Annotated in this window: 41 protein-coding genes; 26 read left to right on the top strand and 15 right to left on the bottom strand. The window is 37.4% G+C overall.

Annotated elements, in window-relative coordinates; genetic code table 11:
* Positions 1-211: 211 nt before the first annotated feature.
* Positions 212-1,585 carry an ATP-dependent RNA helicase DbpA gene (gene dbpA, locus M983_RS11760; RefSeq protein WP_066750805.1) on the bottom strand — a complete coding sequence of 458 codons (1,374 nt, stop codon included), beginning with the start codon at positions 1,583-1,585 and terminating at the stop codon, positions 212-214.
* Between the two features lie 371 nt (positions 1,586-1,956).
* On the opposite strand from dbpA, the gene M983_RS11755 reads away from it, so the two are divergent.
* From M983_RS11755 to M983_RS11725, 7 genes are all read left to right on the top strand, one after another.
* On the top strand, positions 1,957-2,718 hold the full coding sequence (locus tag M983_RS11755) for a nucleoside-specific channel-forming Tsx family protein (RefSeq protein ID WP_066750802.1): 762 nt from the start codon (positions 1,957-1,959) through the stop codon (positions 2,716-2,718).
* A gap of 493 nt (positions 2,719-3,211) precedes the next feature.
* A complete protein-coding gene (gene cyoA, locus M983_RS11750) occupies positions 3,212-4,162 on the top strand; it encodes a cytochrome o ubiquinol oxidase subunit II (RefSeq protein WP_066750799.1) in 951 nt (316 codons plus the stop codon).
* 3 nt (positions 4,163-4,165) lie between these two features.
* Complete coding sequence (gene cyoB, locus M983_RS11745) at positions 4,166-6,148, top strand: cytochrome o ubiquinol oxidase subunit I (RefSeq protein ID WP_066750796.1); 1,983 nt, start codon at positions 4,166-4,168, stop codon at positions 6,146-6,148.
* Entirely contained in the window at positions 6,148-6,759 is a 612-nt protein-coding gene (locus tag M983_RS11740; protein WP_066750794.1) for a cytochrome o ubiquinol oxidase subunit III, read from the top strand. Before cyoB ends, M983_RS11740 begins: the two co-directional genes overlap by 1 nt.
* Positions 6,759-7,091, top strand: coding sequence for a cytochrome o ubiquinol oxidase subunit IV (locus M983_RS11735; RefSeq protein ID WP_066750792.1), 333 nt, complete (start codon positions 6,759-6,761; stop codon positions 7,089-7,091). Before M983_RS11740 ends, M983_RS11735 begins: the two co-directional genes overlap by 1 nt.
* Before the next feature lie 11 nt (positions 7,092-7,102).
* On the top strand, positions 7,103-7,987 hold the full coding sequence (gene cyoE / locus M983_RS11730; protein ID WP_066750790.1) for a heme o synthase: 885 nt from the start codon (positions 7,103-7,105) through the stop codon (positions 7,985-7,987).
* A gap of 181 nt (positions 7,988-8,168) precedes the next feature.
* Positions 8,169-9,539: an MFS transporter gene (locus M983_RS11725; RefSeq protein WP_066750788.1), complete on the top strand. Its 1,371-nt coding sequence runs from the start codon at positions 8,169-8,171 to the stop codon at positions 9,537-9,539.
* 68 nt (positions 9,540-9,607) lie between these two features.
* On the opposite strand, the gene M983_RS11720 is transcribed toward M983_RS11725, so the two are convergent.
* On the bottom strand, positions 9,608-10,099 hold the full coding sequence (locus tag M983_RS11720) for a YajQ family cyclic di-GMP-binding protein (RefSeq protein ID WP_066750785.1): 492 nt from the start codon (positions 10,097-10,099) through the stop codon (positions 9,608-9,610).
* A gap of 195 nt (positions 10,100-10,294) precedes the next feature.
* Between M983_RS11720 and panE the strand changes: the two genes are divergently transcribed.
* Together panE and yajL are read left to right on the top strand one after the other, a co-directional pair.
* Positions 10,295-11,215 (top strand): 2-dehydropantoate 2-reductase, encoded by a 921-nt coding sequence (gene panE / locus M983_RS11715; protein ID WP_066750782.1) that lies wholly within the window; start codon positions 10,295-10,297, stop codon positions 11,213-11,215.
* Entirely contained in the window at positions 11,184-11,801 is a 618-nt protein-coding gene (gene yajL / locus M983_RS11710; RefSeq protein WP_066750774.1) for a protein deglycase YajL, read from the top strand. Before panE ends, yajL begins: the two co-directional genes overlap by 32 nt.
* 58 nt (positions 11,802-11,859) lie before the next feature.
* Here yajL and thiI read toward each other — a convergent pair whose 3' ends face one another.
* Positions 11,860-13,308, bottom strand: a complete 1,449-nt coding sequence (thiI, locus tag M983_RS11705; RefSeq protein WP_066750772.1) for a tRNA uracil 4-sulfurtransferase ThiI — start codon at positions 13,306-13,308, stop codon at positions 11,860-11,862.
* A gap of 201 nt (positions 13,309-13,509) precedes the next feature.
* On the opposite strand from thiI, the gene xseB reads away from it, so the two are divergent.
* From xseB to M983_RS11645, 12 genes are all read left to right on the top strand, one after another.
* On the top strand, positions 13,510-13,773 hold the full coding sequence (gene xseB, locus M983_RS11700; protein ID WP_066750770.1) for an exodeoxyribonuclease VII small subunit: 264 nt from the start codon (positions 13,510-13,512) through the stop codon (positions 13,771-13,773).
* Positions 13,774-14,697 (top strand): (2E,6E)-farnesyl diphosphate synthase, encoded by a 924-nt coding sequence (gene ispA, locus M983_RS11695; protein WP_066750767.1) that lies wholly within the window; start codon positions 13,774-13,776, stop codon positions 14,695-14,697.
* Positions 14,698-14,762: 65 nt separating this feature from the next.
* Positions 14,763-16,628, top strand: coding sequence for a 1-deoxy-D-xylulose-5-phosphate synthase (dxs, locus tag M983_RS11690; protein WP_066750764.1), 1,866 nt, complete (start codon positions 14,763-14,765; stop codon positions 16,626-16,628).
* Between the two features lie 327 nt (positions 16,629-16,955).
* Positions 16,956-17,375 (top strand): D-ribose pyranase, encoded by a 420-nt coding sequence (gene rbsD / locus M983_RS11685; RefSeq protein WP_066750763.1) that lies wholly within the window; start codon positions 16,956-16,958, stop codon positions 17,373-17,375.
* Between the two features lie 8 nt (positions 17,376-17,383).
* Positions 17,384-18,892, top strand: coding sequence for a ribose ABC transporter ATP-binding protein RbsA (gene rbsA / locus M983_RS11680; RefSeq protein ID WP_066750760.1), 1,509 nt, complete (start codon positions 17,384-17,386; stop codon positions 18,890-18,892).
* A gap of 1 nt (position 18,893) precedes the next feature.
* The gene (gene rbsC, locus M983_RS11675; RefSeq protein ID WP_066750757.1) at positions 18,894-19,859 is read left to right on the top strand and encodes a ribose ABC transporter permease; all 966 of its coding nucleotides are present in this window, start codon (positions 18,894-18,896) and stop codon (positions 19,857-19,859) included.
* Between the two features lie 40 nt (positions 19,860-19,899).
* Positions 19,900-20,790, top strand: coding sequence for a ribose ABC transporter substrate-binding protein RbsB (rbsB, locus tag M983_RS11670; RefSeq protein ID WP_066750748.1), 891 nt, complete (start codon positions 19,900-19,902; stop codon positions 20,788-20,790).
* A 62-nt stretch (positions 20,791-20,852) separates the two neighbouring features.
* Entirely contained in the window at positions 20,853-21,779 is a 927-nt protein-coding gene (rbsK, locus tag M983_RS11665; RefSeq protein WP_066750746.1) for a ribokinase, read from the top strand.
* 4 nt (positions 21,780-21,783) lie between these two features.
* Complete coding sequence (gene rbsR, locus M983_RS11660; protein ID WP_210433244.1) at positions 21,784-22,791, top strand: ribose operon transcriptional repressor RbsR; 1,008 nt, start codon at positions 21,784-21,786, stop codon at positions 22,789-22,791.
* A gap of 118 nt (positions 22,792-22,909) precedes the next feature.
* A complete protein-coding gene (gene vapB, locus M983_RS11655) occupies positions 22,910-23,152 on the top strand; it encodes a type II toxin-antitoxin system VapB family antitoxin (RefSeq protein WP_066750742.1) in 243 nt (80 codons plus the stop codon).
* Positions 23,145-23,549: a type II toxin-antitoxin system tRNA(fMet)-specific endonuclease VapC gene (vapC, locus tag M983_RS11650; protein ID WP_066750740.1), complete on the top strand. Its 405-nt coding sequence runs from the start codon at positions 23,145-23,147 to the stop codon at positions 23,547-23,549. The genes vapB and vapC overlap by 8 nt, the downstream gene beginning before the upstream one ends.
* Positions 23,550-23,986: 437 nt before the next feature.
* Entirely contained in the window at positions 23,987-24,322 is a 336-nt protein-coding gene (locus M983_RS11645; RefSeq protein WP_066750732.1) for a zinc ribbon domain-containing protein YjdM, read from the top strand.
* 84 nt (positions 24,323-24,406) lie between these two features.
* On the opposite strand, the gene thiL is transcribed toward M983_RS11645, so the two are convergent.
* From thiL to queA, 10 genes are all read right to left on the bottom strand, one after another.
* A complete protein-coding gene (gene thiL / locus M983_RS11640) occupies positions 24,407-25,387 on the bottom strand; it encodes a thiamine-phosphate kinase (protein WP_066750728.1) in 981 nt (326 codons plus the stop codon).
* Positions 25,388-25,479: 92 nt separating this feature from the next.
* Positions 25,480-25,893, bottom strand: a complete 414-nt coding sequence (gene nusB / locus M983_RS11635) for a transcription antitermination factor NusB (protein ID WP_066750725.1) — start codon at positions 25,891-25,893, stop codon at positions 25,480-25,482.
* Between the two features lie 28 nt (positions 25,894-25,921).
* Positions 25,922-26,392, bottom strand: coding sequence for a 6,7-dimethyl-8-ribityllumazine synthase (gene ribH, locus M983_RS11630; RefSeq protein ID WP_066750722.1), 471 nt, complete (start codon positions 26,390-26,392; stop codon positions 25,922-25,924).
* 213 nt (positions 26,393-26,605) lie between these two features.
* Complete coding sequence (gene ribD / locus M983_RS11625) at positions 26,606-27,760, bottom strand: bifunctional diaminohydroxyphosphoribosylaminopyrimidine deaminase/5-amino-6-(5-phosphoribosylamino)uracil reductase RibD (RefSeq protein WP_066750720.1); 1,155 nt, start codon at positions 27,758-27,760, stop codon at positions 26,606-26,608.
* Positions 27,761-27,818: 58 nt separating this feature from the next.
* Positions 27,819-28,268: a transcriptional regulator NrdR gene (nrdR, locus tag M983_RS11620; protein ID WP_066750717.1), complete on the bottom strand. Its 450-nt coding sequence runs from the start codon at positions 28,266-28,268 to the stop codon at positions 27,819-27,821.
* A 115-nt stretch (positions 28,269-28,383) separates the two neighbouring features.
* Positions 28,384-29,352 (bottom strand): protein translocase subunit SecF, encoded by a 969-nt coding sequence (secF, locus tag M983_RS11615; protein WP_066750714.1) that lies wholly within the window; start codon positions 29,350-29,352, stop codon positions 28,384-28,386.
* Positions 29,353-29,362: 10 nt separating this feature from the next.
* Positions 29,363-31,213 carry a protein translocase subunit SecD gene (secD, locus tag M983_RS11610; RefSeq protein ID WP_074388168.1) on the bottom strand — a complete coding sequence of 617 codons (1,851 nt, stop codon included), beginning with the start codon at positions 31,211-31,213 and terminating at the stop codon, positions 29,363-29,365.
* Between the two features lie 33 nt (positions 31,214-31,246).
* On the bottom strand, positions 31,247-31,582 hold the full coding sequence (yajC, locus tag M983_RS11605; RefSeq protein ID WP_066750710.1) for a preprotein translocase subunit YajC: 336 nt from the start codon (positions 31,580-31,582) through the stop codon (positions 31,247-31,249).
* 85 nt (positions 31,583-31,667) lie between these two features.
* Entirely contained in the window at positions 31,668-32,810 is a 1,143-nt protein-coding gene (gene tgt / locus M983_RS11600; protein WP_066750707.1) for a tRNA guanosine(34) transglycosylase Tgt, read from the bottom strand.
* A gap of 229 nt (positions 32,811-33,039) precedes the next feature.
* On the bottom strand, positions 33,040-34,113 hold the full coding sequence (gene queA / locus M983_RS11595) for a tRNA preQ1(34) S-adenosylmethionine ribosyltransferase-isomerase QueA (RefSeq protein WP_066750705.1): 1,074 nt from the start codon (positions 34,111-34,113) through the stop codon (positions 33,040-33,042).
* A 106-nt stretch (positions 34,114-34,219) separates the two neighbouring features.
* On the opposite strand from queA, the gene M983_RS11590 reads away from it, so the two are divergent.
* The 5 genes from M983_RS11590 (at position 34,220) to M983_RS11570 (ending at position 39,689) form a co-directional block, all read left to right on the top strand.
* Complete coding sequence (locus tag M983_RS11590; protein WP_066750702.1) at positions 34,220-34,807, top strand: acyl carrier protein phosphodiesterase; 588 nt, start codon at positions 34,220-34,222, stop codon at positions 34,805-34,807.
* Between the two features lie 324 nt (positions 34,808-35,131).
* Positions 35,132-35,734, top strand: coding sequence for a peroxiredoxin C (locus M983_RS11585; RefSeq protein WP_066750698.1), 603 nt, complete (start codon positions 35,132-35,134; stop codon positions 35,732-35,734).
* A 690-nt stretch (positions 35,735-36,424) separates the two neighbouring features.
* A complete protein-coding gene (locus M983_RS11580) occupies positions 36,425-36,694 on the top strand; it encodes a helix-turn-helix domain-containing protein (RefSeq protein WP_083954592.1) in 270 nt (89 codons plus the stop codon).
* Positions 36,695-37,482: 788 nt separating this feature from the next.
* Entirely contained in the window at positions 37,483-39,243 is a 1,761-nt protein-coding gene (ggt, locus tag M983_RS11575; RefSeq protein WP_066750695.1) for a gamma-glutamyltransferase, read from the top strand.
* Between the two features lie 152 nt (positions 39,244-39,395).
* A complete protein-coding gene (locus tag M983_RS11570; protein WP_066750808.1) occupies positions 39,396-39,689 on the top strand; it encodes a helix-turn-helix domain-containing protein in 294 nt (97 codons plus the stop codon).
* A gap of 176 nt (positions 39,690-39,865) precedes the next feature.
* On the opposite strand, the gene brnQ is transcribed toward M983_RS11570, so the two are convergent.
* Positions 39,866-41,203, bottom strand: a complete 1,338-nt coding sequence (gene brnQ / locus M983_RS11565; RefSeq protein ID WP_066750694.1) for a branched-chain amino acid transport system II carrier protein — start codon at positions 41,201-41,203, stop codon at positions 39,866-39,868.
* Between the two features lie 528 nt (positions 41,204-41,731).
* Positions 41,732-42,680: phosphate regulon sensor histidine kinase PhoR (gene phoR / locus M983_RS11560; protein ID WP_066750692.1), on the bottom strand; the 949-nt coding region annotated here is incomplete at its 5' end.

The raw sequence follows: 42,680 nt of genomic DNA, 5'->3' as shown, positions 1-42,680 counted from the left end.
CGGTGTTATTGTTGGTGCTATTTCTCTAGTATTTGGTACGCTACTTGATTATTTAGCACTGAAAAAGACAGAATATTAATAGCTTATTTCTTAAGAAGAACACTTATTTAACACTATAAACTACGCAATAAAAAATCCCATGTAATGACATGGGATTTTTTATTTGCTGACTTATTTTATCAAGTTTATCAATGATTAAAGTAAATGCAGATTATCTAAATAGTCTCACTTTCACTGATTTGCCTTTAATTTTACCTTGTTGCAATTGTTTCAAAGCCTGTTTAGCAATAGATTGTTTAACAGCGACATAAGCATGGGTTTGGTTAATCAGAATTTTACCAATATCAGCTCCATTTAATCCCATATCGCCAGTCAATGCGCCTAGAATATCACCAGGACGCATTTTGGCTTTCTTGCCGCCATCAATACAAAGGGTTGCCATAGTGGCTTCTAGTGGGATAATTGTTAATCCAGTAGGTACTGGTAACCAATTTAATTTGATATTAAGCATTTCTTCTAACGCATTTGCGCGTTGAATTTCTTCTGGTGCGCAAAAGCTAATTGCTAACCCACTTTCTCCCGCTCTTGCTGTACGACCTATGCGGTGAACATGAACCTCAGGATCCCATGATAATTCATAGTTAATGACCATTTCTAACGCTTTAATATCTAACCCACGCGCAGCAACATCAGTGGCAACTAATACACGACAACTTCCGTTAGCAAACCGAATAAGCGTTTGATCTCTTTCTCGCTGTTCCATATCGCCATGTAATGCGAGTACACTTTGCTTACTTTCAGTCAATGCTTCATAAACATCTTGGCAATCTCTTTTTGTATTACAAAAAACAACGCATGACGCAGGTTGCTCACGACTTAACAGCTTTTGTAATAAGCCCATTTTTCCATAACGCGAAATTTCATAAAATTGTTGTTCTACCGCAGGTAGTTCATCAACCGTATCGGTTTCAATAGCAATAGGATTTTTTTGAATTTGACGACTTATTTTTGCAATTTCATTAGGCCAAGTTGCTGAGAATAAAAGTGTTTGACGTTCTGTTGGCATACGAGAAATGATGTCATTGATATCATCAAAAAAGCCCATATCAAGCATTCTATCTGCTTCATCAAGAACGAGTGTTTTCACATCATCTAATGTGACAGTTTCTTTTTTAAGGTGATCTAGCAATCTACCCGGTGTCGCAACAATAATATGTGCAGCATGGATAAGAGAATCACGCTGAATGCTAAAAGGAATCCCACCACAAAGTGTTAATACCTTAATATTGGGTAGATAACGAGCAAGGCGACGTAATTCATTCGCGACCTGATCAGCAAGCTCTCTTGTTGGACACAATATTAAAGATTGCGTATTAAATTGTTTCGCATCGATATGTTGCAACAATCCTAATCCGAAAGCTGCTGTTTTGCCACTTCCTGTTTTTGCCTGAGCTCGAACATCTTTTCCTTCAAGAATAGCAGGCAGTGCAGCTTCTTGAATTGGAGTCATAGTTAAATAGCCTAATTCATTAAGATTAGCCAGTTGTTCAGCAGGAAGCGCATTAAGTTCAGCAAATGAAGTCACAATAAAAATTCCAAATAAAGGGTAAAGTGAAAAACAAAATTCCTGCCATGATACTACCCCTTAATGGTGGTGTCGTGAGGTATTTTTCTTGCCAACAATCCGCAATAACACAAAACATCTTTTTCCATTATTTTTATTGAAGAAAATACATCTTATTCAATAAAAAAATACCATAACTTATAAAAACTATAAAAAGAAACTAAACAATACTAAAATTCCGATATTCTAAATTCGGATCAAAATTCTAGAAATTGATCATAAATTCAATATAATTAACTACAATGACTGTTTAAATAAACTATAATTTTAAACAAGTAATAAAACTTAATTTATGTTCTTTTATAATCAATCACTAAACTTAAAGATACTTTATGGTCAAGAAAACTGCTCTTCTCTTCATTGCCAGTACATTTGCCTTATCAGCCCATGCAGATTACTTAGGCGGATTTGCTAATACCAGCATCAACTACCTTGATTGGACCTCTCACACAACGCATAAATCAGGAAACTCATCCCATAAAGATGACTTCGCCTATCTAGAGCTTGAAGGTGGTGCTAATTTTTCATGGGGTGAGTTTTATGGCTTTTTTGATTTAGAAAATCCCTTTAATCGTAGAAAAACAGAACCTGGACATAATCAGCGCTATACACTTAAAACAACGACTCGCATTTATTTAGCAGAAAGTGGTTTTAACCTTTATGGACATGTTTATGGCACATGGTCACTGCCATCGAAAGAATATGGTGGCAATTTTCATGAGGTAAATACGCTTTATGGTATTGGCTATAACACATTTTTCCAAAATTTATGGTTTAAACCCTTTGTCGCGCTTCATTATGTTGACCAAACTTTTTATTCAGGAAATAACGGTTATGTTGTTGGCTGGGTTGCAGGATATGATTTTAATGTTAAAAATCAAAAGTTTAGCATAACAAACTGGCACGAAATGGAATTCGATCGTGATAAAAACTATGGCAATGGTGGCCGTAATGGGATAAATGGTGCTATCGCATTTTGGTGGCATGCAACCGACTCAATCACGACTGGAGTTCAGTACCGCTACGCCCACAATAAATTAGGAGAAGATTTCTTACAGGATGGTGTTGTATATAGCTTGAAATATAACTTTTGATGAAAAATTGTTAATTTTTATTCCTGTGAATACCTTTTTATTCACAGGAAGTGTTTTTAAAGACTTAGTAAAAAAACTGATTTTTAAGCCTAAAAAATCAAAAAAAGAATAACAAATAATGATAATGATTATTTAATCTTAAATTTCATATATTAAAATTTGCCATAATGAATATCTATGCTATTAATTACTAACATTCACTCAATTATTTAAAAGGAAACCAAACACATTTTCTTACATATTCATAACAGTTTTGTTCGTAAAATCATGTATTTATTTTATAAACATGCTAATTTATGAAAGTATAGTTAATACCCACAGGTTAAATTAACATTTATATAATAATTTAATTACTTGTGATCACATTAACACAAAACACCAACCAACCACTTACTTACCATTACAATTGTTTACACTGTCGCAACCTTACCGTAAAATGCCCTTACTGATACTGATGAAACAACAATAGAACCTTTGTCATTTGGGTCGTTGGATGAGACTTATGAAATACATAAAAAGTATTGGGACATTATCGCTATTAGCAGCGGCTCTATTATTGAGCGGTTGCGATATGGCATTGATGAATCCCAAGGGCGCTATCGGCGCTGAGCAAAAAACATTAATCCTAATAGCGCTTGGTTTAATGTTGATTGTTGTGATACCGGTAATACTAATGGTGATCGTTTTCGCCTATCGTTACCGCCAATCCAATACTAAAGCCACTTACCGCCCTAATTGGGCTCACTCTAATAAAATTGAACTTGTCGTTTGGACTGTACCAATTATTATTATCGTGATTTTGGCAAGCATCACATGGAAAACAACCCATGAGCTTGATCCTTACAAACCACTTGTATCAACAGAAAAACCAGTCACCATTGAAGTTATCTCAATGGATTGGAAATGGTTATTCGTCTACCCAGAACAAGGCATTGCAACAGTTAACGAACTGGCATTCCCTAGCAATGTTCCTGTGAATTTCAAAATCACATCTGACTCTGTTATGAACTCATTCTTTATCCCTCGTTTAGGTGGTCAAATCTATGCGATGGCAGGAATGCAAACCAAACTGCATCTTATTGCAAATGAACCAGGTGAATATCCAGGTATGTCAGCGAGTTATAGCGGACATGGCTTCTCTGATATGAAATTTACAGCAATAGCTACACCTGATCGTGCTAGTTTCGATGCATGGGTTGAGAAAGTTAAGCAGTCATCAGATACGCTAGACACTATGGCCGCTTTCGATGAACTGGCTAAACCAAGCCAGAAAAACCCAGTGGCATATTACTCAAGTGTGAAACCAAAATTATTCCAAGAAGTCATTTCTAAATTTGGTCATACAGGCCACGGTGCTCACACAAGCGCTAATCATACTGCAAATCCTGATGCAGAAATGAATATGAACATGGGCCACGCGGCACATGCAGGAGCAGAGGAATAAGGCATGTTCGGAAAATTAACTCTTGACGCAGTCCCACTACACGAACCTATTATTGTATTTACTTTACTAGGTATTGTTATTGGTGGGCTTGCTGTTGTTGGCTTATTAACTTATTTCCGTAAATGGAAGTGGTTATGGAGCGAATGGTTGACTTCTGTTGACCATAAAAAAATTGGTATTATGTATATTGTCGTTGCAATGGTCATGATGTTACGTGGCTTTGCAGATGCGATTATGATGAGAAGCCAACAAGCTTTAGCCTCTGCGGGTGAAGCCGGTTTCTTACCGCCTCATCACTATGATCAGATTTTTACTGCACATGGCGTTATCATGATTTTCTTCATGGCAACGCCTTTCGTTGTGGGTCTGATGAACCTCGTTGTACCACTACAAATTGGTGCACGTGATGTGGCATTCCCATTCCTAAACTCACTGAGCTTCTGGTTCTTCGTTGTCGGTGTTGTTCTTATCAACCTTTCTTTAGGTGTGGGTGAATTCGCACAAACAGGTTGGTTAGCATATCCACCGCTTTCAGGATTGGAGTATAACCCAGGTGTCGGGGTCGATTATTGGATATGGAGTTTACAGATATCCGGTATCGGTACACTATTAACGGGTGTGAACTTCTTCGCTACTATCTTACGTATGCGTGCACCTGGTATGAGCATGATGAAAATGCCGGTGTTCTCATGGGCTGCGTTATGTACTAACGTATTGATTATTGCTGCATTCCCAATCTTAACCGTGACGATTACACTTCTAACGCTAGACCGCTATCTTGGTACGCACTTCTTTACCAATGATATGGGCGGTAACATGATGATGTATATCAACCTTGTTTGGGCTTGGGGTCACCCAGAAGTTTATATTCTTGTCCTTCCTGTGTTTGGTGTCTTCTCTGAAGTGACAGCGACCTTCTCCAAAAAACGGCTATTTGGTTATACCTCATTAGTCGGTGCAACCGTTGTTATTACCGTATTGTCATTTATTGTTTGGTTACACCACTTCTTTACCATGGGGTCTGGCGCGAACGTCAACGCCTTCTTTGGTATCGCTACAATGATAATCGCTGTACCGACAGGAGTTAAAATATTTAACTGGCTGTTTACGATGTATCAAGGTCGTATCGAATATAAAAGCCCGATGTTATGGACTATCGGTTTCCTTATCACCTTCTCAGTTGGTGGTATGACGGGTGTTCTGCTTGCCGTTCCTGGTGCAAACTTTGTTTTACATAACAGCTTATTCTTAATTGCTCACTTCCATAACGTTATTATCGGTGGTGTGGTATTTGGATGTTTCGCTGGTATGACATATTGGTTCCCTAAAGCATTTGGTTTCACACTTAATGAGAAATGGGGTATCCGTGCATTCTGGTTCTGGTTTATCGGTTTCTTCATGGCGTTTATGCCTCTGTATATTCTTGGCTTTATGGGTATGACTCGTCGTTTAAGCCAAAATATCAACCCTGAGTTCCATCTCATGCTGATGGTTGCTGCGGGTGGTGCTGCATTAATCGCACTCGGTATTCTTTGCCAAGTTATTCAAGTCTACGTCAGTATCCGCGATCGTCACCAAAACCGTGATTTAACAGGTGACCCATGGGGTGGTCGTACGCTTGAATGGTCTATTTCATCACCAGCACCTTTCTATAACTTTGCTACAGAGCCACACGTACAAACTCGTGATGAGTGGTGGGATCAGAAAGAAAAAGGCACTGCTTATCAGCGCCCAGCTAAATATGAACCAATCCATATGCCTAAAAATACTAGCGCAGGTGTGATTATTTCAGCATTCAGCTTAATCTTTGGTTTTGCCATGATCTGGCATATCTGGTGGTTAGCTATCGTTGGCTTCGCAGGCATGATTGTGACTTGGATTGTAAAAAGCTTCGATACCGATGTTGATTACTATGTACAAGTTCCAGAAATTGAAGCTATCGAGAATAAGCATTATGAAGAACTGAAAAAAGCAGGTGTGAAATAATGTCTACTCAAACTTTACATAACACAAACGCCCATGAGGATCATGGGCATCACGATGCAGGGGCGACGAAAGTATTCGGCTTCTGGATCTACCTAATGAGCGACCTTATTCTGTTTGCAAGCTTATTCGCAACCTATGCCGTACTGGTTAACGGAACAGCGGGTGGCCCATCAGGTAAAGATATCTTTAATCTCTCTTTTGTTTTAGTTGAAACTTTCTTACTACTATTTAGTAGTATCACTTTTGGCTTTGCCATGCTTAGCATGAATAAAGGAAGTGTTGCTAAAGTTAACCTTTGGCTATTTGTTACTTTCTTATTCGGATTAGGCTTTGTCATCATGGAAGTCTACGAATTCCATGAATTAATCTCTGAAGGTTATGGCCCAGATCGTAGTGGTTTCTTATCTGCGTTCTTCGCTTTAGTTTCAACACACGGACTTCACGTTACTGCAGGCTTAATTTGGATTGTGATTATGATGATCCAAGTTTCTCGTCGTGGCTTAACTGAAGTCAACCGTACTCGCTTAAGTTGCTTAAGCCTATTCTGGCACTTCCTTGATGTTGTTTGGATCTGTGTCTTCACTGTCGTTTATCTGATGGGGGCTATGTAATGAGTCATTCAAATACCTCTCCTTCAGGCGCAAGCCACGGTAGTATGAAGTCTTACCTTATTGGCTTCATTCTGTCTGTTATCCTTACCGTTATTCCGTTTTGGATGGTAATGGAAGGAACAGCTACACCATCAACAATTCTGTGGACTGTTGTCGCTATGGCAGTTGTACAAATTGTTGTTCACTTAGTTTGTTTCTTACATATGAACACATCATCAGAAGAGCGTTGGAATGTCGTCGCATTTCTGTTCACATTGCTTATTATTGGTATTGTCGTAATAGGCTCACTGTGGATTATGTACAATCTGAACATCAATATGATGATGGATTAAGAGTTGTTACTATGATTAAGCAATACCTACAAGTCACCAAACCAGGAATTATCTTCGGAAATTTAATTTCTGTGATAGGTGGTTTCCTTCTCGCCTCAAAAGGCGAGATTGACTACCCCCTATTTTTCGCGACTCTACTTGGTGTGTCTCTGGTCGTTGCTTCTGGTTGTGTTTTTAACAACTATATTGACCGTGATATCGACCGAATCATGGAAAGAACGAAGAATCGTCCATTAGTTAAAGGATTAATCAATCCCACAGCTAGTCTGATTTATGCCTCAGTATTAGGTATTGCGGGTGTTGTGCTGCTCTATGTAGCAGCCAACCCTCTGGCAATGTCTATCGCTGTTTTCGGCTTTATTATTTATGTTGGGGTTTATAGCCTCTACATGAAACGTAAATCTGTTTATGGCACATTAATCGGTAGCTTATCTGGCTCTGCACCACCTGTTATTGGTTACTGTGCTGTCAGTGGTGAGTTTGATGCAGGTGCAGTTATCCTATTACTGATCTTTAGTTTATGGCAAATGCCTCACTCTTATGCCATTGCTATTTTCCGTTTTAAAGACTATCAAGCTGCAAATATCCCTGTTTTACCTGTTATTAAAGGTATCTCTGTCGCTAAACGCCATATTATTCTTTATATTTTGGCCTTTATGATTGCGACCTTAATGCTAACTCTCGTTGGCTATGCAGGTTATAAATATCTGATTGTTGCATCAGCTGTCAGTATATGGTGGTTAGGCATGGCTTTATCGGGTTATAAAGCAACCAATGATAAAGTATGGGCAAGAAAATTATTTATTTTCTCAATTGTCGCCATCACATCATTAAGCGTTATGATGTCTGTTGATCCAACTAGTTCAACGGAAACGGTTCTTGCTTATTTAAGATAAGACAAATTCAGTCATAACAGCAGAAAACAAAAAAGCCAGTCATATTGTGACTGGCTTTTTTATTTGCGATTGCCTTTCAAGGTGATATCAGTACAATTTTGTCCTTTTTTTATGCCATTTATTGATTAACCTCACGGAAAAATGCCATTACAATGAGGGCATCAGTAATATGAGGTAATCCATGAATGATAATAAAATGACCCCTCTCGAGCGAAAAGCAACTTGGGGACTTGGCACAGTTTTCTCTCTTCGCATGCTTGGCATGTTTATGGTACTTCCTGTCATTACCACTTACGGCCTTCAATTACAGTATGCTACTGAGTCACTGATTGGATTAGCAATTGGTATTTATGGGTTAACACAAGCAATATTTCAAATTCCATTTGGTTTCTTCTCTGATAAATTTGGCAGAAAACCAATGATTATATTTGGGCTAATCATTTTTATCATTGGCAGTATTATTGCGGCATTAAGCACTAATATTTATGGTGTAATTATTGGTCGCGCATTACAAGGGGCAGGTGCGATATCAGCGGCAGTTATGGCATTATTATCTGACTTAACTCGAGAACAAAATCGCACTAAAGCGATGGCATTTATTGGTATTAGCTTTGGAATAACATTTGCTCTCGCACTCGTATTAGGGCCTGTATTAACACATATCTTTGGTTTGAATGGTTTATTCTGGGGAATTGCCCTACTCGCTTTTGGTGGTATTATTATTACGCTATTCACAGTACCTAATAGTGAAAACCATATTGTTAATCGCGAATCAGGATTTGTCCGTGGTAGTGTCAAAAAAGTCTTATTTGATTCACAACTTCTTAAATTAAATTTCGGTATTTTTTCACTACATACATTATTAATGTCAGCATTTGTTGCCCTTCCTCTTGTTATGAGTAACGCAGGTTTATCACCAGAAAAACATTGGATTGTTTATCTTATTACCATGCTTATTGCCTTTATTACTGTGCTTCCTTTTATTATTTATGCTGAAAAACAGCGAAAAATGAAGCAAGTGTTTCTTTTGTGTATTTTCTTTTTAATTATTGCTCAAGCGATTTTAATCAGTGCAGATGCAACACTATGGTTAATTATTGCTGGTATTCAGGTTTTCTTTATTGGGTTTAATATTATGGAGGCTTTATTGCCTTCACTTATCAGTAAAGAAGCACCAGCGGGTTATAAAGGAACAGCAATGGGAATTTATTCCACCAGCCAATTTCTTGGTGTGGCATTAGGTGGGATATTAGGAGGTTGGCTTTACCAGCATTATGACGCTCAAACCGTATTTGGTGGATGTCTATTTATTGGCTTTATTTGGTTTATTGTGAGTTTAACCTTACGCCAACCGCCTTATGTCAGTAGTTTACGTATTGAGTTGCCTAAAAGCTTATCGTTAGCTCAACAAGATAAACTCAAGCATATATTTAAACAACAACCAGGCGTAAATGAAGCCGTAATAATTGCAGATGAGCAAAGTGCTTATATTAAAGTAGATACTAAGCTGACAACAAGAAAAACATTAGAGTCACTAGTCACTACGCTATAAGTAGATAATTCTAAAAATGCGCTAATAACGAATTCTCAGTTATAGCGCATTTTCATTACTGATTAATATTAATCGCGGAAATTGTTAAATTGGAAAGGCTGACCTAATTCACCTTCTCTCACCAATTTCATCACCGCTTGTAAATCATCACGAGATTTACCTGTCACTCGCACTTGTTCACCTTGAATTTGTGCTTGTACTTTAAGTTTGCTATCTTTAATTAATTTCACAATTTTCTTAGCAAGTGGAGTATCAATTCCCTGCTTTAGCGTTGCTTCCACGCTATACATTTTTCCACTATGAGTCATCTCTTCAGGGATATTTAAAACTGCACCATCAATCCCTCGTTTTGCCATTTTCTCACGCAGAATATCTAACAACTGTTGTACCTGAAAGTCTGACTCACTGGTTGCTTTAACGGATTCTGCTTTTTCATTTAATTCAAAGCTTGCTTCAACATTACGAAAATCCCAACGAGTCGTCAGTTCACGTTGTGCATTTTCAACTGCATTACGCACTTCATGTAAGTCAACTTCAGATACGATATCAAAAGATGGCATTCTTTCTTCCTCAATAAATAAAAACAATATAAATGATAGCTGTTTTTAGCATTGCAAAAAAGTATTGCGCACTGAATATCAAATTAATACTGAATACAAGAAAGAAACGTATTAAACAACATGTAAAAATCAATGTTATAATTTAAACGTCATAGTGAATAAACCTGTTTAGGTTGATACAAAAGAAGAGACAGGATGAAAATTACCGTATTAGGATGTGGTGCTATAGGTAAACTGTGGATTGCAGGTTTAATACAGCAATCCCATGATGTACAAGGATGGTTAAGAATTCCTCAACCTTTTCTAGACGTAAACGTTGATTCGGTTAATCATAGCCCTTTTCAGCTGCGTATTTTATCAAATCAAAAAGAATGGCTATCAGAAAGCGAACTCCTTATTGTTTGCTTAAAATCTTGGCAAGTTTCAGATGCCGTGAATGCACTTATTCCTTTTCTTCGGGCACAATGTCCGATTCTACTTATTCACAATGGTATGGGTACAATTGATGAATTAGCAGTATCAGAAAGTACAAAAGGAAGGCCTTTTTTACAAGGTATTACGACTCATGGTGCTTATCAACAAGGGCAAAATATTATTCATTCTGCTGAAGGTATCACGCATATTGGTCCTTTGAATGCATCCGCTCGTCAATATAGCGATTTAGCAGAGGTATTGCATAACGCGCTTCCTGATGTTGCTTGGCATAATGATATTCATACAATAAGCTGGTTAAAACTAGCCGTTAATTGCGTTATTAATCCGCTAACGGTTTTTTATCAGTGTCGTAATGGTGAACTATTACAGCACTCTGAACATGTACAAGCTGTATGTGATGAGGTTTATCAAGTGATGGAACGTGAAGGTGTAATACCTACATCTCAATCTCATCTTTATAAATATATTCTTGATACGATAGAGCTTACATCAAATAATTATTCTTCAATGTACCAAGATGTCAAATATCAGCGCCATACTGAGATTGATTATATTACTGGTTATTTAATTCGTCGCGCCTCAGCACAAGGTCTTGTATTACCTGAAAATAACTATCTTTTTCAATTTATAAAACAAAAGGAAGGCAATTATGACCATATCAGCACTCATCTGCCTAGCTAATGGAAGTGAAGAAATAGAGGTTGTTACAACAGCAGATTTATTAGTAAGAGCAGGTATTAATGTTATATTTGCCAGTGCAGAAGATGATGTTGATGATCTCACCATTACCTGTTCAAGAGGTATTAAATTAATTGCTAATGCACCTTTAGTTCGCGTTGTAGATCACCATTATGATGTCATTATTTTACCTGGTGGGTTACAAGGCGCAGAAACACTAAGAAATAGTCCTTTAGTGGTTGAAAAAGTGCGTAGAATGCAAAGTGAAAATAAACTTGTTGCCGCTATTTGTGCCGCCCCTTCAATGGTACTTGAATTTCATAATATTTATCCTATTGGCAATATGACAGGTTTTCCTGCATTAAAAGATAAGATCTCACCAAAAAAATGGGTTGATTATCGTGTTTATTTTGATGAAAGAGTCAATCTAATTACAAGCCAAGGACCAGCAACAGCTGTTGATTTTGCATTAAAAATCATTGAACGCTTAAAAGGTAAAGAAGTTGCCGCTGATGTTGCTAAACAGCTTATTCTGCCTCCTGGTATTTATAATTACCAAGATGAATGGACTGGAGAACAAATTAAGTAATAAAAAGCCACTTTAAACGTGGCTTTAAATATTCATATATCACATCGTTTTTATCTTATTACTTACGATATACTTTTACGTTGTCAAAACCTTGCTCGCGTAAATAAAGCGCTTGTAAACGACTCATCATACCGCGATCGCAATAGAGCAAATAAGTTTTCTCTTTCGGCAAGTCACCAAATTGCGTACTGAGTTTATAGAAAGGCACTTCTTTAACTTGCACACCTTCTAATGCCAGTGGCGAAGTTTCTTGCTCTTCAGGTGAACGAATATCTAAAATAACGTCGTTATCACCAAATTCAGAGACCATTTCAACTTCAGTCACCTGTTGAACTGTTTCTTCAGCAATACGACGAATATCCATATTTTTGGCATTTTCGACAACATGCTCAAGAATAGAGAAGTCAAATTTCTCTTCTTCTGCTTCAATTTTCGCTTTAACGGCTTTTACTGTTGGACTTTTTGAAATAACACCACAGAATTCAGGCATAGTGCGTGCAAAATCTTCAGTTCCTATTTGGCGAGCGATATTAATGATGTTTTCTTTATCATGCGTAATTAAAGGACGTAAGATTAATGTATCTGTCGCATTATCAATAAGACGTAAGTTAGTTAATGTCTGGCTTGAAACTTGGCCTAAGGCTTCACCGGTTACGATGGCTTGCACGCCATAACGCTCAGCAACTTTAGAGGCTGCTCGTACCATCATACGTTTTAGTACGACACCCATTTGACCATCTTCAACTTTTTCTAAAATTTCAGCGACCACGGGTTCAAAATCAACCGCCACAAAATGCACTTTATGAGAACGACCAAAGCGGTTCCATAAATAATGAGCAACTTGTTTCACACCAATTTCGTGAGCTGAGCCACCTAAATTAAAGAAGCAGTAGTGAACACGACTACCACGACGCATCAACATGTAGCTTGAAACACCAGAATCATAACCACCAGAAATCAGCGATAATACATCTTCTTGTGTGCCAATAGGAAAACCGCCAATGCCTTCATATCTTGCATTGACTAAAATCAGTTTGTCATCTTCAATTTCTAAATTAATTGTCACATCAGGACGCGTTAATTTAACTTTGGCACTTTCAACGTGTTGGTTAAAACCGCCACCAACATAACGTTCAACTTCATTAGAGGTAAAGCTGTGTTTACCACGACGTTTGGCGCGTACACAAAATGTTTTGTTTTCGACCAAATGGCTAAATGCCGCAAATGTCTGCTCAAAAATATTATGTAAATCGGTATAGCTGTGTTCTTCTACTTGTAAAAAGTGATGGATACCAGGAATACGTGTTAATGCATCGCAAACATCCGCGCTTTTGCTTTCATCTTTACTGACAACAATAATGTTATCCCAATTGCGGACAACGGTAATATCATCACCAACGGTTTTTAGTACATTGCGGATATTACTCGTTAGAATTTTGATAAAGCGAATACGCACTGATTGGCTTTTGATAGTGATTTCGGGGAATAATTTAATGATAAACTTCATAGTCAATGGTCATAGGTTATTAAGTAAAGACATAAACTACAGTGATGTTGATTGACTGGAGTTTATAAAAGTCACAGAGTATAACACCAATATTTGGGGCTCACCCGCAAAAATCACAGACTGAATAATAAAATTTTTCATCAATTGTAGTAAGATGGTGACTATTATTCAGCAGCAACATGCTTTATTATCAAAAATATTATGGCTAAGAAAACGACATCAATTAACAAAGACACCACAAAAACGCCAAGTTTCGAAGCATCTATGCAAGAACTTGAGCAAATCGTCAATCGCTTAGAATCAGGTGAACTACCTCTAGAAGAAGCGTTAAATGAGTTTGAACATGGCGTTCGTCTAGCCCGTGTTGGACAAAAAACGTTACAAGAGGCAGAACAACGCGTCCGCATTTTATTAAAAGATGATGACGATGCTACTCCTGATGAATTTATTCAAGAGGCTGAATAATTGAGTAATGCTACTGCAAATACGGATGCGTTCCGTCAAAAATTAGGCTCAGCTCATCAACGTGTTGATAAGGCATTAGATCAAGCATTACTTGCACTTCCTTTTATTGATATGCCTTTAGGCCGTGCTATGCATTATGGTGCATTATTAGGCGGTAAGCGCTTACGCCCTTTCCTTGTCTATACTGTCGGTGAAATGTTTAATATTCCCGCACTTAATCTCGATGTCCCTGCGGCGGCAGTTGAATGTATTCATGCTTATTCGCTAATCCATGATGATTTACCTGCTATGGATAACGATGATTTACGCAGAGGACAACCAACATGTCATATCGAGTTTGGTGAAGCTAACGCTATTTTGGCAGGTGATGCATTACAAACATTAGCGTTTGAAATTTTAGCAAAAAAATCAATGCCAGATGTGGCGATGGCAGATCGTGTTGCAATGATTGCTGAATTAGCAACAGCAAGTGGTCTTTCTGGAATGTGTGGCGGTCAAGCACTTGATCTTGAAGCAGAAGATAAATCCATCAGCCTTGCCTCTCTTGAAAAAATCCATTTACATAAAACAGGTGCATTAATTCGTGCAGCTGTTCGACTTGGCGCTTACAGTGCCGGTCAAAAAGGCCGTGATGTTCTTCCTGCATTAGATAAATATGCATATTCCATTGGCCTTGCATTCCAAGTACAAGATGACATTTTAGATGTTATTGGCACAACAGAAGAAACAGGGAAACGTCAAGGTAGTGACCAGCAATCAGGAAAAAGCACTTATCCTGCCCTACTTGGACTCGCGCAAGCTCAAAAGAAAGCGCAAGAATTGTATAACGAAGCACTGGATGCCTTAGCGTTTATTGAACAATACGGGTACGATACCGCCATGCTAAAACAACTAGCAAATTTTATCGTCGAACGGAAAAACTAATAAAAAATAAAGAGAGTAGCTTACTGCTCTTTCCCTATTTCAAGTGATTAATTAATAGGCATCACATGAGCATTGATATCGAAAAATATCCCACATTGGCGTTGGTTGAAACTCCAGAAGATTTACGCCTTCTCCCTAAAGAGAGCTTACCCAAACTTTGCGATGAGCTAAGGCTATTTCTTCTTAACAGTGTTAGCCGCTCAAGTGGTCACTTCGCCTCAGGTTTAGGTGCTATTGAGTTAACTGTTGCACTTCACTACGTGTATAAAACACCCTTTGATAATCTAATATGGGATGTAGGTCATCAGGCTTACCCACATAAAATATTAACAGGTCGTCGTTCACGTATTGATACTATTCGTCAAAAAAATGGCTTACATCCCTTTCCTTGGCGCGATGAGAGTGAATACGACAAACTGTGTGTAGGGCACTCATCAACGTCTATCAGTGCAGGTTTAGGTATGGCAGTGGCTGCTGAGCAAGAAAACCTAGGCCGAAAAACTGTGTGTGTGATTGGTGATGGTGCAATTACCGCAGGTATGGCATTTGAAGCGATGAATCATGCTGGTGATATTGAGCCTAATATGCTGGTTGTGCTTAATGACAATGAGATGTCTATTTCAGAAAATGTAGGCGCATTAAATAATCATCTTGCACAATTACTTTCTGGCAAGCTATATACCACGATACGTGAAGGCGGAAAAAAAGTCTTTTCAGGGCTTCCTCCTATTAAAGAATTGCTGAAAAAAACAGAAGAACACATTAAAGGCATGGTCGTACCCGGTACCATGTTCGAAGAATTAGGTTTTAATTATATTGGCCCTGTTGATGGGCATGATGTTATCGCTTTAGTGCAAACACTAACAAATATGCGAGAACTTAAAGGTCCTCAACTTCTGCATATTATGACGAAAAAAGGTCGTGGATATGCTCCAGCTGAACAAGATCCTATCAGTTGGCATGCAGTACCAAAGTTTGATCCACAAACAGGTACACTACCTAAAAGTCCTAATGCACGCCCAACGTTTTCTAAAATATTTGGTGATTGGCTGTGTGAAGAAGCGGCTGATGATCCTAAATTAATGGCTATCACACCGGCAATGCGTGAAGGCTCTGGTATGGTACGTTTTTCAAAAGAATATCCTTCTCAATATTTTGATGTGGCGATAGCAGAACAACATGCTGTAACTTTTGCGGCGGGGTTAGCAATTGGTGGCTATAAACCAATTGTAGCTATTTATTCTACTTTCTTACAACGCGCTTATGACCAAGTGATCCACGATATCGCTATTCAAAAGCTTCCTGTTTTATTTGCGATAGATCGTGGTGGTATTGTTGGTGCTGATGGTCAAACACATCAGGGCGCATTTGATCTCTCATTCCTACGCTGTATTCCTAATATGGTGATTATGGCGCCTAGTGATGAAAATGAGTGTCGCCAAATGCTTCATACTGGTTATCACTATCAAGAAGGTCCTGTTGCTGTACGCTATCCTAGAGGCTCAGGTGTAGGTGCACCATTAGAATCTCTGACTCAATTACCTATTGGTAAAGGTGTTATTCGTCGTCAAGGCAAAGGTATTGCAATCTTAAACTTTGGCACATTATTACCAGAAGCCCTTGAAGTCGCAGAAAAATTAGATGCTACTGTTGCCGATATGCGCTTTATAAAGCCATTAGACCAATCACTTATTCTCACTTTAGCAAAACAGCATGACATCTTAGTCACGCTGGAAGAAAATGCGATTATGGGGGGTGCTGGTAGTGGTGTTAATGAATTATTGATGCAAGAACGTTGCTTAGTTCCTGTATTAAACCTAGGTTTACCTGATTCCTTTGTACCACAAGGTGGGCAAGAAGAAATAAGATCAGACTTAGGCTTAGATGCCTCTGGTATTGAAAATTCAATTCTTACTTATCAAGCTAAGTAACCCTTTTATTTAGCAAATTAATCTCTCCTGTATAATCAGCAGGAGAGATTATCGCAATAGCACCTTGTTTACTTTCTCCCTCTTTATGACTGTCATAGAGATCAATCTTTTGTAGAGCATCACATTTCTATGAAAACATGCTGAAAATCACATTATGTCTTATTGGAACCATTCAGCACTAATCTATTCAATCGCTTATATTTTTTCCTTACTTATTTAGCAAACGAAACGTTTCGATCACTATCACAATCTGATAAATATCATCTTGTCTTGTTGTTTTTCTTTTCTACTATAACGAGAGCGAAACGTTTCGCTAAGGAGAGAAAAATGAAAAAAGGGGTATTACTCAATAGCGCTATTTCTAACGTAATCTCACGTTTAGGACATACCGATACCATTACTATTGCCGATGCAGGATTACCTATACCTAATTCTGTAGAGCGTATCGATCTTGCACTAACGCAAGGTATTCCTGACTTTATGTCGGTATTACAAACCGTCACCCATGAGATGCAAGTTGAAGCCGTCATGCTTGCTGAAGAAATCAAAAATATAAATCCAATTCTTTTTAGTGAAATTACGACCTATTTACATTTATTAGAACAGCAACAAAAAAAACCAATTCAGATCCTATATGCCACTCATGATGAGTTCAAAAAACACCTTACTGAGAACAAAGCCGTCATCAGAACAGGTGAATGTTCTCCTTATGCCAATATCACGCTCTTTTCTGGCGTAACGTTTTGAGGAATAAAATGAAACCATTACTCGAACTTAAAGATATTGATAAATCATTTCCTGGTGTTAAAGCATTATCGGGTGCCACACTACGTATTTATCCAGCAAGAGTTATGGCATTAGTCGGCGAAAATGGTGCTGGAAAATCGACATTGATGAAGGTATTAACCGGTATCTACACAAAAGATGCGGGTGAAATTATTTATCAAGATAAAGCCTGTTCTTTTAATGGCCCTAAATCATCACAAGAAGCTGGTATTGGTATTATTCATCAAGAACTAAACCTTATTCCTGAACTAACTATTGCTGAAAATATTTTCTTAGGCCGTGAATTTACACATGCTTTTGGTGCTATTGATTGGAAAAAAATGTATGCAGAAGCAGATAAATTACTCGCACGATTAAATCTTTCCTATCGTAGCCACCGTTTAGTTTCAACGCTTTCTATTGGCGATCAGCAAATGGTCGAAATTGCAAAGGTACTGAGTTTCGGATCAAAAGTGATCATCATGGATGAACCCACTGATGCACTAACAGATACCGAAACAGCATCTTTATTTAGCGTTATTCGAGAACTAAAAGAACAAGGCTGTGGCATTGTTTATATTTCTCATCGTTTAAAAGAAATTTTTGATATTTGCGATGACGTGACTGTTTTACGAGATGGTCAATTTATTGGTGAAAAACCCGTCTCTGAGCTTGAAGAAGACACATTAATTGAAATGATGGTAGGCCGTAAATTAGAAGACCAATATCCGCGTATTCATATTCCTCAAGGTAAAACAAAGTTAAAAGTCTCCCATATTAGTGGGCATGATGTTCATGATGTCAGTTTTTCAGTCCATGAAAGTGAAATTTTAGGTATCTCTGGCTTAATGGGCGCAGGTCGTACTGAATTAATGAAAATTATCTACGGTGCATTACCCAAAACCCATGGCACCGTAGAGCTTGATGGAAAAATTTGTCATATCAAAAAACCCGCAGATGCACTTGAGCAAGGCATTGTTTATATCTCAGAAGATAGAAAGCGTGATGGCTTAGTGCTTGGTATGTCAGTAAAAGAAAATATGTCACTCACTTCACTGCGTTATTTTAGTCGTGCTATGGGAGTGCTTAATCATAAAGAAGAACGATTAACGGTCGGTGATTTTATTAAGCTCTTTAATATCAAAACGCCGTCTATGGATCAAACCATTGGCTTTTTATCAGGCGGTAATCAACAAAAAGTGGCAATTGCGAGAGGCCTAATGACTCGCCCTAAAGTCCTTATTCTTGATGAACCAACTCGGGGTGTTGATGTTGGTGCAAAAAAAGAGATTTATCAACTAATTAATAAATTTAAGCAAGAAGGATTAAGTATTATTTTAATCTCTTCTGAAATGCCCGAGGTAATAGGAATGAGTGACCGCATTTTAGTTATGCATGAAGGACATATCAGCGGGGAGTTTTTAGATAAAGATGCCACACAAGAAAATTTAATGGCAGCCGCAGTTGGTAAACAACATGGCGCACAAGTAGGAGTTTGATATGAGCACAAATTCAATTCCAGCATCAAAACGCTGGTTCTCTAAAGCGTGGTTACTTGAGCAAAAATCGCTGATAGCGCTACTTATTCTTATTGCGGTTGTTTCTTCTATTAGTCCTAATTTCTTTACGCTAAATAATATTTTTAACATTCTGCAGCAAACCTCCGTCAATGCGATTATGGCTGTCGGTATGACGTTAGTTATTCTCACATCAGGTATCGATTTATCAGTTGGCTCACTATTAGCATTAACAGGTGCTGTTGCAGCATCAATGGTAGGCGCTGATGTAAATGCTATTGTCGCTGTGGCTGGTGCCTTAGTATTAGGTGCTGCTATTGGTGGCGTTACAGGAATTATTATTGCTAAAGGTAAGGTTCAAGCCTTTATCGCAACGCTCGTCATGATGTTATTACTACGTGGTGTTACCCGTGTTTATACCGATGGTAGTCCAATCAGTACAGGATTTAGCGATAATGCCGATATCTTTAGCTGGTTTGGTATAGGTAGACCTTTAGGTATTCCTACACCTATTTGGTTAATGGCGATTGTCTTTTTGAGCGCTTGGTATCTATTACACCACACTCGTTTAGGTCGCTATATCTATGCCTTAGGCGGTAATGAATCAGCAACACGTTTATCAGGTATTAGTGTTGATAAAATCAAGATTGCAGTTTATGCACTGTGTGGATTATTAGCCGCTCTTGCTAGTGTCATTGAAGTAGCACGCTTATCCTCAGCTCAACCCATGGCAGGTAATGGCTATGAGTTAGATGCTATTGCGGCTGTTGTATTAGGTGGTACCAGCCTTGCTGGTGGTAAAGGCCGTATTATGGGCACATTGATTGGTGCGTTAATTTTAGGATTCTTAAATAATGCACTGAATTTACTAGGTATATCATCGAATTATCAAATGATAGTAAAAGCATTGGTGATCTTACTTGCTGTTTTAGTTGATAACAAAAAATAACACACATTGTTCAATCCGAAACCCGACAGGAATCTTTATTATGAAACTAAAAAAAGTAGCAACATTACTTTCTGCCGTTGCACTAAGTGCAACAATAAGTGTCAATGCATTTGCTAAAGAATCAATCGCGCTTGTTATATCAACACTCAATAATCCTTTCTTTGTGACCATGAAAGATAGTGCTCAAAAAGAAGCAAATAAACTAGGTTATGATTTAGTTGTTCTCGACTCTATGGATAACCCCGCTAAAGAATTAGCAAACGTGCAAGATCTCACCGTAAAAGGAACACGTTTAATGCTGATTAACCCAACAGATTCTGATGCTGTAGGCAATGCTATTTTAATGGCGAATAAAGCCAATATCCCTGTAATTACCTTAGATAGAGTTGCCAATAAAGGTGAAGTTGTCACTCACGTTGCCTCTGATAACAGGCTTGGTGGTAAAATGGCAGGTGATTATATTGCACAAAAAGTCGGTAATGATGCAAAAGTTATTCAGTTAGAAGGTATCACAGGGACATCAGCCTCTCGTGAACGTGGTGAAGGTTTTAAACAAGCTGTTGATGGCCATAAAATCAAATTGCTAGCAAGCCAGCCTGCTGACTTTGATCGCACAAAAGGCCTTAATGTCATGCAAAATCTATTAACCGCAAACCCTGCTGTCCAAGCTGTCTTCGCTCAAAATGATGAAATGGCATTAGGCGCATTACGTGCATTGCAAACCGCAGGTAGAACTGATGTGCTGGTTGTCGGTTTTGATGGTACAGAAGATGGCATTAAAGCGGTTAATCGCGGTGTTCTAGGTGCAACTATCGCACAACGCCCTGATCAAATTGGTATTATTGGTATTCAAACTGCCGATAAAGTTCTAAAAGGGGAAAAGGTAGAGCCGACAATCCCTGTTGCACTGGAATTAGTTGTAAAAGAATAACCACTATTTATGCCACGGAGTTATCTCCGTGGTTATTCTTCATATTTACAAGGATAAACGTTATGACAACACCTCGCCTCGTTGTACTAGGTAGTATTAATGTTGATCATATTATGAATATTTCACAGTTTCCAAAACCCGGTGAAACCATTATCGGTCATCATTACCAAATTGCTTTTGGAGGTAAAGGCGCAAATCAAGCCGTTGCTTGTGGTCGTAGTGGTGCTGATATTACGTTTATCGCATGCGTTGGTGATGATGCAATCGGACGGCAAATTATCTCTCAACTTAAGACCGATAATATTCATACTGATACTATTCGTGTTATTCCTAAAACGCCAACTGGCGTTGCCATGATCCTAGTAAATGAAGACGGTGAGAATGTTATTAGTATTGTTTCTGGCGCAAATGGTGCTCTTACCCCTTCTTATTTAGAACAATATCATCATGTAATAAAAAAGGCAGATGCACTATTAATGCAGCTTGAATCACCATTAGAAACTGTATTTCAAGCGGCTAAATTAGCAAAAGAGAACCAAACACTCGTTGTTTTAAACCCAGCACCAGCACAGTTGTTATCCGATGAGTTTCTGAGTTTTATTGATATTATTACGCCAAATGAGACAGAGGCTGAAATATTAACAGGAATTTGTGTACAAGATGAGGCTAATGCCCAAAAAGCAGCTGATATCTTACATAGTAAAGGAATAAAACGAGTATTAATTACACTAGGACAACGTGGTGTCTGGTTTAGTGAACAAGGTGATGGCAAAATTATATCTGGCTTTAAAGTCGAAGCCATTGATACTATCGCCGCAGGTGATACCTTTAATGGTGCATTTGTAACTGCAATATTAGAAGGTCAATCCTCTTTAGATGCAGTTCGCTTTGCACATGCAGCAGCCGCTATTGCTGTGACACGTCACGGCGCGCAATCATCTATTCCATGGCGAGATGAAATTAATTCTTTTCTAGAAGAGCGAGCATAATATTTTGGCAACAATGAAAGATGTCGCCCGTTTAGCCGGCGTTTCAACTTCAACAGTTTCACATGTTATCAATAATAATCGTTTTGTCAGCGAAGGTATTCGTGCAAAAGTTAATGAGGCTGTAAAAACTTTAAACTATGCACCTTCCGCATTAGCGCGCAGTTTAAAAATGAACTGCACAAGAACGATTGGTATGCTCGTCACAACTAGTAATAACCCTTTTTATGCCGAAGTGGTTAGAGGTGTTGAACGCAGTTGCTATGAACAAGGTTACAGCCTTATTTTATGCAATACAGAAGGGGATTATGAGCGCATGGATAGTAGTCTTGAAACATTATTGCAAAAGCGTGTTGATGGCTTACTGTTGATGTGTACAGAATCAAGAGCACCATCTAGTGAAGTATTAAGCCGTTATCCTCGTTTGCCTATGGTGATGATGGATTGGTCTCCTTTTGAATATGGTGGAGATATTATCCAAGATAATTCATTGTTAGGTGGTGAAATCGCAACAACATATCTCATTGATAAAGGTTTTACTGAAATAGCCTGTATTGCAGGTCCTCAAGATAAACTCCCAGCAAAACATCGTTTACAAGGCTATTATAATGCGATGCAGAAAGCAGGTTTATCAGTACGCAAAGAATTTGTATTAACGAGTGATTTTGAATTTTCAGGTGGCTTAACTGCCATGGAAAAGCTACTTTCATTGCCCAAACTGCCTCAAGCTGTGTTTACTTGTAATGACGCTATGGCGGTTGGTGCTTATCAAGCTGTTTATCAAAAAGGATTACATATTCCTAGCGATATCTCAATTATTGGCTATGATGATATCGACCTTGCACCTTATATGACCCCCCCTCTTTCTACCATTCATCAACCTAAAGATGAACTAGGCAAATTAGCCATTAGCCAATTGCTTCATAGAATGGAAAATCTTGATGCAAAAGCGAATACGTTAGTATTAACACCCAAGCTTATTGAGCGTAGTTCAGTTGTGGACTATAAAAAATAATCCCATATTATTAGTTAATTACAACGTTTAGTATATATTTCACTCTGTATATTTGGTAACCTCTCCAAGTTGCTATATACTTATGCTATATAGCAATAATTAAGAGGAGGTTATTACTATGATCCTGCATGGAAAAGTCTTTATGAGCAATAGAACACAAAATGTTCGTTTACCTGCTGAAACTCGTTTTCCTGAAAATGTGAAAGATGTTGTTGTTCGCGTAAAAGGAAAAGAAAGAATAATAACGCCTATACAAAATGCATGGGATAGCTTTTTCTTAACAGAACAGTCTGTAACAGATGATTTTTTATCTGAAAGACCAGAGCAAGTGATAAGCGAAAGAGAATCCTTTGATGATTAAATACCTGCTAGATACCAATATTGCTATTTTTACTATTAAGCGTAAGCCTGAATTTTTATTACCAAAATTTAATCAGCATGTTGAGCAACTAGCTATTTCTACAATAACACTTGCTGAACTCATATTTGGTGCTGAAAAAAGCTTAAATCCAAGTAAAAACTTAGCAACAATCAATGATTTCGTATCTCGATTAATGGTTTTATCTTACGATGAATTAGCGGCATACCACTATGGAGATATTAGAGCGACACTTGAGAAGCAAGGTAAACGTATTGGTGATAATGACTTACACATAGCCGCTCATGCTAGAAGTAAAGGGTTAATTGTGGTAACAAATAATACTCGAGAATTTGACCGAGTAGAGGGATTAAGGGTGGAAGATTGGACTCGTCAGTAGTTTAGAAACTAAGCTTATTGAGGGTAGTTCAGTTGCTGATTTTGTAAGTGATTAACAAAAAGATGATAACTATTATTACTAATGCTCTATTTTTATATGATAGTATTTTTATTTCACAAACATCCACAATAAAAGACATGTAAATCAATAAATTAAAAAAACAAATAAAACGTTTATTAATGCTTTAAATCCTTAATTAAGTATTATATTTTATTCTCTTTTTCTTACTATTTACCACATAGAGAACGAGGGATGCAAATTACGATAAAATCTATTATACTATTGCCCCTTGGCATTATCATATACGCGATATTTTAAGCTATGCGTTGTAGGTTTATACCTTAATCGATAATGTATTTCTTAATTTATTGGGCAAGTGCTATCTTCATTTAAATGATTTAACACTCCCCATTTTGATAAAATTTGAGAGTATTACTATGTCATTACCTTCTTGTCCTAAATGCAATTCAGAATATACTTATGAAGATGGTGCAATGTATGTGTGCCCTGAATGTGCCTATGAGTGGAACGATGCTGAACCTGTCGTTGATAACGATGAGTTAGTGGTTAAAGATGCTAACGGCAATTTATTAGCAGATGGTGATGCCGTTACTGTTATCAAAGATCTCAAAGTAAAAGGTAGCTCTTCCATGTTAAAAATCGGTACTAAAGTAAAAGGTATCCGATTAGTAGAAGGCGACCATAACATTGATTGTAAAATTGATGGTTTTGGGCAAATGAAGCTAAAATCTGAATTTGTGAAGAAAAGTTAATATAGATAATATAATCACTAATAAATATCCGTATTAATATACAAAAAGGCGCTCTCAAAGCGCCTTTTGTTTAGGTAAATAAACCTAATTATTTGTATTAAAGTGATCAAAACCTTTTAGATTTGGATACACTTCTTCGCTATCACGAAAATAGCGAATACCCTCGGCGATAGGCATAATTTGGCCGATACAATGAAAATCTGCGCCTGTATGCGCTAATGCTATATCTAAAGCACCACGATTAATCTCAGGCACTGTAAAACACAGCTCGTAATCCTCACCACCGCTTAAAGCCCAAATTTCTGCTTGTTCTGCGCTAACTTCGGCTTTCATTGCTGAAGAATAAGGAAGTGCATCTAAATTAATTCGAGCCCCACAACCACTCGCTTTTAAAATATGATTTAAATCGGAGATAAGCCCATCCGAAATATCAATAGCCGATGTTGCTAAAGATCGTAAAGCTTGGCCTTGTAATAAACGAGGCTGAGGTCTTAAGTGTCTCGCAACAAAATAATCACGATTTTCTTGCTGTGATGGTTGTAACCGATTTTGTAATACAGCAAATCCAGCAGCGCTATCACCTAAAAAACCAGAGACGTAAATCCAATCCCCTATTTTTGCACCAGAACGCAATAATGCTGTGCCTTGTGGAATAAGGCCTTGAATAGTAATAGTTAAACTTAAAGGACCTTTCGTTGTATCACCACCAATTAATTGAATGGCGTAATAATCAGCAAGTGCAAAAAAAGACCGGCTAAATGCTTCAAGCCAGTCATCATTCATTTCTGGTAATGTTAATGCGAGAGAAGCCCATGCAGGATCAGCGCCAACTGCTGCTAAGTCACTAATATTAACGGCTAGCGCTTTATAAGCTAAATCTTCAGGTGAGATACTAGGAAGAAAATGAATACCACTCACTAACGTATCCGTACTAATTGCAACTTGCTGTTTTTCAGGGACTGAAAGTATTGCGCAATCGTCTCCAATTCCTGTAGTCACATCTTTTCGTTTTACAGGCTGTGAAGTGAAGTATTGTTTGATGAGGTCAAATTCACCACAAGGCATCATCTATTCCTATTAAGCAACATTTAGTAAACAAAAGGCCGGAATAACCGGCCTTCAATTATTGATTTACCATAGAGGAAACGTGAAAAATATTATTTTTTACGTACAGTTGGTGCTGCTTTATCAAGAACACCATTAACAAATTTATGGCTATCGTCTGCACCAAATACCTTAGCCAGTTCAATCGCTTCATTAATTGCAACTTTGTAAGGAACATCTTGACGGAAGCTAAGTTCAAACATTGCTAAACGTAAAATTGCTTTTTCAACTTGGCCTAGTTCTTCAAGTTGACGGGATAAATAAGGCGCCATAGCCTTATCTAAGCGAGCTGCATTAATAGCAACACCCACTAAAAGCTCACGAAAGTAAGCAATATCTACACCTTGGGTATCCTGCTCGGATAAAAACTCCAATTCCACATCCGCGATGTCATTTCCGGATAATTGCCATGAGTAGATAGCTTGAACAGCACACTCACGAGCACGACGACGAGCAGCAGGTTTCACAAAATTCCCCTTTAGTTAAAACAGATGATTAGCCTTTTATGGCTTTAAGTACATTGATCATTTCAAGTGCTGTCATTGCGGCTTCAGCACCTTTGTTGCCCGCTTTAGTACCAGCTCGTTCAATAGCCTGTTCAATACTTTCTGTTGTTAATACACCGAAAGTTACAGGGATCTCAGTTTGCATTGCAACATGAGATAAGCCAGAGCTACATTCACCAGCAACGTATTCAAAATGTGCGGTTCCACCACGGATAACGGTGCCTAATGCAATAACGGCATCGTATTTATCGCTTTCAGCCAGTGCTTTTACCGTTAATGGTAATTCATAAGCACCAGGAACCCAAACGACGGTTATATTTTCAGAAGAAACTTGTCCAATGCGTTCTAGTGCGTCAACCGCACCTTCTAACAAGCTATCATTGATGAAATTATTAAAACGGGCAATTGCAATTGCTACGCGTGCGTTTGGCGCCGCGACAACACCTTTGATTACGTTCATAGGTTACCTTTTTTCTCCTATCCGCGGGGCGCGGATTTTATCATATTCTTACCCTTACTGCGCTCTGTTTTATTATCACACAGCAAAGGAGCCAAAAATCCTTGATAAATCAAGGTAGTTACTTGGCTGATAACAATGTCGTAACGACAGGAAATAACACACACGGCGCTATTTTACTACAAATAGCGCCATAGACACACTTATTTGCATCTATTAATAACGAGGTTTTAAACACACTTTAATATCAGGGCCAATTTGCTCTAACGAAGCTATTGTAAATTCAGGAGCTTGAGATAACGCAGAAAGAGGCGTGAGTGTAAATAATCCCCTTGCATCATCACCTAAAATTTTAGGTGCAATGTAAAGAATGAGTTCATCAACAAGGCCAGCTTCTAATAATGCACCTGCAAAATGTGCACCGCATTCAGCCCAAACAGTATTGATATTGCGTTTACCTAATTGCATCATCAATAAAACCAAGTCAACACCGCTATTTTTACCATTGGTAGGCAGTAAAATTTCTGATACATCACCTTGCCAATCACTATTTTCTGAACGAGTGCGAGCCAACCAACATTCACCTGCTAATTGCGTGATTTTATACTCTGGCGTCACTCTATTCTGGCTATCTGTAATAATACGAATAGGCTGGCGTAGTGTTTCTTTAGGGTATATTGTTTTAATATTGTCAGATAATTCATCCCAACGTACATTCATTGAAGGATTATCTGCTAATACCGTTTCACTCGTCGTTAAAATTGCACTTGCTTGAGCACGGTAATTTTGCACATCTTGACGAGAAGCGCGAGAGGTTATCCATTGGCTTTCACCTGTCGCTAGTGCTGTTTTTCCATCTAAAGATGCCCCTAATTTAAGTTGAATATAGGGAAATCCTGTTCTCATGCGCTTAAAGAAACCAACATTAAGTTTTTCAGCTTCTTGCATCAAGACGCCATGAGAAACATCAACACCTGCTGATAATAATTTATGTAATCCACGCCCTGCCACTTGAGGATTAGGATCTTGCATCGCAGCAACCACGCGTTTTACACCTGCATTTATCAATGCATCAGCACAAGGTGGTGTTTTACCAAAATGACTACATGGCTCTAATGTGACATAGGCTGTTGCGCCTTTCGCATTATCACCTGCCATATTGAGTGCATTCACTTCTGCATGAGGGCCACCAGCATGATGATGATAGCCTTCACCAATGATTTTGCCATTTTTAACGATAACACAGCCTACATTAGGGTTCGGCGATGTAGTAAATCGACCAAATGCAGCCAACTCAATAGCACGACGCATAAATACGTCATCATCATGGCTATCGTTAGTCGATTCCTTGTTGCTGTCATTATTTATCATAATAGGTATAGTCATTTATTATTAATCGTTATTATTTATGGATTAAATCAAACTGCGATTAATCTTGTAAGCGTGCTATTTCTTCACCAAAATCACGAAGATCTTCAAAGCTTCGATATACAGAAGCAAAGCGGATATAAGCAACTTTATCGAGCTTTTTCAATTGCTCCATAACAAAATTACCAATTTCTTTAGAAGGGATTTCTCTCTCTCCTGTCGCTCTTAGTTGTGATTTTATTTGGTTAATGGCGGCTTCGACGTCATCAGAGCTTACAGGTCGTTTTTCTAATGCTTTAAGCATGCCTCTACGTAATTTTTCTTCGTCAAATGGCTCTCGTATCTCGTCACTTTTGACAACACGAGGCATGACTAACTCTGCGACTTCAAACGTCGTAAAGCGTTCATGGCAAACAAGGCATTGGCGACGACGGCGCACTTGTGAACCATCACCAACAAGTCGGGAATCAATTACCTTGGTATCTACGGCTCCACAAAATGGGCAATGCATAGTTATTCCTACTTTTGACAATACTGTAAACAGTGTACCTGTTCAGTGAACAAAAAACACCCTGTCAGAATTAACTGGCAGGGTGTTTGCAATGGTTTATCAGAAATTCACTCTATTAAGGTAAGAGTGATGTCTGATCTGCACCCTCTTTTTCTACTTTTTGTACAATCAAGTGTTCGCGTTTCATTCCCAATTTTAGTGCTAATGCAGAAGCCACGTAAATAGAAGAAATCGTACCAATTGAAACACCGATTAACATAACTAAAGAGAAGCCTTTAAGCATTGAGCCACCAAAAATATACAGCATCAATACAACTAATAATGTTGTTGCTGATGTCATAATGGTACGACTTAATGTCTGAGTCAGGGAAACATTCATAATTTCATACGAAGTTCCACGACGAATTTTACGGAAGTTCTCACGAATACGATCCGATACAACAATACTATCGTTTAGTGAGTAACCAATAACAGACATTAATGATGCGACAATGGTTAAGTCGATTTCAATTTGGAAGAGAGATAATATACCCAACGTGATGATAACGTCATGCGCAAGAGCAATAACAGCTCCTAACGCTAAACGCCATTCAAAACGGAATCCAACGTAGATAAGAATACAGATTAGTGCAGATAATAACGCCATTGCACCTGTTTGAGCCAATTCACTACCAACACTAGGCCCCACAAATTCAATGCGTTTTACCGTTGCATCATTATCAATTTCAACATTGATAATATCGATGATTTTCTTACCTAATTCTTGACCTGCCTGTCCTTCAACAGGAGGTAAACGCACCATAATATCGCGACTGCTACCAAAGTTTTGTAACAGAGGATCTTTATAGCCTGCTGCATCTAGGCTATGACGCATTTTATCAAGATCAGCCGGTTTACTGAGGTTAATCTCAATCACCGTACCGCCTGTAAAATCGAGTCCCCAGTTAAATCCTTTCACGGAAATGATAGCAATAGACGCTATCAAAAGCAGAAACGAAATACCAAAGGCGACGTTGTCCCAACGCATAAAGTCAATAACTCTACGACCATGGTTTAATTGTTCAACAGTATAATCCTGTGCCACAACGTGCTCCTTAAATAGACAGTTTCTTAATGCGTTTACCACCATACAGCAGGTTTACAATCGCACGAGTACCGACGATTGCGGTAAACATGGAGGTTGCAACCCCGATAGCGGTTGTAATCGCAAAGCCTTTAATTGAGCCAGTACCGACTGCATAAAGGATGACCGCTGTAATTAATGTGGTTAAGTTCGCATCAATAATACTGGAGAAGGCACCTTTATAACCTTCATGGATTGCTTGCTGTACTGAACGACCATTGCGTAACTCTTCTTTGATACGCTCGTTTATCAGTACGTTAGCATCAACGGCTACCGCAAGGGTTAAGACAATCCCCGCAATACCCGGCATGGTGAGTGTCGCTCCCGGTAATAAAGACATTACCCCGACAATCATGACCAAGTTTGCCATTAAAGCCGTACTCGCAATCACACCAAATTTACGATAGTAGAGGATCATAAAGGCAACAGAAGCAATCAGACCCCATAAACACGCTTCTAAACCTTGTGTTATGTTCTGAAGACCTAATGTTGGGCCAATCGTTCTCTCTTCGACAATTTGAATTGGTGCAATCAATGCCCCTGCACGCAGTAGCAGAGATAATTGGTAAGCTTCGTTTGCGTTAGAAATACCCGTAATACGGAAACTATTTCCTAAACGTGATTGGATATTCGCAATATTGATAACTTCTTCATTTTTTACCAAAATTGCGCGGTCATTCGCATCACGTTTACCGCTGTCTTTGTACTCTACAAAAAGCGTTGCCATCGGTTTACCGATATTATCTTTTGTAAAGTTAGACATGATAGAGCCACCTGCACTATCCAGTGAAATATTCACTTGTGGCTGACCATATTCATCTGATTGAGATGTTGAATCTGTAATATGGTCACCTGTTAAGATAACTCGTTTATACAGAATCGTTGGTCTACCATCACGCGTGTTTTTCACTTCTGAATCACCAGGAATACGACCGGTTTCTAACGCAGAAGGGTCAACAGACGTGTTAACTAGACGAAACTCTAATGTTGCTGTTGCACCTAGTATCTCTTTTGCACGAGCAGTATCTTGGATACCCGGTAATTCAACAACAATTCTATCAGCACCTTGACGTTGAACTAATGGTTCAGCAACACCAAGCTGATTCACACGATTACGTAAAATAGTAATATTTTGCTGTACAGCATAGGTACGCGCTTCACGTAAACGAGTGTCGGTGAAGATAGCTTTTAGCGTATTATTGCTACCATCTTTAAAGACTAACTCTTGACCATTTTTACGAGTCAAATAAGTCGAGGCTTTATTGCGGTCGTCTTCATTACGAAAACGCATTTCAACGCTATAGTTATCCGCTTTGCGAATAGAAGAATATGGAATGCCTTCATCACGTAATTCTGTACGTAGGCTATCAATATTTTGCTCCTGAAGTTTACTTAACACGGTGTCCATGTCGACTTCCATTAAGAAGTGAACCCCACCACGTAAATCTAACCCCAGTTTCATTGGTTCACCGCCAATAGCTTCTAGCCATTTTGGTGTAGCAGGAGCAAGGTTAAGTGCAACGATGAATTGGTCACCTAATGCAGGTAACAACGCTTCACGGGCACGTAATTGAACGTCAGGATTGTTAAAACGAACGAGAATCGCACCATTTTCGAGTGCAATTGATTTCGCTTCGATTTTTTCTTTATCGAGCAAAGTGCGAACTTGATCCAGTGTTTGCTCACTGGCGGCGGTTCCCCGCACACCAGTGATTTGAACAGCCGGATCCTCACCATATAGGTTAGGAAGTGCGTAAAGCAGACCGATGAGGATAGCGAATATCAACATCAGATACTTCCACAAAGGATAACGGTTTAGCACGGCAGTTCCCTTTTCCCTTTGGGGAAATGTAGATTAAATAGCTTTCATTGTGCCTTTTGGTAAAACAGCAGCAACAAAGTCACGTTTGATAGTTACTTCAGTTGTTTCATTCAGTGCAACAACGACATAGCCATTGTCAGACACTTTCACAACACGTCCAATTAAACCACCAGTGGTCAATACTTCATCACCTTTACCAATAGATTCCATCAATTTACGATGTTCTTTAGTACGTTTTTGCTGTGGACGTAGGATCATAAAATAAAAAATCAGGATAAAGATCACTAACATCGGTAAAATTGACATAAAACTAGCTTCAGGGGCAGCTTGTCCAGCAGAAGCAACAGCATCAGAAATGAAAAAACTCATTCACTTTTCCTCATTGTTATCGATAACGACGATATTCAAGTTATAAGCCCAATATCATACACAGAATTGAGCTTTCTCGTATACATTAATCACACTTACTCGCACAGCCATTTAATGGCGGTACAGGTTTTCCTATGCGTTCATAAAATTCTAGTACAAACGCGTCAAAACGGTCTTCTTCAATAGACTGACGAATTTCAGCCATTAGGCGCTGATAATAACGTAAATTATGAATGGTATTGAGTCTTGCACCTAAGATTTCATTACAGCGATCTAAATGATGTAGATAAGCACGACTATAATTTTTACAGGTATAGCAATCACAGTGCTCATCTAATGTTGATGTATCAGAACGATGTTTTGCATTACGAATCTTAATCACACCATCTGTCACAAAAAGATGGCCATTGCGTGCATTTCGTGTTGGCATTACGCAGTCAAACATGTCGATACCACGACGAACGCCTTCAACTAAGTCTTCTGGTTTACCCACCCCCATTAAATAGCGAGGTTTATCTGCTGGAATTTGAGGACATACATGCTCTAAAATACGGTGCATATCTTCTTTAGGTTCACCAACAGCAAGTCCACCCACAGCGTAACCATCAAAACCTATATCGACTAGCCCTTTCACTGAAATATCGCGTAAGTCTTCGTAAACACCACCTTGAATAATGCCAAATAATGAATTTTTATTGTTTAATTCATCAAATCGTTGGCGACTACGTTTAGCCCAACGTAATGACATTTCCATTGAGGTTTTTGCATAATCCCAATCAGAAGGATAAGGAGTACATTCATCGAAGATCATCACGATATCAGAACCCAGATCGTATTGAATTTCCATCGATTTTTCTGGGCTTAAGAAAATTTTCTCGCCATTTATAGGGTTTCTAAAATGAACACCTTCTTCTTTAATTTTACGCATTGCGCCTAAACTAAAGACTTGGAAGCCACCAGAATCTGTTAAAATAGGACCTTGCCATTGCATAAAATCATGTAAATCACCATGTAATTTCATGATTTCTTGACCAGGGCGTAGCCATAAATGGAAGGTATTCCCTAAAAGAATTTGCGCACCTGTTTGTTTCACTTCTTCAGGTGTCATACCTTTTACAGTACCGTAAGTCCCTACAGGCATAAACGCGGGTGTTTCAACAACACCACGTTCAAAAATAAGGCGACCACGGCGAGCATTGCCGCTAGTCTTATCTAATTCGTATTTCACTCATCCTCCGAGCATCAGAAAAACAGTCCAATGCGTGATAAAAAACAGCGTATTCTAATCATTTATTAGACAACTGTATATGTTAACGCAATAAAAAACCCTGTTTAGTCAAAGAGATTTCTTAATAAAGGAGCGATAACATCTTAGATAACTAAAAAATGGCAAATAAAGACGAATAAATAAATATTAATTATCTTTCATATATCATCTCATTTACTGAAAAGTTACGTTATTCTTGTCCAACTTTTTCATTAATCGCTAATGGATTGCGGGTGATAAACATCGCATCTCCATAACTAAAGAAGCGATATTTTTCTTCTACAGCGTTTTTATAAGCATTTATAGTGTTTTTGTAGCCTGCAAAAGCAGAAACTAACATAATTAATGTAGATTCAGGTAAATGGAAATTAGTAATTAACGCATCGATAACCTGATATTGGTAACCTGGATAAATAAATATCTGAGTGTCATCAAAAAATGGGGCAATTAGTGCATTTTGTACTGCATTTGCTGCACTTTCTAAAGAGCGTACTGATGTTGTTCCTACTGCGATAACACGATTACCTCTAGCTTTACAAGCAAGCACTGCATCAACAACGTCTTGTGGCACCTCTGCATATTCTGAATGCATAGTGTGCTCTTCAATATTATCAACACGCACAGGTTGGAATGTACCAGCACCAACATGTAAGGTCACAAAGGCCATTTCAACGCCTTTATTTTTCAATGCTTCAAGTAATGGCTCATCAAAATGTAACCCCGCAGTTGGTGCAGCAACCGCACCTGGACGCTCATTATAAACGGTTTGATAAAGTTCTTTATCAGACTCTTCATCTGGACGATCTATATAAGGAGGTAATGGCATATGCCCAATGCTGTTAAGAATAGTCAGCACATCTCTTTTATCATCAAAACGAATTTCAAAAAGCGTATCATGGCGAGCGACCATTGTTGCTTGTACACTTTCATCTTCACCAAAAATCAGTGAAGCGCCTTCTTTAGGCGATTTAGAAGCTCTTATATGGGCAAGAACACGATGCTCATCAAGCATTCGCTCAACAAGCATCTCAATTTTGCCGCCAGAGGCTTTACGACCATAAACACGTGCAGGAATAACACGCGTATTATTAAAGACGAGCAAATCACCAGCATTTAATTTATCTAAAACATCAGTAAAGACGCCATGAGATAACGCCCCTGTTTCCCCTTCTAAAGAGAGAAGACGACAACCACTACGTTGAGGCTGAGGATAATGGGCAATCAAGGCTTCTGGTAGTTCAAAGCTAAAATCTGATACACGCATAATTAAAGACTACTTTCATAAAAAACAGGCGGACTAGTCTAGTGCTGCCAGCTTGTCAGTGCAACAAAGAAGCCCTTTTTTATTCAAAAAGAGGTATGATAACAGCATGAATTATCTTGCTCACTTACACCTCGCCTTTAGAGCGAAAAGCTCAATATTAGGCAACATGATGGCGGATTACGTCAAAGGTGATCCTCACTCTCGTTACTCTGATATCATTGTGGATGGTATTCGTATGCATCGACGCATTGATGTACTTACCGATACTCACCCTCTGGTTAAAGAAGCACGTTTATTATTTCCTGAGCAATATCGACGTGTTGCTCCAATTACCTTAGATGTGTTTTGGGATCACTTTCTTTCATTAAATTGGTCTAAATTCGAGCCCAACATACCTTTAACTGACTTTGTCACAAAGACTCGAAACATTATTGAACCTGATTTATGGCAAACACCTGAGAAGTTTCAAGAACTCAACGAATATTTATGGTCACAATCTTGGTTAATTCGATACGCTGATAAGGCTTATATAGCTCAAACATTAAAAGCGATGGCAAGAAGACGTCCAAGACTCAGTGCGCTTGAAGGTTCTTATATTACCCTTGAAACTCACTATGACGAGTTAAGCCATATTTTTTGGCACTTTTATCCAGAATTATTAAATCGTGCACAACATCATCAGCTTCATGATTGATATACTCATTCATTCTGATGTCATACTGACAAGATAAACTGTTTATATTAATAAAATAAAAATATAGTTTTAGTACTAAATTAGCCACAATTTATTAACAAGCATAGTATTCATTTCTAAAGTTGATTAGAATATGGAATGTGATAAGGCATCATAAATAATCTTATTTTACTGTTTTTTATATTGATTTTTCTGATAGCCACAATCTATTGAATAGATTGCTCTGTTTAACTTTATCAATAGCAATTGATTATTTATGCTGTATTCAACATTTAAAAACAGGGTATAGACACCCACAACTCTTTCAATCTACAGGAGTACATTATGGTTTTGGTTACTCGTAAAGCCCCAGATTTCACCGCATCAGCTGTTTTAGGTACAGGTGAAATTGTTAATGATTTTAATCTACATTCATTTATCAAAGGTAAACCTGCCGTTATTTTCTTCTGGCCAATGGACTTTACTTTTGTTTGCCCATCAGAGCTGATTGCATTTGATCATCGTTTTGAAGAATTCCAAAAACGCGGTGTTGAAATTATCGGTGTTTCTATGGACTCAGAATTTGTTCATAACGCATGGCGTAAAACAGCGATTGATGATGGCGGTATTGGTGAAGTGAAATACCCAATGGTTGCAGATATCAAACATGACATTATTAAAGCATACGGTATTGAACACCCAGAAGCAGGTGTTGCATTACGTGGTTCTTTCTTAATTGATAAAGAAGGTATTGTTCGTCACCAAGTTGTTAACGATCTACCATTAGGTCGTAATATTGATGAAATGATCCGCACTGTTGATGCATTACAATTCCACGAAGAGCACGGTGAAGTCTGCCCTGCACAATGGGAAAAAGGCCAAGAAGGCATGGGTGCATCTCCTGATGGAGTTGCTAAATACCTAAAAGCGAACTCAGGTAAACTGTAATTATAATTTACCTCTGATGTACTGTATCAAAGATTTTTCTAAACCCCATTTTATGGGGTTTTTTTATTCCTTTTTTAGTAATCTGCTCATATAAGTTTGCAGTCTTTTTATACGATAGATTTATAAAAACAATAATACTTTTTAATTATCATTATGAAATTTTATGATTCTATCGAATAAACCCTTAAAAAAAAGATATTTATTTTTCACTTTTTTATGATATAAATCATTTTTGTTTAAATTTATTAAAAAATTATTAAAAAAAAATCGTTAAATATCAATTTTCATTTTAATGCGATTTTAAAACTTATAAAATAAATGATTAAAATCATTATCCCATCATGTAAAAGTAATACTTCCTTACCTCCATTAATATATTGTTACCATTTAATTTTCTTAAAATAAAATAACAACACCTTTATCATTTCTATATTAATGATATTTTCAATCTTAATGAAAAAAACAATTTATTATATATAAAAATCAAATAATTATTAATTAAAATAAATTCATTTCACTTATTACCCTTACACTCAATAATAGTAAAAAAAATAAAAAAACAATCATTGATGGTTTTAAAATATTAAAAAAAACAAATAAATGGTTTAAAACACTTTTACAATAATAAAAAGCAAATATACTCTATTCACTATTAAAACAAGTTCTTATCAATAAAAGGCAATACTAATTATGAAAAACATTAATATTGAAGATAGCTTAAACTTATTTATTGGTTCCTACTTTAAAAGAAACAGAAAATTGAAAAAAATATCAGGTAAACAACTAGGCACGATGCTAAATTTAAGCCAACAACAAATTTCTCGCTATGAGAATGGTAATACTCCATTCACAATAGAATTAATGATAAAACTCTCAGAAATATTAAATATTAATACTATTGAATTGTTTAGGAATATTGAAAAGTGGCTAATTAAAAATAAAAATAAAAATAATCAATAATACAAAAAAATTATATTAATATGGTTAAATGAAAATATAATAGAAATTATTTAAACTTCATTATAATATTTACTATATTTAATTATCGTTTATGACATAAGATATAATAAATTAAATTTCCATTTATTTAAATAATAGGTATTCATTAATTCACGTTATATTGAAAAAATTACTCATAATTTTTTAATGATCTATCTATAAAAATAAGTCTTAAAAATAAATTATGTTTTAGGTGAAATAATAGCCTTGGATAATATTTTATTTTATTCCAGTAAGTCACTAAATAATCATTAACTGGATAATACAGCAGAATATATAGCTGGTAGTTATACTCAATGGTATACATGTTATGAAGGAGCCATCATTTTTAGGAAAATTAATACCCTTTCCATAAATTCAATATTCTTTGCAAATTAGTTAGAGTAGTTAACCTCTTAGTATTAGAGTTAATACCTATATTGTATCCACTGTATTTATTAATATAGTTTAACTATTAACTTACACTAAACAGGAGAAAGTATGTTTTGCTCCTGTTTTCCCATTTTACCACTTATTTATTCCTTTTTTACTTAATTTATAATACTTACTTTCGTATTACTTTCTATTAAAATTATTTTCTCATTATTCTATTTATAAGATTCTCATTATAAATAATCCCCTTCTATACTTCTAATTACGTGATTATAAATTAATACTAATACTTACGTATATTTCCTACTAAATAAGCATTCACTATCAATCCCATAACTACTTATTACTTATAACTTACTGTAATTAATGGAGATATAATGATTACTATAAAAAAGACACACTTGCTTATACTCACATCGCTTTTCTCACCCATGCTTTATGCCGCTTATGAACCTGCTGTTGAAGCTCACCAAGGCATGGTTGTTTCTTCACAACATCTAGCCTCTGATGTTGGTCGAGATATCCTAGAAAAAGGTGGCAATGCTATTGATGCTGCTGTTGCTGTAGGCTATGCACAAGCTGTTGTTAATGCCTGTTGTGGTAATATTGGTGGCGGTGGTTTTATGACAATTCACCTTGCTGATGGCACAAATACCTTTATTAACTTTAGAGAAACAGCACCAGCCATTGCATCTAAAGATATGTATTTGGATAAAGAAGGAAATTTAATTAAAAATGCGAGCTTATACGGCTATTTAGCATCAGGTGTGCCAGGTACAGTGAAAGGCCTTGATGCAGCATTAGAAAAATATGGTACTCTTTCACGCCAAGAAGTCATGGCACCTGCGATTAAATTAGCGAGAGACGGCTATATTTTAACGCGAGCAGATACTGATGTATTAGAAACATCAACTGAACGTTTTAAACAAGATCCTCAAACAGCAAAAATTTTCTTAAAACCTGATGGCTCAGCATGGCAACCCGGTGATAGATTAATTCAAACAGATTTAGCAAATACTCTTGATGCTATAGCTAAAGAAGGACCTGATGTTTTTTATCACGGTGAAATTGCAGAGAAAGTCGAAGCAGCATCAAAACAACATCATGGTTCTCTGACAAAAAAAGATTTTGAAAACTACACCATTACAGAAACAAAACCAATTAGCTGTAGCTATCGAGGTTATGAATTTATTTCAGCACCACCTCCAAGCTCAGGCGGTGTGACTATTTGCGAGACTCTTAATATCTTAGAAGGTTACGATCTTAAATCGATGGGGTTTAATTCAGCGCAATATGTACATACATTAACAGAAGCGATGCGACATGCTTATATGGATAGGAATACCTTTTTAGGCGATCCTGAATTTATTAAAAACCCAACCGATAAATTACTCAGTAAAGAATATGCTGGTGCAATACGCCAACAAATCAATGTAGATAAAGCGACGCCATCAGCAAATGTTCAGCCTGGTAAAGCGCCTCATGAAAGCCCTGAAACAACACATTATTCTGTTGTTGATAAAGACGGCAATGCAGTTTCAACAACTTATACGATAAACGGTCGCTTTGGTGCTGTTGTTATTGCGCCAGGTACTGGTTTTTTCCTTAATAATGAGATGGATGATTTCACAACAAAAGTGGGTGAAAAAAATCTCTATGGTTTAGTTCAAGGAGAAAGAAACAGTATTGCACCATCAAAACGTCCCCTTTCATCAATGAGCCCAACACTTGTAACAAAAGATGGAAAACCTTTCCTTATTCTAGGTTCACCTGGAGGTTCTCGTATTATTTCCATCACATTACAAACGGCGCTTAATATTATTGAGTTTGGTATGCCACCACAAGAAGCCGTTAATAGCCCAAGAATTCATCATCAATGGTTACCTGATGAGGTTTATTATGAACAACGAGGCTTATCTAAAGACACATTAGATAAGCTCTCAGCAATGGGTTATAAAATGGTAGAACAAACACCTTGGGGTGCTGCTGAGCTCATTATGGTTGCACTACCTGGTGAAGAAGGTGTGATATCAGCAACATCAGGCAATGATTCTGCTGTTTCTGGCATTATTCGTGAAGGTTATCTCTATGGTGCTAATGATGCGCGTCGCCCTGCGGGTAAAGCATCAGGCTATTAAGCGATAAAAATTAGGAGGATTTATTTTCAATGAATAAATCCTCTTTTTTAAATAAAAAAGCAGATACTCCATTTAAAAAAACAGACACCATAATGTCCAAAATGGCATTTTTTTGCTATAATTGGACATTATGGTGTCTTTTTGGGGTGTGTATGAAATTATCTCTATTAACTGATTTAGATGTCAGTCGCGCTTTTGCAGCTCACCTTCGTCAACAACGAGAAAAAGTGAAATGGTCACGAGATGAGCTTGCACATCGCAGTACTGTACCCGCATCGACAATAAAAAAATTCGAACTACACGGCAAAATATCCTTAAGACAATTATTATTACTTTGGCAGTGTTTAGATGATTTAAATAGACTCTTTGATGTTGTCGATCCTAAAAAGGTCAATAAACCTAGAATGCCAAGAACAATTGAAGAGGTACTAAAAGGTGGATTTTAAGCCAATACAAAAATTAGCCAAAGAATATGGCGTATCAACAACTATCAAATCAGACATTGAAAAAACCTTAGCAAGTCGGTTAAAAGAGAATAGTCATCTACTGTAGCCTTAATGATTTAACAAAAAAGGGAAACACTTGTTTCCCTTTTTATATTGATATTCAAGCAATAAATTCGTTATTTCATAACTTCTGAATGCGTGGATTTCTTGGTATTAGTACCCACTACTTTGTCATAAATAGCAAAAATAACAATTGTGATAATAACGGGAATTAACCACGCTAATCCTTGTGCACTTAATGGTAATTTCTCAGCCCATTCAGGTAATAAATGATTCAAATGCGTTGACGCTTTCATTGCATCAAAAACACCAAAAATTAAGCTTACTGCCATCGCTGGTGCAATAATACGACGAGGATTATTCCATAAACGCAATGTAAAGCTCATTAAAATTATCACAATACACGGTGGATAAATCATGACTAAAACAGGAATAGAGAATGCAATTAGCTTAGTTAAGCCAAGATTCGATACCACAGCAGAAAAAAGAGATAATCCCAACACTAAGCTACGATAAGAAATTGGCAGATAGCGACTAAAGAATTCAGCGCAAGCACATGTTAAGCCAACAGCAGTCACCATGCATGCTACAAATATCAATACTGCTAAGAAGAAGCTTCCATAGTTACCAAATGTATATTGGACATAAGCATGGAGAATATCAGCCCCATCTTCCGCTCCTGGGATAATGCTTCCACTTGCTGAACCTAGTTTAAATAGCGTCAAATAAACAAGCGTTAATAATACACCCGCAATTAATCCTGCCCACATTGTATAGCGAGTCAGTAATGAGGAGTTTTCGATACCACGAGAACGCGCTGCATTGACAATAACTATCCCAAAGACCATTGCACCCAATGTATCCATCGTTAAATAGCCATTGATGAAGCCTTCAGTAAAAGCCATATCTTGATAGGATTGAGTAGCAGGAATAGATGTACCTGCTGGCCAAAATACGGCTGCAATACCCAATATTGCCAATGCTAAAATTTTAACTGGCGCTAAAATATGGCCAACACTATCAAGCAATTTACCAGGGTAGAGCGAAATCCCCGTGACAATGACAAAGTAAATAATACTATAGATTAGCAATGTCATATCAGTATCACCCACTAAAGGCGCAATACCTACTTTAAATGAAACTGTTGCTGTACGTGGCGCTGCAAAAAGCGGGCCTACAGCAAGATAAGCGACAATTGCAAGTATAAGTCCTAATGTTTTCCCTATTGGTGAGCTTAATGCCTCAATACCACCGCCGACTTTCGCTAAAGCGATAACAGTGAGTACAGGTAAACCCACGCTGGTGACAAGGAAACCAATTGCTGCAGTCCAAACGAATTCGCCTGACTGAAAACCTACCATAGGCGGAAATATAATATTGCCTGCTCCAACAAACAGAGCAAAAGTCATAAGCCCTAGTGCCAAAATATCTCTGGAAGTTAATCGATGTGTCATAAGTTTTGTTAATGAGTGGTTATAAAAAATTAATTCACGTTAATGATAAATATTTAACGCAACATAAAATCAACAATATCTATTTAGCCTCGAATTATCATTATTTAGAATAAAATTCATAAATAACCATTTTATACAGAGCAATTACGTATCAAATAGAAAAAATCGCCGATAACTGCGTACAAGTAAAACTTTTATAATGAAAAAAGGCAATAGCTAATCCCAAAACCAGAATAATTATCTAAACTCTTTTTTAAGATTAGTGAGAACTGTTAGATATGACAGAATATACCCGATATGATTTGCTTATTTTATCACCAAAGACGTAAGATCAGATTTTCATTTAAAGTTCTGATTAATTAATAATTTTAAAATTTAATACTAATTAACGTTATCTTTTTAATATTACAAATTAAAATCATTTAATAACAGTAAAGCTATAACTCTATACTTTCATAAAGCTATAGCGATTGAAAAACAATCTATTTATGATTATCTGCTATTTTTTATTTGTATTCTCTGTCGCTATTATTTTGTCAACAATGTTTGAGGCAAAATAAAAGAGAAAGTTGAACCACTTCCTATCTTACTTTCGATATTGAGCTGAGAATGGTGATGTTGAAGTGATTTTTTGACTATCGCAAGCCCTAACCCAGTGCCACCAGTATGACGAGAACGTGCTTTATCTACGCGATAAAAACGCTCAGTCAACCGTGTTAAATGTTCCGCGCTAATACCAGGCCCGTTATCAGAAACCTTAAATTGCATACCTTGTGGTACTTTTTGCCAACTTACCTTAATCGTAGCACCTTCTGGCGTATGATTGATGGCATTAAAAACTAAGTTCGACATTGCACTACGTAATTGCTCTTCATTACCACGCACTAACCATTGTTTATCAATATCAAAAATAATGTGATGTTGATCTTGGCTTAATGATATCGCTTCTTGTTGAAGTAACATTAAAATATTAGGAACATCGACAACCTTATTTAAATCAATATAAGGGGCTGATTCAATACGCGAAAGTTGCAAAAGCTGCGTCACTAACGTATCCATACGTTTTGCTTGTTCTTGCATTGTGACAATGGCTTTATGCTCACTAGGTTTTGTCGCTGTTGTGTCTTCCATCATCTCAAGATAGCCTTGAATAACGGTTAAAGGTGTTCTAAGTTCATGGCTAACATTGGCAAAAAAATCGCGTCGTGCATTTTCAAGTGTATTTTTTTCTGTCACATCACGAGCTACCATTAACCGTTGGTCAGCACTATATGGCATCACTCTAAATTCAACAATAGAGCCATTATTCAGTGAAAGAGTTAACGGCCTATCAAAATGAGCGTTAGTGAAATAATGTAAAAAATCGGGATAACGTAATAAATTAAAAATATTTTGCCCATTATCATCAGGCCAACGAAACCCTAAAAGATGTTGCGCTAAGTTATTACACCAAAAAATATTACCTTCATTTGTCATC

Origin of the sequence: Proteus myxofaciens ATCC 19692, from assembly GCF_001654855.1 — a bacterium.
In the GTDB taxonomy this organism is placed as follows: Bacteria; Pseudomonadota; Gammaproteobacteria; order Enterobacterales; family Enterobacteriaceae; genus Proteus; species Proteus myxofaciens.
The sequence above is the reverse complement of the archived record's forward strand: the minus strand, read 5'-3'. Positions and strand labels throughout refer to the sequence as shown.

What these genes read in the sequence shown, in the direction of transcription:
- M983_RS11755 (WP_066750802.1), top strand. Translation starts at nt 1,957, where the DNA reads ATGGTCAAGAAAACTGCTCTTCTCTTCATTGCCAGTACATTTGCCTTA.
- cyoA (WP_066750799.1), top strand. Translation starts at nt 3,212, where the DNA reads ATGAGACTTATGAAATACATAAAAAGTATTGGGACATTATCGCTATTA.
- cyoB (WP_066750796.1), top strand. Translation starts at nt 4,166, where the DNA reads ATGTTCGGAAAATTAACTCTTGACGCAGTCCCACTACACGAACCTATT.
- M983_RS11740 (WP_066750794.1), top strand. Translation starts at nt 6,148, where the DNA reads ATGTCTACTCAAACTTTACATAACACAAACGCCCATGAGGATCATGGG.
- M983_RS11735 (WP_066750792.1), top strand. Translation starts at nt 6,759, where the DNA reads ATGAGTCATTCAAATACCTCTCCTTCAGGCGCAAGCCACGGTAGTATG.
- cyoE (WP_066750790.1), top strand. Translation starts at nt 7,103, where the DNA reads ATGATTAAGCAATACCTACAAGTCACCAAACCAGGAATTATCTTCGGA.
- M983_RS11725 (WP_066750788.1), top strand. Translation starts at nt 8,169, where the DNA reads ATGAATGATAATAAAATGACCCCTCTCGAGCGAAAAGCAACTTGGGGA.
- M983_RS11720 (WP_066750785.1), bottom strand. Translation starts at nt 10,099, where the DNA reads ATGCCATCTTTTGATATCGTATCTGAAGTTGACTTACATGAAGTGCGT.
- panE (WP_066750782.1), top strand. Translation starts at nt 10,295, where the DNA reads ATGAAAATTACCGTATTAGGATGTGGTGCTATAGGTAAACTGTGGATT.
- yajL (WP_066750774.1), top strand. Translation starts at nt 11,184, where the DNA reads ATGACCATATCAGCACTCATCTGCCTAGCTAATGGAAGTGAAGAAATA.
- thiI (WP_066750772.1), bottom strand. Translation starts at nt 13,308, where the DNA reads ATGAAGTTTATCATTAAATTATTCCCCGAAATCACTATCAAAAGCCAA.
- xseB (WP_066750770.1), top strand. Translation starts at nt 13,510, where the DNA reads ATGGCTAAGAAAACGACATCAATTAACAAAGACACCACAAAAACGCCA.
- dxs (WP_066750764.1), top strand. Translation starts at nt 14,763, where the DNA reads ATGAGCATTGATATCGAAAAATATCCCACATTGGCGTTGGTTGAAACT.
- rbsD (WP_066750763.1), top strand. Translation starts at nt 16,956, where the DNA reads ATGAAAAAAGGGGTATTACTCAATAGCGCTATTTCTAACGTAATCTCA.
- rbsA (WP_066750760.1), top strand. Translation starts at nt 17,384, where the DNA reads ATGAAACCATTACTCGAACTTAAAGATATTGATAAATCATTTCCTGGT.
- rbsC (WP_066750757.1), top strand. Translation starts at nt 18,894, where the DNA reads ATGAGCACAAATTCAATTCCAGCATCAAAACGCTGGTTCTCTAAAGCG.
- rbsB (WP_066750748.1), top strand. Translation starts at nt 19,900, where the DNA reads ATGAAACTAAAAAAAGTAGCAACATTACTTTCTGCCGTTGCACTAAGT.
- rbsK (WP_066750746.1), top strand. Translation starts at nt 20,853, where the DNA reads ATGACAACACCTCGCCTCGTTGTACTAGGTAGTATTAATGTTGATCAT.
- vapB (WP_066750742.1), top strand. Translation starts at nt 22,910, where the DNA reads ATGATCCTGCATGGAAAAGTCTTTATGAGCAATAGAACACAAAATGTT.
- vapC (WP_066750740.1), top strand. Translation starts at nt 23,145, where the DNA reads ATGATTAAATACCTGCTAGATACCAATATTGCTATTTTTACTATTAAG.
- M983_RS11645 (WP_066750732.1), top strand. Translation starts at nt 23,987, where the DNA reads ATGTCATTACCTTCTTGTCCTAAATGCAATTCAGAATATACTTATGAA.
- thiL (WP_066750728.1), bottom strand. Translation starts at nt 25,387, where the DNA reads ATGCCTTGTGGTGAATTTGACCTCATCAAACAATACTTCACTTCACAG.
- ribH (WP_066750722.1), bottom strand. Translation starts at nt 26,392, where the DNA reads ATGAACGTAATCAAAGGTGTTGTCGCGGCGCCAAACGCACGCGTAGCA.
- ribD (WP_066750720.1), bottom strand. Translation starts at nt 27,760, where the DNA reads ATGATAAATAATGACAGCAACAAGGAATCGACTAACGATAGCCATGAT.
- nrdR (WP_066750717.1), bottom strand. Translation starts at nt 28,268, where the DNA reads ATGCATTGCCCATTTTGTGGAGCCGTAGATACCAAGGTAATTGATTCC.
- yajC (WP_066750710.1), bottom strand. Translation starts at nt 31,582, where the DNA reads ATGAGTTTTTTCATTTCTGATGCTGTTGCTTCTGCTGGACAAGCTGCC.
- queA (WP_066750705.1), bottom strand. Translation starts at nt 34,113, where the DNA reads ATGCGTGTATCAGATTTTAGCTTTGAACTACCAGAAGCCTTGATTGCC.
- M983_RS11590 (WP_066750702.1), top strand. Translation starts at nt 34,220, where the DNA reads ATGAATTATCTTGCTCACTTACACCTCGCCTTTAGAGCGAAAAGCTCA.
- M983_RS11585 (WP_066750698.1), top strand. Translation starts at nt 35,132, where the DNA reads ATGGTTTTGGTTACTCGTAAAGCCCCAGATTTCACCGCATCAGCTGTT.
- M983_RS11580 (WP_083954592.1), top strand. Translation starts at nt 36,425, where the DNA reads ATGAAAAACATTAATATTGAAGATAGCTTAAACTTATTTATTGGTTCC.
- ggt (WP_066750695.1), top strand. Translation starts at nt 37,483, where the DNA reads ATGATTACTATAAAAAAGACACACTTGCTTATACTCACATCGCTTTTC.
- M983_RS11570 (WP_066750808.1), top strand. Translation starts at nt 39,396, where the DNA reads ATGAAATTATCTCTATTAACTGATTTAGATGTCAGTCGCGCTTTTGCA.
- brnQ (WP_066750694.1), bottom strand. Translation starts at nt 41,203, where the DNA reads ATGACACATCGATTAACTTCCAGAGATATTTTGGCACTAGGGCTTATG.